Annotated in this window: 53 protein-coding genes, 2 tRNA genes and 2 pseudogenes (1 of these 57 cut by a window edge); 33 read left to right on the top strand and 24 right to left on the bottom strand. The window is 66.8% G+C overall.

The features are described 5' to 3' along the window. Window positions 1–122, top strand: the 3' portion of a protein-coding gene (locus tag VHS75_RS12150; RefSeq protein WP_329638879.1) for an alpha/beta hydrolase. Its footprint begins 754 nt before the window's first position; the window shows 122 of its 876 coding nt (coding positions 755–876); the start codon falls outside the window, past its left edge; the stop codon is at window positions 120–122. Here VHS75_RS12150 and VHS75_RS12145 read toward each other — a convergent pair. After that, window positions 93–977, bottom strand: coding sequence for a folate-binding protein YgfZ (locus tag VHS75_RS12145; RefSeq protein ID WP_329638878.1), 885 nt, complete (start codon window positions 975–977; stop codon window positions 93–95). The two genes, VHS75_RS12150 and VHS75_RS12145, sit on opposite strands and share 30 nt — an antisense overlap. 60 nt (window positions 978–1,037) lie before the next feature. On the opposite strand from VHS75_RS12145, the gene VHS75_RS12140 reads away from it, so the two are divergent. The 4 genes from VHS75_RS12140 to VHS75_RS12125 all read left to right on the top strand — a co-directional run bounded on the left by VHS75_RS12140 (window position 1,038) and on the right by VHS75_RS12125 (window position 5,744). Then, window positions 1,038–2,018, top strand: coding sequence for a glycosyltransferase family 9 protein (locus VHS75_RS12140; RefSeq protein ID WP_329638877.1), 981 nt, complete (start codon window positions 1,038–1,040; stop codon window positions 2,016–2,018). Then, on the top strand, window positions 2,011–3,345 hold the full coding sequence (locus tag VHS75_RS12135; RefSeq protein ID WP_329638876.1) for a dihydroorotase: 1,335 nt from the start codon (window positions 2,011–2,013) through the stop codon (window positions 3,343–3,345). The genes VHS75_RS12140 and VHS75_RS12135 overlap by 8 nt, the downstream gene beginning before the upstream one ends. 95 nt (window positions 3,346–3,440) lie before the next feature. Next, window positions 3,441–5,255 (top strand): M2 family metallopeptidase, encoded by a 1,815-nt coding sequence (locus tag VHS75_RS12130; RefSeq protein WP_329638875.1) that lies wholly within the window; start codon window positions 3,441–3,443, stop codon window positions 5,253–5,255. Window positions 5,256–5,402: 147 nt separating this feature from the next. Further along, a complete protein-coding gene (locus VHS75_RS12125; protein WP_329638874.1) occupies window positions 5,403–5,744 on the top strand; it encodes an MliC family protein in 342 nt (113 codons plus the stop codon). Window positions 5,745–5,748: 4 nt separating this feature from the next. On the opposite strand, the gene VHS75_RS12120 is transcribed toward VHS75_RS12125, so the two are convergent. After that, window positions 5,749–6,087, bottom strand: coding sequence for an MmcQ/YjbR family DNA-binding protein (locus VHS75_RS12120; protein WP_329638873.1), 339 nt, complete (start codon window positions 6,085–6,087; stop codon window positions 5,749–5,751). Between the two features lie 208 nt (window positions 6,088–6,295). Between VHS75_RS12120 and VHS75_RS12115 the strand changes: the two genes are divergently transcribed. The 3 genes from VHS75_RS12115 to VHS75_RS12105 all read left to right on the top strand — a co-directional run bounded on the left by VHS75_RS12115 (window position 6,296) and on the right by VHS75_RS12105 (window position 8,366). Beyond that, window positions 6,296–7,258: a tetratricopeptide repeat protein gene (locus VHS75_RS12115; RefSeq protein ID WP_329638872.1), complete on the top strand. Its 963-nt coding sequence runs from the start codon at window positions 6,296–6,298 to the stop codon at window positions 7,256–7,258. Window positions 7,259–7,293: 35 nt separating this feature from the next. Continuing rightward, window positions 7,294–8,220, top strand: a complete 927-nt coding sequence (locus VHS75_RS12110) for a hypothetical protein (protein ID WP_329638871.1) — start codon at window positions 7,294–7,296, stop codon at window positions 8,218–8,220. Between the two features lie 56 nt (window positions 8,221–8,276). Continuing rightward, window positions 8,277–8,366, top strand: a tRNA-Ser gene (locus VHS75_RS12105). Between the two features lie 359 nt (window positions 8,367–8,725). On the opposite strand, the gene VHS75_RS12100 is transcribed toward VHS75_RS12105, so the two are convergent. Genes VHS75_RS12100 through VHS75_RS12090 form a run of 3 tightly spaced genes read right to left on the bottom strand, consistent with a single transcriptional unit; the run spans window position 8,726 to window position 11,036 of the window. Continuing rightward, window positions 8,726–10,351, bottom strand: a complete 1,626-nt coding sequence (locus tag VHS75_RS12100; protein ID WP_329638870.1) for a recombinase family protein — start codon at window positions 10,349–10,351, stop codon at window positions 8,726–8,728. Beyond that, a complete protein-coding gene (locus tag VHS75_RS12095) occupies window positions 10,348–10,749 on the bottom strand; it encodes a DUF2924 domain-containing protein (protein WP_329638869.1) in 402 nt (133 codons plus the stop codon). The genes VHS75_RS12100 and VHS75_RS12095 overlap by 4 nt, the downstream gene beginning before the upstream one ends. Then, complete coding sequence (locus VHS75_RS12090) at window positions 10,746–11,036, bottom strand: DUF3489 domain-containing protein (RefSeq protein ID WP_329638868.1); 291 nt, start codon at window positions 11,034–11,036, stop codon at window positions 10,746–10,748. The genes VHS75_RS12095 and VHS75_RS12090 overlap by 4 nt, the downstream gene beginning before the upstream one ends. A gap of 300 nt (window positions 11,037–11,336) precedes the next feature. On the opposite strand from VHS75_RS12090, the gene VHS75_RS12085 reads away from it, so the two are divergent. Both VHS75_RS12085 and VHS75_RS12080 read left to right on the top strand, forming a co-directional pair. Continuing rightward, a complete protein-coding gene (locus VHS75_RS12085; protein WP_329638867.1) occupies window positions 11,337–12,659 on the top strand; it encodes a DNA methyltransferase in 1,323 nt (440 codons plus the stop codon). Then, the gene (locus tag VHS75_RS12080) at window positions 12,656–13,528 is read left to right on the top strand and encodes a DUF5681 domain-containing protein (protein WP_329638866.1); all 873 of its coding nucleotides are present in this window, start codon (window positions 12,656–12,658) and stop codon (window positions 13,526–13,528) included. Before VHS75_RS12085 ends, VHS75_RS12080 begins: the two co-directional genes overlap by 4 nt. A gap of 127 nt (window positions 13,529–13,655) precedes the next feature. Here VHS75_RS12080 and VHS75_RS12075 read toward each other — a convergent pair whose 3' ends face one another. The 7 genes from VHS75_RS12075 to VHS75_RS12045 all read right to left on the bottom strand — a co-directional run bounded on the left by VHS75_RS12075 (window position 13,656) and on the right by VHS75_RS12045 (window position 21,427). After that, window positions 13,656–14,468 (bottom strand): hypothetical protein, encoded by an 813-nt coding sequence (locus VHS75_RS12075; RefSeq protein ID WP_329638865.1) that lies wholly within the window; start codon window positions 14,466–14,468, stop codon window positions 13,656–13,658. Between the two features lie 143 nt (window positions 14,469–14,611). Next, window positions 14,612–17,995, bottom strand: a complete 3,384-nt coding sequence (locus VHS75_RS12070; protein WP_329638864.1) for a TM0106 family RecB-like putative nuclease — start codon at window positions 17,993–17,995, stop codon at window positions 14,612–14,614. Window positions 17,996–18,013: 18 nt separating this feature from the next. Further along, the gene (locus tag VHS75_RS12065) at window positions 18,014–18,919 is read right to left on the bottom strand and encodes an SDH family Clp fold serine proteinase (RefSeq protein ID WP_329638863.1); all 906 of its coding nucleotides are present in this window, start codon (window positions 18,917–18,919) and stop codon (window positions 18,014–18,016) included. Beyond that, window positions 18,906–19,268 carry a DUF6527 family protein gene (locus tag VHS75_RS12060; RefSeq protein WP_329638862.1) on the bottom strand — a complete coding sequence of 121 codons (363 nt, stop codon included), beginning with the start codon at window positions 19,266–19,268 and terminating at the stop codon, window positions 18,906–18,908. The genes VHS75_RS12065 and VHS75_RS12060 overlap by 14 nt, the downstream gene beginning before the upstream one ends. Further along, window positions 19,253–20,641, bottom strand: a complete 1,389-nt coding sequence (locus VHS75_RS12055; protein ID WP_329638861.1) for a ThiF family adenylyltransferase — start codon at window positions 20,639–20,641, stop codon at window positions 19,253–19,255. Before VHS75_RS12055 ends, VHS75_RS12060 begins: the two co-directional genes overlap by 16 nt. Then, entirely contained in the window at window positions 20,638–21,027 is a 390-nt protein-coding gene (locus VHS75_RS12050) for an E2/UBC family protein (protein WP_329638860.1), read from the bottom strand. Before VHS75_RS12050 ends, VHS75_RS12055 begins: the two co-directional genes overlap by 4 nt. Window positions 21,028–21,037: 10 nt before the next feature. After that, on the bottom strand, window positions 21,038–21,427 hold the full coding sequence (locus tag VHS75_RS12045) for a multiubiquitin domain-containing protein (protein ID WP_329638859.1): 390 nt from the start codon (window positions 21,425–21,427) through the stop codon (window positions 21,038–21,040). A gap of 82 nt (window positions 21,428–21,509) precedes the next feature. Here VHS75_RS12045 and VHS75_RS12040 point away from each other — a divergent pair, with 82 nt between their 5' ends. Further along, window positions 21,510–21,731, top strand: a complete 222-nt coding sequence (locus VHS75_RS12040) for a ribbon-helix-helix protein, CopG family (RefSeq protein WP_329638858.1) — start codon at window positions 21,510–21,512, stop codon at window positions 21,729–21,731. Window positions 21,732–21,828: 97 nt separating this feature from the next. Here the strand turns inward: VHS75_RS12040 and VHS75_RS12035 are convergent, their stop codons facing one another. Further along, window positions 21,829–22,572, bottom strand: coding sequence for a zeta toxin family protein (locus VHS75_RS12035; protein ID WP_329638857.1), 744 nt, complete (start codon window positions 22,570–22,572; stop codon window positions 21,829–21,831). Continuing rightward, a complete protein-coding gene (locus VHS75_RS12030) occupies window positions 22,569–22,946 on the bottom strand; it encodes a hypothetical protein (RefSeq protein ID WP_329638856.1) in 378 nt (125 codons plus the stop codon). Before VHS75_RS12030 ends, VHS75_RS12035 begins: the two co-directional genes overlap by 4 nt. A 444-nt stretch (window positions 22,947–23,390) precedes the next feature. On the opposite strand from VHS75_RS12030, the gene VHS75_RS12025 reads away from it, so the two are divergent. Both VHS75_RS12025 and VHS75_RS23110 read left to right on the top strand, forming a co-directional pair. Then, window positions 23,391–24,122 (top strand): serine protease, encoded by a 732-nt coding sequence (locus VHS75_RS12025; protein WP_329638855.1) that lies wholly within the window; start codon window positions 23,391–23,393, stop codon window positions 24,120–24,122. A gap of 3 nt (window positions 24,123–24,125) precedes the next feature. Continuing rightward, a complete protein-coding gene (locus VHS75_RS23110; RefSeq protein WP_414694297.1) occupies window positions 24,126–24,416 on the top strand; it encodes a 4-fold beta flower protein in 291 nt (96 codons plus the stop codon). A 131-nt stretch (window positions 24,417–24,547) separates the two neighbouring features. Here VHS75_RS23110 and VHS75_RS12020 read toward each other — a convergent pair whose 3' ends face one another. Continuing rightward, window positions 24,548–25,264 carry a GIY-YIG nuclease family protein gene (locus tag VHS75_RS12020; protein ID WP_329638854.1) on the bottom strand — a complete coding sequence of 239 codons (717 nt, stop codon included), beginning with the start codon at window positions 25,262–25,264 and terminating at the stop codon, window positions 24,548–24,550. Next, complete coding sequence (locus tag VHS75_RS12015; protein WP_329638853.1) at window positions 25,252–26,421, bottom strand: DNA cytosine methyltransferase; 1,170 nt, start codon at window positions 26,419–26,421, stop codon at window positions 25,252–25,254. Before VHS75_RS12015 ends, VHS75_RS12020 begins: the two co-directional genes overlap by 13 nt. 297 nt (window positions 26,422–26,718) lie before the next feature. On the opposite strand from VHS75_RS12015, the gene VHS75_RS12010 reads away from it, so the two are divergent. Together VHS75_RS12010 and VHS75_RS12005 are read left to right on the top strand one after the other, a co-directional pair. Then, window positions 26,719–27,315, top strand: coding sequence for a hypothetical protein (locus VHS75_RS12010; RefSeq protein ID WP_329638852.1), 597 nt, complete (start codon window positions 26,719–26,721; stop codon window positions 27,313–27,315). A gap of 36 nt (window positions 27,316–27,351) precedes the next feature. Further along, window positions 27,352–28,746, top strand: coding sequence for an HNH endonuclease (locus VHS75_RS12005; RefSeq protein WP_329638851.1), 1,395 nt, complete (start codon window positions 27,352–27,354; stop codon window positions 28,744–28,746). A 237-nt stretch (window positions 28,747–28,983) separates the two neighbouring features. Here the strand turns inward: VHS75_RS12005 and VHS75_RS12000 are convergent, their stop codons facing one another. The 3 genes from VHS75_RS12000 to VHS75_RS11990 all read right to left on the bottom strand — a co-directional run bounded on the left by VHS75_RS12000 (window position 28,984) and on the right by VHS75_RS11990 (window position 30,330). Continuing rightward, window positions 28,984–29,448, bottom strand: a complete 465-nt coding sequence (locus VHS75_RS12000) for a type II toxin-antitoxin system VapC family toxin (protein WP_329638850.1) — start codon at window positions 29,446–29,448, stop codon at window positions 28,984–28,986. After that, window positions 29,438–29,623, bottom strand: a complete 186-nt coding sequence (locus VHS75_RS11995) for a hypothetical protein (protein ID WP_329638849.1) — start codon at window positions 29,621–29,623, stop codon at window positions 29,438–29,440. The genes VHS75_RS12000 and VHS75_RS11995 overlap by 11 nt, the downstream gene beginning before the upstream one ends. 476 nt (window positions 29,624–30,099) lie before the next feature. Further along, window positions 30,100–30,330, bottom strand: a complete 231-nt coding sequence (locus VHS75_RS11990) for a helix-turn-helix transcriptional regulator (protein WP_329638892.1) — start codon at window positions 30,328–30,330, stop codon at window positions 30,100–30,102. A gap of 154 nt (window positions 30,331–30,484) precedes the next feature. Between VHS75_RS11990 and VHS75_RS11985 the strand changes: the two genes are divergently transcribed. The 3 genes from VHS75_RS11985 (at window position 30,485) to VHS75_RS11975 (ending at window position 31,665) form a co-directional block, all read left to right on the top strand. Further along, on the top strand, window positions 30,485–30,859 hold the full coding sequence (locus VHS75_RS11985) for a hypothetical protein (protein WP_329638848.1): 375 nt from the start codon (window positions 30,485–30,487) through the stop codon (window positions 30,857–30,859). A gap of 384 nt (window positions 30,860–31,243) precedes the next feature. After that, window positions 31,244–31,498 carry a DUF5615 family PIN-like protein gene (locus VHS75_RS11980; protein ID WP_329638847.1) on the top strand — a complete coding sequence of 85 codons (255 nt, stop codon included), beginning with the start codon at window positions 31,244–31,246 and terminating at the stop codon, window positions 31,496–31,498. Window positions 31,499–31,506: 8 nt separating this feature from the next. Next, window positions 31,507–31,665 carry a hypothetical protein gene (locus VHS75_RS11975; RefSeq protein ID WP_329638846.1) on the top strand — a complete coding sequence of 53 codons (159 nt, stop codon included), beginning with the start codon at window positions 31,507–31,509 and terminating at the stop codon, window positions 31,663–31,665. Window positions 31,666–31,677: 12 nt separating this feature from the next. Here the strand turns inward: VHS75_RS11975 and VHS75_RS11970 are convergent, their stop codons facing one another. After that, complete coding sequence (locus tag VHS75_RS11970; RefSeq protein WP_329638845.1) at window positions 31,678–33,099, bottom strand: APC family permease; 1,422 nt, start codon at window positions 33,097–33,099, stop codon at window positions 31,678–31,680. Window positions 33,100–33,494: 395 nt separating this feature from the next. On the opposite strand from VHS75_RS11970, the gene VHS75_RS11965 reads away from it, so the two are divergent. The 10 genes and pseudogenes from VHS75_RS11965 to mobA all read left to right on the top strand — a co-directional run bounded on the left by VHS75_RS11965 (window position 33,495) and on the right by mobA (window position 45,169). After that, window positions 33,495–34,535, top strand: a complete 1,041-nt coding sequence (locus tag VHS75_RS11965; RefSeq protein ID WP_329638844.1) for a hypothetical protein — start codon at window positions 33,495–33,497, stop codon at window positions 34,533–34,535. Window positions 34,536–34,917: 382 nt separating this feature from the next. After that, the gene (gene selA, locus VHS75_RS11960) at window positions 34,918–36,327 is read left to right on the top strand and encodes an L-seryl-tRNA(Sec) selenium transferase (protein WP_329638843.1); all 1,410 of its coding nucleotides are present in this window, start codon (window positions 34,918–34,920) and stop codon (window positions 36,325–36,327) included. Between the two features lie 36 nt (window positions 36,328–36,363). Beyond that, window positions 36,364–38,193 (top strand): annotated as a pseudogene (gene selB / locus VHS75_RS23105) (selenocysteine-specific translation elongation factor); the annotation flags it as partial. Between the two features lie 120 nt (window positions 38,194–38,313). Continuing rightward, a tRNA-Sec gene (locus tag VHS75_RS11945) sits at window positions 38,314–38,409 on the top strand. 23 nt (window positions 38,410–38,432) lie between these two features. Next, window positions 38,433–38,813: a hypothetical protein gene (locus VHS75_RS11940; RefSeq protein ID WP_329638840.1), complete on the top strand. Its 381-nt coding sequence runs from the start codon at window positions 38,433–38,435 to the stop codon at window positions 38,811–38,813. Window positions 38,814–38,968: 155 nt separating this feature from the next. Next, a complete protein-coding gene (gene fdnG, locus VHS75_RS11935) occupies window positions 38,969–42,040 on the top strand; it encodes a formate dehydrogenase-N subunit alpha (RefSeq protein WP_329638839.1) in 3,072 nt (1,023 codons plus the stop codon). A 26-nt stretch (window positions 42,041–42,066) separates the two neighbouring features. Beyond that, window positions 42,067–42,978, top strand: a complete 912-nt coding sequence (fdxH, locus tag VHS75_RS11930; protein WP_329638838.1) for a formate dehydrogenase subunit beta — start codon at window positions 42,067–42,069, stop codon at window positions 42,976–42,978. Then, window positions 42,975–43,640, top strand: coding sequence for a formate dehydrogenase subunit gamma (locus tag VHS75_RS11925; RefSeq protein WP_329638837.1), 666 nt, complete (start codon window positions 42,975–42,977; stop codon window positions 43,638–43,640). The genes fdxH and VHS75_RS11925 overlap by 4 nt, the downstream gene beginning before the upstream one ends. Beyond that, on the top strand, window positions 43,637–44,578 hold the full coding sequence (gene fdhE, locus VHS75_RS11920) for a formate dehydrogenase accessory protein FdhE (RefSeq protein WP_329638836.1): 942 nt from the start codon (window positions 43,637–43,639) through the stop codon (window positions 44,576–44,578). The genes VHS75_RS11925 and fdhE overlap by 4 nt, the downstream gene beginning before the upstream one ends. 9 nt (window positions 44,579–44,587) lie before the next feature. Further along, window positions 44,588–45,169: a molybdenum cofactor guanylyltransferase gene (mobA, locus tag VHS75_RS11915; RefSeq protein ID WP_329638835.1), complete on the top strand. Its 582-nt coding sequence runs from the start codon at window positions 44,588–44,590 to the stop codon at window positions 45,167–45,169. Here the strand turns inward: mobA and fdhD are convergent. Further along, the gene (gene fdhD, locus VHS75_RS11910; RefSeq protein WP_329638834.1) at window positions 45,144–45,887 is read right to left on the bottom strand and encodes a formate dehydrogenase accessory sulfurtransferase FdhD; all 744 of its coding nucleotides are present in this window, start codon (window positions 45,885–45,887) and stop codon (window positions 45,144–45,146) included. The two genes, mobA and fdhD, sit on opposite strands and share 26 nt — an antisense overlap. A gap of 485 nt (window positions 45,888–46,372) precedes the next feature. On the opposite strand from fdhD, the gene VHS75_RS11905 reads away from it, so the two are divergent. From VHS75_RS11905 to VHS75_RS11885, 5 genes are all read left to right on the top strand, one after another. Further along, window positions 46,373–47,032: a DUF998 domain-containing protein gene (locus VHS75_RS11905; RefSeq protein WP_329638833.1), complete on the top strand. Its 660-nt coding sequence runs from the start codon at window positions 46,373–46,375 to the stop codon at window positions 47,030–47,032. Window positions 47,033–47,162: 130 nt separating this feature from the next. After that, window positions 47,163–49,073, top strand: coding sequence for a glucans biosynthesis glucosyltransferase MdoH (gene mdoH, locus VHS75_RS11900; RefSeq protein ID WP_329638832.1), 1,911 nt, complete (start codon window positions 47,163–47,165; stop codon window positions 49,071–49,073). A 105-nt stretch (window positions 49,074–49,178) separates the two neighbouring features. Continuing rightward, the gene (locus tag VHS75_RS11895) at window positions 49,179–49,793 is read left to right on the top strand and encodes a class I SAM-dependent methyltransferase (protein WP_329638831.1); all 615 of its coding nucleotides are present in this window, start codon (window positions 49,179–49,181) and stop codon (window positions 49,791–49,793) included. 83 nt (window positions 49,794–49,876) lie between these two features. Beyond that, entirely contained in the window at window positions 49,877–51,337 is a 1,461-nt protein-coding gene (locus VHS75_RS11890) for an amidohydrolase (RefSeq protein ID WP_329638830.1), read from the top strand. Beyond that, a complete protein-coding gene (locus VHS75_RS11885; protein ID WP_329638829.1) occupies window positions 51,337–52,701 on the top strand; it encodes an amidohydrolase family protein in 1,365 nt (454 codons plus the stop codon). Before VHS75_RS11890 ends, VHS75_RS11885 begins: the two co-directional genes overlap by 1 nt. A 10-nt stretch (window positions 52,702–52,711) precedes the next feature. Here VHS75_RS11885 and VHS75_RS11880 read toward each other — a convergent pair. From VHS75_RS11880 to VHS75_RS11870, 3 genes and pseudogenes are all read right to left on the bottom strand, one after another. Next, a pseudogene (locus VHS75_RS11880) lies at window positions 52,712–54,118 on the bottom strand (efflux transporter outer membrane subunit). Then, window positions 54,115–55,338: an efflux RND transporter periplasmic adaptor subunit gene (locus tag VHS75_RS11875; RefSeq protein ID WP_329638828.1), complete on the bottom strand. Its 1,224-nt coding sequence runs from the start codon at window positions 55,336–55,338 to the stop codon at window positions 54,115–54,117. The pseudogene VHS75_RS11880 and the gene VHS75_RS11875 overlap by 4 nt, the downstream one beginning before the upstream one ends. Further along, window positions 55,331–55,765 (bottom strand): efflux RND transporter permease subunit (locus tag VHS75_RS11870; protein ID WP_329638827.1); only part of this gene is annotated, 435 nt, incomplete at its 5' end. The genes VHS75_RS11870 and VHS75_RS11875, both read right to left, overlap by 8 nt.

The raw sequence follows: 55,765 nt of genomic DNA, 5'->3' as shown, positions 1-55,765 counted from the left end.
TCTGGCGCGAATGGGCTCCGGACTTGCGCGGCGAAGCCATCGACTGCGGCCACTTCCTGCCGGAGGAAAAGCCCGCCGAGACGCTCGCGGCCCTACGCAGCTTCCACGCCGAGGGCGTCTGACAGCCAGGCCGGACGCTCCAGCGCCACGAGGCGGCCATCGACGGTGAGGCTCTGGCCTTCCGCGCGGTCGAGCCGCAGGAGCACGATGGCGCGGCCTTCGCCCGCGGAGGTCACCACGCCGGCCCGCAGGTCGCCCGCCAGCACCTCCGCGCCCACGGCCGGCGCGGGTCCCTCGAAGACGATCGGCAGCATGCGGCTCTTGATCTGGCCGCGGCGCTTCATGCGCGAGGTGGTCTCCTGGCCGACAAAACAGCCCTTCTGGAAATCGATACCGTTGAGGAGATCGAAGTTGGCCTCGATCGGATAGGTCTTGTCCGAGCCCCAGTCAGCCGGCCCCGGCACGCCGAGCTCAAGCTTGGCGGCGTCGCGCGCGGACTCTTCGGCGATCGTCGCGCCCGCGGGCGGTTCCACGCCATAGCCTCGCCAGCCCAGCACGGGGAGACGCGGGTCAGCGACCCATCCCCCGATTTCCCCAGCGAACGCCGGGGCCCAAGCCGACTCGCCGGTTGCGTCCCGGCTTCCGCCGGGACGGTCGGAGTAAAGGATGCTCACCGGGGTTTCGTCCGTCTCGATCTGCACCTTGGCTCGCAGGCGATACATCGTCAGGCGCTGGACGATCGCCGCCCGATGCTCGGCGAGTACGTCCAGCCAGGCGCCGTCCTCGCGGCCGACCACGAAGAGGTCGTAGAGCAGCCGGCCCTGTGGCGTCAGCAGCGCCCCGAACCGCGCCTCGCTCACCGCCAGGGTCTCGACGTCCTGGGTGATCAACCCTTGCAGGAAATCGCGCCAGTCGGGACCTGACAGCGCGATCAGCGCGCGGCTGTTCAGTGGCGCAAAGGTCAGGGTTTCGCTCATCGGCTTAATTTGGGGTCTGCGGCGGTGGAGCGCCAGCGCTACGCATCCTATAGAGGGCCGATGTCGCGCGGCGCCTTCCCGATCCTGTTCATCACCTCCAACCGGATCGGCGACGCGGTGCTGTCGTCCGGCCTGATCAAACGGCTGGCCGACGAGATCCCCAACGCCCGCTTCACCATCGTCGCCGGCCCGGTCGCAGCCCCGCTGTTCGAAGAGGTGCCGACCCTCGACCGGGTCATCGTCTTGGCCAAGGCCAAGAACCGCGGCCACTGGATCGAACTCTGGCGAGAGGTGCGTGGCACCCGCTGGGGTCTGGTCGTCGACCTGCGCGGCTCTGGCCTTTCGCGCTTCATCTCCACCCGACGCCGCGCCATCTGGCGCAAGGGTTCCGGGCCGCCGGCGCACAAGGTGATCGAGGCCGCGCGCATCCTCAAGATCGAGGACGATCCCGCGCCGCCCTTCATCTTCACGACGCCGGAGACCGAGGCCCGCGCGGAAGAGCTTACAGCCGGTTTCGGCCCGATCCTGGCGCTCGCGCCCGCCGCCAACTGGCTGGGCAAGACCTGGCCGCTGGAGCGGTTTTCCCGCGTCGCCATGCGCCTGCTCGACCCCGAAGGGCCGATGAAGGGCGGTCGGCTGATGGTGCTGGGCGGGCCCGAAGACGCCAAGCTCGCCAAGGGCCTGCGCGACGTGGTCATGCGCAATCAGTTCATCAACCTGACCGAGGACACCGACCTGCTCACCGCCTACGCCTGCCTGAAGCGGGCGCGCCTGTTCATCGGCAACGACTCCGGGACCATGCACCTGGCGGCGGCGGCTGGGATCCCGACGCTGGGCCTGTTCGGACCCTCGGACGAGCAGCTCTACGGCCCCTGGGGCGCCGACACCCGCGTGGCGCGCGGCCCGCGCTCCTACGAGCAGATCCGCGCCGTTGACCCGGGCTTCGGCCAGGCGCTCTGTCACATGATGGACCTCAACGTCGAGACGGTGAACGACGCCGCCGAGGAACTGCTGGCGGCGACGGAGGAAACGCGTGGCTGAGACTTACGACCTGATCGTCCGTGGCGGCGAGGTGATCAATCACGCCGGCCGAGGGCTGGCCGATGTGGGCGTGCGCGGCGGCAAGATCGCCGCCATCGGCGACCTTGGCCAAGCCAGCGCCGATGAGGTGTTCGACGCCGCGGGCCTGACCGTCATGCCCGGCGTCATCGACACCCAGGTGCACTTCCGCGAGCCCGGCCTGGAGTGGAAGGAAGACCTTGAGACCGGCTCCCGCGCCGCGGTGCTGGGCGGCGTGGTGGCGGTGTTCGAGATGCCCAACACCGAGCCCACGACGACGGACCCCGACGCCTTGGCCGACAAGCTCGCCCGCGCCAACGGGCGCATGCACTGCGACCACGCCTTCTACGTCGGCGGCACGCACGAGAACGCCCGCTGGCTGGGTGAGCTGGAGCGCCTGCCCGGCTGCTGCGGGATCAAGGTGTTCATGGGCGCCTCCACCGGCACGCTTCTGGTGCAGGACGACGAAGGCATCGAGCAGGTGCTGCGCCATGTGAACCGCCGCGCCGCCTTCCACTCCGAAGACGAGTACCGCCTCGCCGACCGCCGCCCGCTGGCCCGCATCGGCGACTGGACCAGCCACTACGAGGTCCGCGACGCCCAGTCGGCGATCCAGTCCACCGAGCGCCTGGTGCGCATCGCCACCCAACTCGGCAAGCGCATCCACGTCCTGCACGTCACCACCGCCCAGGAGGTCGAATACCTGGCGGCCCACAAGGACGTGGCCAGCGTCGAGTTCACGCCGCAGCACCTGACCCTGGTCGGACCTGAAGCCTACGAACGGCTGAAGGGCTACGCCCAGATGAACCCGCCGATCCGCACCGCCGAGCATCGCGCCGCGCTTTGGGCCGGCATGGCTAACGGCGTGCCCGACGTGCTGGGCTCCGACCACGCGCCGCACACCTCGGAAGAGAAGGCCCGGCCCTACCCGGCTTCGCCGTCGGGCATGCCGGGCGTGCAGACCCTGCTGCCGGTGATGCTGACCCACGTCGCCGAAGGCCGGCTCAGCCTGGAGCAGCTGGTCGACCTTACCAGCCACGGCGCCAACCGCCTGTTCCAGCTGGCCGACAAGGGCCGCCTGGCCGAGGGCTACGACGCCGACCTGACCATCGTCGACCTGAAGGCCCGCAAGACCATCCGCCACGACATGATGGCCAGCCGCGCGGGCTGGACCCCCTTCGACGGCATGGAGGCCAAGGGTTGGCCGATGGCGACGATCATCCGGGGAACCGCGGTGATGCGCGATGGCGAGGTGGTCGCCCCGCACCTGGGCCAGCCTTGCCGGTTCCAGGAGACCCTGGTCGCCTGAAGCGCGACCGCTCCGACCGCTTGACGGCGGGAAGCTAGGCGGATCGAGTGTCCTCCGCTGACGGCGGATCCGCCGCAGCCGGCTGGGGAGCCTCCATGAAACGCCTGTTCCTGTCTGTCGCCGCCTTCGCGCTGGTCGGCGCGTCCGCCGTCGCGGCGCCGGCCACGCCCAAATCCACGCCGACCGCGGCAGAAGCCAAGGCCTTCGTCGCGAAGGCGGAGAAGGATCTCTCCGAGACCAGCGTCTACGCCAACAAGGCTGAGTGGGTCTACGAGACCAACATCACCGTCGACACGAGCGACCTCACCGCCAAGGCCGGGTCAGAGCAAACGGAGATGGGCACTCGCTACGCCAAGCAGGCGGCGCGCTTCGACCATGTGAAGGTCGACGAGGTGACCCGGCGAAAGCTGCTGTTGTTGAAGATCGGCCTGGTTCTCCCCGCGCCCGACCGGCCCGGCGCGGCCAAGGAGATGGGCGACATCGAGGCGCATCTGGCGACGCTCTATTCCACCGGGACCGCCACCATCGACGGCAAGGCGACGCACCTCGAGGACCTCGAGGACGAACTGGCCAAGACCCGCGACCCGGCCAAGGCCCGGGAGATCTGGGAGAAGTGGCGCCGCGTCTCGCCGGCCATGAAGGCGGACTATGTGAAGCTGACTGCGCTGGCCAACGAGGGCTCGCGCAGCATCGGCTACAAGGACACCGGCGCGCTCTGGCGTTCCGGCTACGACATGACGCCGGACCAGTTCGCGGCCCTTAGCGACAAGCTCTGGGGCCAGGTCGCACCGTTCTACACCAATCTGCATTGCTACGTTCGCACGCGGCTGAACGCCAAGTACGGCGACGCCGTGCAGCCGAAGACCGGCCCGATCCGCGCCGACCTCCTGGGCAACATGTGGGCCCAGCAGTGGGGCAACATCTATGACGTGGTCGCCCCGGCCAACAGCCCAGGCATGGGCTACGACTTGACCAAGCAGCTTGAGACACACGGCTACGACGCGCCGAAAATGGTCAAGACGGCGGAGAACTTCTACATCTCGCTGGGCTTCGACCCGTGGCCCAAGACCTTCTGGGACCGCTCGCTGATCGTACGGCCCCGCGACCGCGAAGTGCAGTGCCACGCTTCGGCCTGGGACATCGACAACAAGGACGACATCCGGTTGAAGGCCTGCGTGCACGTCAACGCAGACGACTTCTTCACCGTCCACCACGAGCTTGGCCACAACCTCTACCAGCGCGCCTACAACACCCAGCCCTACCTGTTCGAGAACGGCGCCAACGACGGCTTCCACGAGGCGATCGGCGACTTCGCGGGCCTGAACGCGCTCACCCCCGGCTACCTGAAGCAGCTCGGGCTGATCGACACAGTTCCGGGCCCGGATGCGGACATCCCCTATCTGCTGCGCCAGGCGATGGACGGGATCGCCTTCCTGCCGTTCGGCCTCCTCGTCGACAAATGGCGCTGGGAGGTGTTCTCCGGCCAGATCACGCCGGAGCACTACAACGACGCCTGGTGGGCGCTGGTGAAGCAGTACCAAGGCATGGTCCCGCCGGGGGATCGGCCCGCGGACGCCTTCGATCCGGGGGCGAAGAACCACATCGCCACGTCGGTGCCCTATGCCCGCTATTTCCTGGCGCGGATCTACGAGTACCAGTTCTATCGCGCCGCCTGTCGCCAGGCCGGCTGGAAGGGCCCGCTGAACCGCTGCTCGATCTACGGCGACAAGGCGGTGGGCGCGAAGTTCAACAAGATGCTGGCCATGGGCGCGTCGCGGCCCTGGCCCGAGGCGCTGGAGGCCTTTACCGGCGAGAAGGACATCGACGCCACCGCCATCGCCGACTACTTCGCCCCGCTCAACGCCTGGCTGACCGTGCAGAACAAGGGCCAGACCTGCGGCTGGAGCTGAGGCGGGCGCGCGATTTCCGCTGGGGCCAAACTGAGCGCGGCGCGGGCGGCGAGTCGCGCTATATAACCGAACACGGTTCGATCTATTCAATGGGCAGAAAGGAAGTCAGCTCCACCTAGGCGCACAGATAACAGGGAGGACTAGCCGATGAACGCTGTGCCAGTGGTTGTCAGTATCCTTGCGTTGAGTGCAATGGCGGGACAGGCGGTCGCCCAGACGACGACCCAGCCGCCGATGAACGACTTCTACCAGGCCTTCTACAACTGCGAAGGCGGCGCGTTCCTGGTCACTTACGACACCGACACGCCGATGAAGGCGACGTTGATGTTCGCCGGGAACAACAAGCCGTATGTGCTGCCGCGGACGAAGGCCCCGAGCGGGGTGCAGTTCTCCACCGAGGCCACCAGGTTCTGGACGGACGGCAAGACGGTCACCGTGACAGGGACCGCACAGCAGCTGAAGAATTGCAAGATGAAGCCGGCCGGCTGAGGCCCTACGCTAGCCCCAGTTCCCGCTTCGCCGCGCGGGTGAGCTTGGCGGCGATCAGGGCGTGCGCCGTAGTCAGCCAGTCGGTGATGTCGGTGTCGTCCGCCGCGTCCAACTCGACGATCACCCACGAGCCCTTGTGCAGATAGGGCGCCTGGCGCGCCGGCCCGCCTTCGGTCAGGGCTGCGTAGCCGATCTCACTGACCTTGAAGGACAGGCCGCCGCGCAGGCCGCAGATGGCGAAAACCTTGCCGCCGACCTTGTAGACATCCGATCCGCCCCACTGGACCACCTTGGTGGCCGCGGGCAACGCCATGGCCACCGTCTCGATCTGCTCGCGGGTCAAACGGCCAAGCCCGCCGCGACGCCGAGGCCGATCGGGCAGGCGACGCCCGTGGGTATCTCCAGCGTCTTGCGTCCGCACATGGGCCCTCCTCGCGATCGCCGAGGAAGATAGAGAGCGGCCGCCTTTTTTGCACCCGCTGGGGTGGGTGACGTAGCGTCAATTCCGTGCCAGTCTCGATCTTGAGAACGTCGCTAAGGGAGAAGTTTCCATGCACCGCGCGTTGAAATCCACCTTGATCGCGGGCGCGATGGCCCTGATGGCCGGCGGCGGCATCGCCTACGCCAGCGGTGGAGGCGGCGGTGGGATGCCGGCTGGCGGCGGCAGCGGCCCGATGCCGAGCGCATCAGGGCCGAGCTATGACCCCGCGGCGGAGTACGCCAAAGCGATCGCGGCGATGAAGGTCAACAACTATAGGGACGCGGCCCGCGCGGCCGGCCACGTCACCGAAGCCGTGCCCCAGAACCCCGACGGCTGGCGCCTGCTGGGCATGGCCAAGGCGGGAGACAACGACTGGAAAGGCTCGCGACGGGCTTACGAGAAGGCCGTGAAGCTGACGCCGGACGACCCGATCTCGCACGCGGGCCTGGCCATGGCGCTCGCCAACCTGAAGGATCCCAAGGCCCAGACCGAGGCCGCCTGGCTGAAGTCCAAGACCGACGCCTGTGGCGACAGCTGCCCCGATGCGGCCCGCCTGAAGGACCTGAACGCCAAAGTCGAAAGCGCCATGACCCCGCCGGCCGCCGGCGCGCCCAAGCCCAGCGCGATGCTCGACCGCTCGATCCTGTTCGGCGGCGCCAAGACCGGCGATGCGGCCTATGTCCAGGCTGTCAGCCTGATCAACGAGAAGCGTTATGATGAGGCCTTGGCCTCGCTCTCAAAGGCGCAGGAGGCTTTCGGCCCGCACCCGGACATCCTGACCTACGAGGGCTACACCTGGCGCAAGAAGGGCGACTACGCCCGGGCCGAGACCTATTACAAACAGGCCCTGGCCATCGCCCCCAACCACATCGGCGCCACCGAGTATTACGGCGAACTGAAGGTGGCGAAGGGCGACCTCGCCGGCGCCAGGCTGATGCTGGCCCGACTGGATCAACTCTGCGCCTATGGCTGCGCGGACGCTGAGGAGCTGCGCCGTTGGATCGACGCCGGCGGCGACCCGCACGGGAACTAGCGGGTCTCGTCCTCGGCGGGACTATCCTGGCGGCGATGGCGGGCGCTGGCGCGCTCGCCGCCCTCGGCGACGCCCCGATCCGTGGGATGGAGTGGGTGGCGAAGGACGCCGACCCGCACCGGGCCCTGGGCTCGGTTCCGACCGAGTGCCTGAAGATCCCCGCCGATCCGGCGTTGGCGGCCCGCATTGAGGTGGGCCGGGCGGCCTTCCGCACGCCGGTGCTGCTGGGCGGCCAGGCGGCGCGGGCCGGGATCAACTGCGAGACCTGCCACCGCGACGGGCGCTCCAATCCGGACTTCCTGTTCCCGGGGATTTCCGGGGCGCCGGGCACAGCCGATGTCACCAACTCGCTGTTCTCGACCCATCGCGGCAATGGGATCGATGACCCCAAGCCGATCCCCGACCTGTCCGGCCCGAAGTCCAGGCTGAAGGTTAGTCAGGACCCCGCCGAGAAGAAGCTGGAGCCCTTTATCCACGGCCTGATCACCGAGGAGTTCGACGGCCCGGAACCGACGCCGGCGGCCCTGGACGGCCTGGCGGCCTATGTCCGCGCGCTCAGTCCCTCGGCCTGCCCGGCCAAGGCCCGCGAGCCCCTGAGCGCCACCTTCCTGATGGCGGACGCGCGCCGCGCCCTGGCGGCTGCGCAGGCGCGGATCGCCGCCGGTGACGACGCCACCGCCGCCCTGATGGTGGCCAGCGCCCGCAGCCGCCTGGGCCTGATCGACGAACGCTACGGCGCGCCAGCGCTCGCCAGGCCGCGTGCGGACCTTCGCGCCGCCGACCGTCAGCTGGCCGCCATCCAGGCCGCCCTTCACGACCATCGTCCGGACGCCGGGGCGGCCATCGTCACCTGGCTGAGGGGATCGCGCGGCCTTGAGCGCGAACTCGCCGCGCGGCAGTCGGCCTCGCTGTTCGATCCCGCCCGCCTGGTCCAGGCCGCCAAGCGCCGCTTGCCCGGCTAGCGCCCCTTCTATATGACGCGCCTTCCGCTAAGGAGGCACGCCTCCTCAGGCGTTGAGGTGCGGTGGCCGAGTGGTTGAAGGCGCACGCTTGGAAAGCGTGTTTAGGTGAAAGCCTAACGTGGGTTCGAATCCCACTCGCACCGCCACTCAGGCGGCGAAGTCGTCTCTGAAATCCCTGATCAAACACAAGCCACGCAATTCGCGCCGCTATTCGGCGCGGAACTGCCGCACGTTTGCGCCTATGTGACCGCAGTCGGCCCTATCTATGCGCTGATAACCGGCCCGTCTCTGGCGACTCAAGATTCAGTGCAGTTTCCCTGTTTGGCGGGAAAACACGGGGGGTGAAGACCGGTTGCTACGCTCCAGATCGGGCTAGAACGCAGGCACTTTCAAAGACTTGTGATGACCTTGAAGTTTCGATCCCGTTTTCAAAACAGGGAATTTGCGACGGCGTAACAGGGATTTATTCGGCCCATATCAGGGAATTGCCGGCCGCGATCAAGGATCAGTAGTCGCCGATACCGAGCAGCCGGCGCTGCGCATTCCAGCACGTCGGAATGGGCCGCGCAAAGAGCCTCTCTAGGTTCAGCGACGGCGGTTGGCGGCCCTCGAAAATCCGCCGTTGGATATCCGGCGCGAGGAATGCCAGGCGGCAGAGTTTGCGATCGTAGTAGCTGATCGGAGACATCAGCTCGGGAGTGTCGAGACTGCCGTCACGGCTTCGCCAACCTAGCCCTCCCGCAATCTGGTGCGCACGCTGCAGCGCTTTGATCAGTTTCGGATCGCGGCGCGATACGCGAACCGCATCGAGGCCCACGGGCGCAATGGCCGAGGCCCGACCACCGCGCAACCGACAGCGGATCGCCAAGCTGGCGACGACCAGCCGCGCGTCGCCATCATGAGGTTCGCAATCCGCCAGCGCCGATTGCGACAGGCCGGACTTAGACATCGTGATCCTGAGGGCCTGCGCCTCAAGGTCGATCCGGGTTACGGCGCTGAGCAACGGCGCGATTTGGACGTCGTCGGCGGCGCGGAGCCTGCGCCGCATGTCTTCCGCCAACAGGCCCTCAATCTCGTGGGCCGGCACGCGTCGGATGGCCTCTGCATTCGGCTTCACGGGCCGCCCCTGCTGCAGCGGCGCCGAGACATAGTAACGATACACACGACCAGCTTTGCCGTGGGTGAAGCTTGGGCTCATCGGGGAGCCATCGACGTCGAAGAGAATGCCGCGCAAGGCCATGGCCGCCGACCTCAGTGGCCGATCCCGCCACTCGCGTCGATGCGAGGCGAGCAACACCTGGACGGCGTCGAACATCTCGGGCGCGACGATTGTCGGGTGCGAGCCTGGATAGGACCGATCGCCGTGACAGATCTCGCCGAGATAGACCCTATTCCTCAGGAGGTGGAAGAGCGCTCCCCGGGACAGCCGCTGGCCGCCGACGAGCTTGCCGGCATTTGTGGACCATGCCTTTGACCTGACCTTTTCGAGGTCAAGTCGGGCCTCCAGCGCATGGACCGAACCCAGCTCTAGATAGCTTTGGAAGACGCGCCGGACGGTCACGGCCTCAAGATCATTGACGACGAGGGAGCGTGTGGCGGGATCGGTCGGCTTGTCGTAACCGAGCGGCAGGATGCCCCCCATCCACATGCCCTTGGCTTTTGAAGCCGCGATCTTGTCGCGAATCCGCTCTCCCGTGACCTCACGCTCAAACTGCGCAAACGACAGGAGGACGTTGAGCGTGAGCCGCCCCATGGAGTTGGTTGTGTTGAAGGCTTGGGTGACGGACACGAAGGATGCGCCGGCCGCATCGAGCCGATCCACAATGCGCGCAAAATCCGCGAGCGAACGCGTTAGGCGATCGACCTTATAGACCACGACAGTGTCGACACGACCGGCGTCAACATCGGCGAGCAGCGCCTCCAATGCGGGACGGGCCATGTTGCCGCCCGAGAAGCCTCCGTCGTCGTAGGCCGTGGGCAACGCCCGCCAGCCTTCGGCCACCTGGCTTTTGACGTAAGCCTGGCAGGCTTCGCGTTGGGCGTGCAGGCTGTTGAAAGCCTGATCGAGTCCCCCTTCCGAACTCTTGCGTGTGTAGATGGCGCAGCGGACCGGCTTGACGGCCTTCGTCATGGCTTGGCCTTTGCCGGCCGGAGTCCGAAGAACCGCGGGCCGTTCCATCGCGCGCCCGTGATTTGCCGCGCCACCTCCGACAGGCTGGCAAAGCAGTCCCCACGATAGGCGAAGCGGCCATCAGCCAAGACCACCACTTCATGGGGGACGCCCTGCCATTCCCGGATCAACCTTGATCCCGGCGTCGCCTCCAACGCATTGCGCGGCGCCGGCGGTCGCCGAAGTGTCCGGCGGAAGTCGCCATCCAATCCGCCTTCGACCTCGGCCTGCATGCGCCAGGCCAGAATTAGCGCCAGGAGTTCGGGCGACCTAAGCGTTGGCGGGGCACCGTAGTGGCCCCGCCAGATCGTCCGCAGATCTTCCAGGCCGAGAGCCTGAAGGTCGGCAGCCTCGGTCATGCCGAGACCTCAGCGCGATCGACCACCCGATAGCGCGTCGCGCCATCCTTGCGCTCCGCCACGACGGTGATGTCGGTCCGCTTCTTAAGCGTGCCGGCGATGAAGCCGCGGATGGAATGAACCTGCCAGCCAATCGCCGCGCCGAGGTCGGCGGCGGTGGCGCCGGCCTCGACGCGCATGAGCGCCACGAGCGTCTGGCTACGGGTCTCGCGCGGCGCCTTTGCCTCCGGGGAGACTTGTTCAGTCGCTGGCGCCGCCGCGGGCGCCCGGGTCTTCTTGGTGGTCATCGAAATCGTCCTCCTCCTCTCGGGCCGATGAGCCGGCCCGCACCGAGCAGAGCCCGGAATGGCCGGGCTGGACGTCACCACCAGCGCTCCGAAGGAGGCTGAAGTCCAGTCGAAGTCTCATCTGAACAGTGTTCATCACCTAAGGTGGAAACCCGCAGATCGCCGCTGAGGCCGCCGATCGCGCCTGGGATCGAAATCACCCTCGAAAACGCCTTTGCCCGTCGGCGAGGCCGCCAGGCGTATCAACCCGGTTGATTGAAATCGTTTGGTTTTTCGTTCGCCCAAGGCCTAGCCTTGGGCATGCAACGCGCCCAACGATTCGATGTGGAGCAACGGCAGCCGGCCGCGTTGCGACCCTATGCGGGTAATGCGCGGAGCCATTCCAAAGCGCAGATCCGCCAGATCGCCGACAGCATTCAACGGTTCGGTTTCACCAACCCCGTTCTGATCACCGACGATGGCCAGATCATCGCGGGCCACGGTCGCGTCGAGGCAGCCAAGCTTCTGCAGTTGCCGACCGTACCGACGATCAAGCTCTCCCACCTGAACGAGGCGGAACGGCGTGCCTATGTCATCGCCGACAACAAGCTCGCCCTCAATGCCGGCTGGGACCAGGAGATCCTGGCGATCGAGTTGCAGGCGCTAACCGAGCTGGACTTCGACATCTCGATCACTGGATTTTCGGCCGGTGAGATCGACCTAACGCTGGATGCGGCTCGCGAAGCCAACGCCAAGCCGATCAACGATGCGCCGGACGAGGTCCCTCGGATGCAATCCGAACCGGTCAGCCAGCCCGGTGACATTTGGGTGCTTGGTCGACACCGGCTGATCTGCGGCGACGCGCGCGACGAGGCTGTCGTGCTGAGCCTCATGGGCAATGAGATCGCCGACCTGATCTTTACCGACCCGCCCTACAACGTTGCCATCGACGGCAACGTCACCGGACTGGGCCGCGTCCGCCACCGCGAGTTCGCCATGGCCGCCGGCGAGATGTCCGAGGCCGCCTTTGTCGAATTCCTGACGACGACCTTAGGCAATGCAGCAGCGGCGGCGCGAGACGGCGCTATCGCCTTTGTCTGTATGGACTGGCGCCACATGGGCGAGCTGCAAGACGCCGGCCGCCAAATCTTCACGGAGCTGAAGAACGTCTGCGTCTGGAACAAGTCCAACGCTGGAATGGGGACCTTCTATCGCTCAAAGCACGAGCTGATTTTCGCCTTCAAAGTCGGGGCCGCGCCCCACATCAATACCTTCGGGTTGGGCGCCAGCGGTCGCTATCGCACCAACGTGTGGGACTATCCCGGCGTCTCTAGCGGCGGGACGGCACGAGCTGAGGCGCTCGCCATGCATCCGACCGTCAAACCGACCGCTCTCGTGGCCGACGCCATCCGCGACTGCTCACGCCGTGGCGGCATCGTGCTCGATGTCTTCGGCGGCTCGGGCACGACCCTGATCGCGGCCGAGATCTGCGGCCGAAGCGGCCGCCTGATCGAATATGACCCGCTCTATTGCGACACCATCGTGCGTCGCTGGCAGCGGCTGACCGGCAAGGTGGCTGTGCTGGAGGAGAGCAGCGCGAGCTCTGAAGACGTCGAGACCTTGCGACTGGGAGAAATCGCATGAGCGATGACGGGGATGAACCCGAAGAGGAAGGAGCGGTCGGGTACGCGCGGCCACCCAAGAAGCACCAATTCAAGCCGGGCGTATCTGGCAACCGAGGCGGACGACCTAAAAAGAACAAGCTGGCCAAAGGGTCGCTGCCCAGCGACATCCAGATCGCGGAGCGCATCTTTTCGGAATCTCGCCGACCGATAACAATCCGGGAAAACGGGGAGCTGGTAACGCTTTCGACCATCGATGCCATCATGCGCGCCATGGCTGCAGCAGGGCTCAAAGGCAGCACCCGCGCCCAGGCCAACTACGCCAATCTCGTCCGCGCTTCTGAGAAGGCCATGGTCGATGCGTGGAACGCTACGATCGACAGTGTCATGGAGTACCGGCGTCGCTGGTGGGATGAGATCGAGCGCTGCACGCAGCGTGGCAAGCCGATCCCTGATCCAGTTCCGCATCCAGACGAGATCTTCCTCGATCACGAGCGCCGTATGGTTCGATACAACGGTCCCTTGGACGCAGCCCAAAAGGCGGGCTGGGATAGCCAATTCGCCCTGGCTCGATCCGCGCGCGAAGAGGCCAAGGAGTGCGAACGGACGATCCGAGCCGAACTTCGCAAGTCGGGCGACCAACGCCAGGACGGCTACATTGGGATCCTCATCGAAGACATGGCCTACGGCCTACTATCTGTCGCCCACGTCGAGCGAATGTTCCCCAAGCCCGAGGTTCGACGTGCCCCTGGTTTTGATATCGATGAATGGCGTCGAAGTTCACGCATGGACGAACTGTGCTCTCGTGAAGGGCGCGCCCGTTTCATCGAAACGGAACGCGTTAGGCTGCGCACAAAATTTGACGAAGAGGATCCGGAATCGATCGCCTAGCCGAAGGTGAATGTGAACGGTGCTGCTGATGGTGGTGGCCGACCAGTCGCCGCAGCTAGCGTCAAGGATCGCTATGCGTTAGGAGCGACATAAGCTTCGGCCCTGCGGGCGGACCTTCGGCAAGCGGTCATCCAATCCCGCGAAGATTCACAAACGTGGGGCCGACCCGTGAAATCTCCTCGAATTCCAGACCCCGAAAGCGCATATTGGGGAAAGGGCTCTCACCGGTTAGGGACGGGGCGTCAAAGCAGGGCTCGAAACCCCGCACGCTGCAGATCCCGATTTGAACTCCGCCTCCGATCTCCAGATCATCGGGATTCCTGAGCGTGTCCCTAATATAGCGAAGCGCTTTTCGGCCATCGGTCTCAAAGGGCATGCGCGCGGACTTCGGAAAGGTGTGGATGTTGGCACGCACCTTCTCAGGATTCCTGCCTAGGACCTCGAAGACTTCATCCTCAACACAGGCTTCTGCGATGGAAACAGACCCGTCCACCGAGGACACGACCAGTGATTTGGCTCGAGACCGCTCAGTCGAGGGATCGTAGCCAACCAGGAGACAAGCACAGCGAGGCACAAGTCCAGCAGCGCCGAGACCTTTGGCATATCGAGCCAAGATCAGAGCAAAATGGTCCGCAAGGTCGTCAAGTGTCGGTAGTGCCGTATCTCGTGTTGCCAACCGCGACCACAAAGGCAGGGCGGTCGCATACGCTTGCATGGCGATGAGCGAACTGCCCGCAAATGAGAGGCCGAAGGTCGTGCGGTAGTGGGGCACGTCGACGAATCCAGTGCTGCTGTAAACGACCACCGGGATCTCCATCACTTTGGCCCCATGGTCGGTGAGCACTCGGCGTCGATCGACATCACCGTCGGAGAGCCGGCTGTCACTAACGACCCAGAGCAGGCCGCCCTGCCCTTCTCGCCACGCGACAACGACCGTCATTTCAAACCCTTTCAGTGCTCAAACCCATCCGACACGTTCTGGCAGCGCCATAACTTCGCGTGCCCAGTCCGGCCTGCCGGCACAGGACACATCCACGTCCCCCTTCGCTGGCTGAGTGCTGAAATTGGTCATTGGCACCGAGCCTACCGCTGTGGTTCTGCGGCCTGTTGATCGCCGAATGCCTTGGCCCAGCAGAGAGTGTTGACCAGCTGCATCTGGGCGATCGTCGAACATGGAATCTCCAGGAGGCGAGCGCTGGCGAAGATCGTCGCCGAGCAGCGAGCGCGGCTGATTGCGACGTTCAACCTGTTGCGGCTGTAGAGGAACTCGATCTGTCGCGGCAAGTCGTCGCCTGACGAAGTGGCCATCGAGATCAGGACGACGGCGCCCTCCTGGCCTTGGAACTTGTCGACCGTCCCTACGCGAGCACCGGCCGGCAGCCGGTTCCGCAGGATGTCGACCTGCATGTTGTAGGGACTGACCACAAGGATGTCGGCCGCCGTCAGCGGAGCCTCTTCGCCGTCCTCGTTGATCCAGCGACTCTCCAGGAGATCGTCGTAGGCCTTCGAGATGGCCGCCGCTTCCTCCGGGCTCTTCTGGGCGCAGCCCGTATGCTGGACCGCATGGAAGCGAAGGCCGGTGGGGGCGATGACCCGTGGGTCGACGCCGTCGGCAAGGACCAGGCGCTGCCGCCGCGTGGCGGGAAAGGACTCGAGACGTCCGTCATAGACCGCCTCGGAGATGAACCGGCAGACATCAGGATGCATCCGCCGCGTCACGCCAAGGAAAATACCGCGATCGGGCGGAACCGTCGCGTGGTCGCCCATCAGATGGTCCAGGCCGGAAAGGCCCGTGCCTTGCGGATGGTCGCCCTGGATTGGCTGAGAAAGCTGCATCTGATCGCCGACCAGCACGATGTTCCGCGCGGCTACACCCATGGCGATCACATTGGCGAGGCTCACCTGTCCCGCTTCATCGACGAAGAGATAGTCGAGAGTCTGGTCGAGCTCCGGCCGGGCGAACAGCCATGCAGTGCCGGCATAGAGCTGGAACCCGGCCTCGGTGGCTCGCTTGTTGTCCGTGGTGTTCTCCACCGACGGACAGTCCTGCGCGAACTGGTCGTCGCTGGAGGACTTCTTGACCCCACGGAACGACACGCCGGCAGCATCCGCAGCCGCCTGGATTCCGCTAAGCAGATTGTTGATCGCCTTGTGGCTGTTGGACGCGACGCCGATCCGCGCCCCACCTTTCAGCAGGGCGGCGATGGCGTGCGACGAAACGTAGGTCTTTCCGGAGCCCGGCGGCCCCTGGACGAGCAGGTAGCTCCCCTGGAGACGCTCCAGGGCGGCAATCGCGCCGTCGATGACCTCCACGCCCGCTGCGATCAGGGGCGCTTCGGGGGCGGCCCCTGAGACGCGCGGCGCCCGCGCCGCCAGGATGTCGATGATCGCGCTGTAGCGGTCGCCCTGCCCAGCCGCCACCGCGTCCGCGAGGCGGTAGACCGCGTCGCGCAGCTGCCGATCGCCCACTGGTCCCTCAGGGATCAAGGCCGCGCCGTCCTCGATCCGGCTGCGCGAGGGCCCGAGCTTGAGTTCGACTCGCCGGGTCGCCTCGTCGATATAGACGATCTCGCCGGCCGGCTCGCCGGATCCGGCGCGCAGCGGCGTGTCCCCGACACGCAGCTTGAAATCTTGGGCCGGGAAGGTGAAGGCGTAGATCTTCGAGCGCTTGTCGTCGCGAGGCGGATGAGCGGGGTCGGCGGACAGGCCCGCTAGGCACTCCGCGTCGTCGAGCAGCGCCTCGTCGTCCATGTCCTGGCGCGCGAACATCGCCCACCAGGAAGGCTTGGCCTCGCGGCGGTGGAACTCCAGAAGGTTCGCCAGCAGGGTCCGCCATGGGAGATCCAAGGGGGAGACGCCGCTCACCAGTGCCTCGGCCAGGCGAGCCGTGCGCGCCTCGGCGTCGCTGCGGTCCTGCAGCTTCTCAGGCGTGACCGGCTTGGCCTCGCCGGTCGGCCTCCAGACGGCGGTGTCAGGCCGCAGCGTCAAGAGCCAGTCGCGGCAAAGCCGCGTCGACCGGCAGTCCAGTTCGTTGTAATCGGCGATCTGCCGCAGCAGCGTCGGATCGCGCAGCGTCCGCCACGCCTCATAGACCACGATGCTTTCGCCCGCGGTCTTCACGTCCCCGCCCCGGCCGCCGTCGAGGTAAAAGGCCTCTAGGTTCTTGATGGAATAGCCCGGCTCCGAGGTGCGGATCGCCTCGCGCACGACCTTGTAGAGATCGACCAACCGCCCCTGGCGCAGGAGGTCGTCAACCTCCGCCTCCCGGGAGCCGTGGTACATCGCCAGCCGCTTGAGCGCGGTCTCCTCGTAAGCGGCATAATGATAGATGTGGGCATCCGGCCGCTCCGCGAGCCGGGCCACGATGAAGTCCACGGCGTCTTCGAACGCCTTCTTCTCCTCTATGCGGTTGTGCGCCCAGAACGGCGTGAAGCGTTCGGTCCCTCCGTGGACGTCAACGAACCCGAACAGGTATTCGAGCCGGTCATCGACCAGCGGATCGCCTTCCATGTCGAAGAAGAGGTCGCCGGGATCCGGGCTGGGCAGGCGGTCGAACCCCTTGCCCTCAGCGGCGGCCAGCAGGCTCACCCGCCCCTCGCCGGTGTCGCGGCGGATGAGCTGCAGCGACGCCTGCTCGCGCAGCTTCGCGAAGGCCTCGGCGCTGAGGCCGTGCCCGGTCAGTTCACCCGGCGCCTGCGAGAGCGCGCGAAGGTCCGCGACGCCCGCGACGCGGAGCTTCAGGATTTGGCCGCGGCTGATGCCGGCCACCAGGCTGAGATGCTCGTTGGCTTCCCATTCCGCTTCGCACCTGGCGCTCCAGCGGCAGTAGGTACAGTGACCGCACGGCTCGGCGGAAGTGGGCGAGGTCCCTTCGCCGGCAAAGGTCTCGAACCGCGCCTTCGCGATGGCGTAGTAGTGCTCGACCGAGCTGGCCCGGATCGTGGCCTGGTCGCCGCCGCCCAGGACCACATGCAGCAGTCTCGGCGGCGCGCCCTGCGCCCGGGCCAGCAGGTCGGCGTAGACACATAGCTGTAGGGCATGGCTGGGCTTCGCGTGGCGCGACAGCTTGGTGTCGGCGACGTCATAGGACCAGGCGCCCAGGGCGGACGGCTGATCGACCTTGAGGAGGAAGTCGGAGAATCCGTGCCAAGGCTCGGCCATGAGCGCGCCCTGGAAGACGACATCCACGCCGCTGCACATGGCCTCAAGGGTCCTCGCCGCCCGGGCGTGGAGATCCCCGTCGTCAGTGAGCTCGACGATCGACAGCCCGCGCTCGCGGAGGCGTTCCAGATAGGCGCGCTCGTGCTCCAGGCCCTTGGCTTGCAGCAACTGGGTCTGGGCATCCTCGGGCGGGAATTCCACCGGCGAGGTCAGCTGCCCCACGTCCAGCATGGTGGCGTGCTCGCAACCCAGGAAGTTGACGAGATCGCTGGCTGAGTAGAGCCGCCGGTTATCGAAAGTTCGCATCGTCCGGCCTCCTGGCCACTAGCCTTCCACGACCTGAGAGACGAACGAGGACTCGAAGATCTTGCTGTCGCCTGCGATCTCGATCCGCTGCAGGCAGTAGAGGCGCCAGTACCGGGCCCAGCGGGGGTCGTCCGGCGCGACATATTCGATCGGCAGCCCAAGCTGGGTCGCGTCGGCGTGACTGATCGGCTGGGCGTGCGTCTTCCAGCGGGATGAACTGAGGAGCTCGGCGGAGATCGCCGACGCCGGAAGGCCCTGGCGCTTAAGCAGGTCCTCGGCGAAGGTCCGGACCCGGTCGCGGATCCCCTGGAATTTCCGGACGATCTTGGCGTCGAAGCCGTCGAGCATCAGAAGCGCGATGGGATCCTTCACGTCCCGGCGCAGGGCCGCAGCATGCTCCTCATAGGCTTCGAGATAGGCCACAACGGAGTGCATGATCACGTTGCCCTGCCGATCCGCCATCGGGTACTGCGGATCGATCATGCCAAGCTCAGAAGTGTCGCTCATGATCACCGAATTGGCGCCCAGCGCCATCAGGGTGCCGGCGCTCTTGGCCATGTCCGGGACGATGACCCGGAAAGGGCTTTCGCCCACCTTCGCGTGGATCGCCGCCACGAGCTTTTCACAGGCGTCGACATCGCCGCCGCAGGTGTGCAGCATCAGATCGACGGGCTCACCGTCGGAGATGTTGTGGAGCAGGTCCACGAAGCCGAGGAGATCGTCACGGTTGATCTCGGTGTCGTGGCCGGCGACGTAACAGATCAATTGGGTCTTCTCGGCCGCATTGATCGCCTTGATCAGGTCTTGGCGCTCGTAGCGCGCCGAGTTCCGGGCTGTGAACATCGGCGTCTTGGTCGGAGGTCGGCGCCCGGCCGCCTTCCCGGCGGCGTCATCTGCCGCCTGGTCTTCTTCAGAGCCGCTCATCGTACCGATCCTTCGCCCAGATGATCCGGCCATCGCGCACGAAGTAGTGGCAGCGGCGGTGGCCGTCATGAAAGTCGACGCTCGGCGCGATGGAGAGCCCCCCCTTCGGCGGTTGCGTCACCGACCATGCGGGACGACGCCCCTGGTCGGTATTCAACAAAACCCTGTGCCCTGCGCCACATGGACAGTCGAAGCTGATCCACTTAGGCGGGCCGCCGGACGCTACCACAACCGCAGCGTTTTTAGGCAACTGCGCCGGAATCTCGTCGGCGGACTCCACCGCGCCGATCACGCGCCACCTGCGGAACGGCAGCCACTGCCACCAGGGAATCTTCATGCCGTGGGCCAAGTCTGTTCCAGGAAAGGGATCGAAGGACCAGCGCCGAGCTTGCCGCTGGCGGGATCGCAGTAGTGGTGCTGCCGTGGCGCCGCACGATTGGTGGACACCTCGCGCTCGTGGAGCCGCAGCAACACCTCGCCGGGGCGCGGCGTCGGCCCATAGCCCACCAGGCGCTCCAGGAGCTCGTTGACGGCCGCGGCCGCCACAGCCGTGGTGAAGGCGACCACGGCCGGCTCGACCCCGCCAAGGGCGGGCGCATAGCCCTCGTCCTCAAGCCGGCGGCGTTCTTCGGGCGTGCGAAGCTCCACCGCGGCCCTCGCCAGATCGATTCGGTCGCGGCAGACCAGGCAGGCGGTTCCCGGCGACAGGATGGTCACCCGGCCATCTATGCCGACGAGTTGGCCGGCGGAATCGCTGCTGAGCAAGACCCCGAGGTCGATCACCGGGATGAGCAGGAAGCTCGACATCCGCGACAGAACAAGGCGGCCGGCGTTGTCGTCGGTACATCCGAAGATTAGGTCGCAGCTCGCGAGGCGCCGGGCAGTGGCCTCCATCGTGATCATCGAGACCAGGGCTTCGCATTCCAGGTCCGGCGCGACCGTCCGGAGATGATCCCGCAACACCTCGGCCTTGGGGCGTCCCACATCGGCCGGCGTCGACCCGTAGACCCGCGTCACATTGCTGGCCGACAGGGTGTCGGCGTCGACCAGCAGAAGCTTGCGGACGCCGAGGCGCACCAGCTGCTCCGCCGTCGCCGAGCCCGTCCCGCCGCAGCCCACTACCGCAAGCCGGAGGTCGCCGAGCGCGGCTTGCACGCCGGCCCCGAAGGCGCGGATGTTGCGATCGAAGATCGGCGAGAGCTGAGCGCCCGGGGCGTCGATGGCGCGCGTGAGGCGCCAGTCCTCGCCGACCCGCCAGAGCCGCTCGATGGCCTGGGTCGGCCCGGTCTCGGGCTGCAGGGTGCCGGAGAAGGCCAGGTCCCGCCCTCGGGGGGACGCGATCAGGGTCCCGTAGTGTCCGGCGCCGGAGCGGAGCCGGAACAGGTCGGCGATTTCGGTATCGACGATCTTGTCCGCCCGGCTCGGCCGCGGAAGGCCGCGTTCACCCGGATGGGTGTGGAACCAGATCGGCGCGGCCCCTAGGCTCTCCGCGCGTGCGAGCGCCTCGACGTAGCCGCCGGACGCGATCGCCAAGCTGTCGGCCTGCCGGTCGATATAGGCCGCCTCGCCCACCATGATCATCTCGCGGCCAAGCAGCCGGGTGTCGCCCCCCTGGCTCGTCATCAAGGTGGCGAGCAACACGCCAGCCGTTTCCAGCGGCTCTTGCACGGCGAGATCGATTGCCGCGGCCACAGCGTCGGGGATGACGAGCGTCGCGGTCACGCGGCCGCACATGGCGCGGCCGCCGCCAGTTCACGCCGGATGATGGCCAGGAAGCCCTGCAGGCTATCGACGCCGGACCGCCACTGGCCTGGGGTGAGGTGTCTCGACCAGCGCTGCCAATCCCGGCCAAGGTGGTGCTCGCGCGCCTCCGTGGCCCGGATCGTCTGATTGTCCGGACGCCGCACCGGGGGGCTGAACCACCACATGTCCGGCGGGACGTCGGGATAGCCAGGCGCGAGCCTCAGCATCAGGTCCGACTGGGTGGCGTCGAAGCCGCCGCCCAGTTCGAAGCCCGGGATCACCACGCAGATCATCCCGGCTTCGCTGGAGACGCTGTGGCCGGGGGCGATCTCGGCGAGGTATTCCATGTCGTGGGTCGGCAGCATCGGCTGGTCCTTATCCTTCGGTGCCCGGGTTGATCTGAGCCGGCGCCGTGAAGAAGCGCAGCCCGTCGCGCATCTTCACTTCCATGTCGTCGGCGATCTTCACGTCCGAGCCGCCGGGGACGACCTCGAACAGGTCGCGGTCCGCGCCGATTCCGGCGAGCGTCCGCAACTGGGCGCCGGTCCGCTTGCGCTCGCGGACCTCGTATTCGGTGCGGTCGATCTTGATCGTGAACGGCCGCCCCTGCCGGCGCTCGAACGCCTCCAACTCCTCGCGCTCCTTCTGTTCGAAAGCCTGCAGCTCGCGCTGCTGCTTCGCCTCGAAATCCTCGAGTGCATGCGCCTGCTTCTCTTCGAAGGCCTCCAGCTTCTCGCCTTCGTCGCCTTCTTCGTTCTGATTCATCGATATCTCCATGTCTTGATACCAAGATACCATAGCACCAGTGAGGTTGACAAGCCCTGCACCACGGTGGCAGAATCTTGGAATGCAACCTCCCAAAGCGATGACCATCCGCCTGTCGGCCGACCAGGCCGATGCCTTGGAAACTGTGGCGAACGTCGAGAACCGGGCGGTGTCGGACGTGATCCGGGCGGCCATTTCCGAGCACATCGCCACGCGCCGCCGCGATCCCCAGTTCCAGGAAGGCCTCCAGGCTCGGATCGACCGCGCCCGCCAGCTGCTCGACCGCCAGTCCGGCGAGGATTAGCCGCGGGTTGAGGCTCGGTCCTGGACGAAGCCGACCCTCGGAGTTCGCGGTCATCGGCTCGGAAGTTCGCCGTCCGGGCCGAGCGCCCGGCGCTGGACTAGTCCGCAGGTGCCTCGCGAGGGGCGATCACATCAAGCCAAGCCGAAATTTGGGCCGGAACTGGGTCATCTCCGGCGCGCAGGTCAAACACCTCTTCCGCGCCCATCTGTATGCGGCAGAGGGTGAAGGCGTGCGCGGGTTCGCGGCTGTTGTCCGTCAGAATCGCTGCGTCCGCGACAGGCAGCGCGGCGCGGATCGCGCGTTGCGTGCGCGGAAAGCGCGTCCGCAACTTCTCGACGTCCACATTGTGCCCGCCCTTGAACACCCGCGTGAGCACCCGGCCTACGGACAGCTCGGCGTCAGACAAACCGACGAACAGTAGGACGACGAAATAGCCCGACTGCTGCATTTCGCGGATCCGGTCGATCTTCGACAGGACCGTACCGTCCGCTTGTTCCCGCCAATCGGAGAAGACGGTCTCCAGGGCGAATGGCACGCCGGCCGTCATTGCGTGCAGCACGAAGGCCTCCACCCCGCGCTGCGCGACCTGCATCCAGCTGGCGTCGGTATCGCGAAGCTCGGCCGCCCACCCCGGCAGCTTGCCCGCCGAGGGTTCAGGCAGGATCGACATCATCATGCGGTCGGCGTTGACGAGTGGGATCTGGATCGCCGCCGCCAGGCGCTCGTACCAGAGGGTCGATTTGCCGGATCCGTTGTGGCCGGCCACGACGATCCCCAGGGGCCTTCCCGACGCCTGCTGGGCGGCGAGGACCTGGTCGACGGCCTGCCGGACGTCGGTCACCCCTTGGCCTTGAAGGTCCCGTTCTCGATGACGCCGGACTCACGCCTGCCGTCGAGCTCGCGAATGATTCGGCCCGGGCGGGCGGGATCGGCGAAGAACAACGGTACACCCTTGCGGGAGCGCAGCTTCACGCCAGGTGTCACGAGCTTGGGCTTCAGCTTCTTCAGCGCATCCTGGCCGCGCGAGATGTTCCGTGACCGATCTTCAAGCGTGGACCGATTGACAGTGATCGAGGCCGAGCCGAACTGCAGCGTCGCCTTACGGGAAGCTTTGCCTGTCTTGCTGAGATCGCTACCCGCAATCTTGAGCGCGCCGGACGAAGCCTTGCGCGGAGTTCTACGTTTGGCGGCAGAAGGAGCTGGCATTCCAGTCATAGGCACTAGATAGGCGCCGCTTCTGCATCGCTGCAAGATATGTAAGCTGCCTATCGCTGCGCTGGCCATGTTCGACCCGCAGCTAGACCTAAACGCCGTTCCCGCTGTGCGGCCCCACAAGGTCCAGCGCGAGCGTTGGAACCGCACGGCGCTCCACATCCTCAGAACCGCAGACAGGCCCCTCAGAGCCCGCGAACTGGCCCGCAGTCGATGGCCGCGCAGGTGATGGCCGCGCAGGGGCGTCCCGCTGGACGACCACAAGCGCCTCCTGTCCATCTGCTGCGGCGTCCAGAGCGTCCTGGGACCACTCAAGGCGCAAGGGATCATCTACTCGGTCGGCAAGCCGAGACGCTGGGCCGTGGCAAATACCCTCGACGGCGTATTGGCTGGCTGATAGGCAACCGACTTCACGCTAAGAGCGACCGCTCTAGGGGCCGTTCGCATATGGATTTTTCTTCAGTCGTTGCGAAGGTTTCGCCATCCATCGCGAAAATCTTCGTGCTGAACCGGGAGGGCCAAGTTGCAGGCACCGGGTCTGGATTCCTGTATCAGAAGAAGGGCATACTCCTAACGTGCGACCACGTCGTTACTGGCGGCGCCACCGTCCTGTGCAAGTTCACGGATGACGACAAATATATTCCCGCCAAGGTTGCCCTTCAGGATACCGAACACGATCTCGCCATCCTAAAGCTTGATACTGATCGGGAGCCGTTGGTGAAGGCTCCAACCAGCAAACCAGTCATGGCAGGGATGCCTGTATTGTTTTCTGGATACCCACTCAGCCTTGAAGCCCTCACCACACATCAGGGCATACTATCTGCCATTACAGAAGACCAGATCGGCGTGACCACCTACTTGATAGATGGGACAGTAAATTCTGGTAATAGCGGTTGCCCCCTCATGAATGCAGACGGAGAAATTATAGGCGTGGTCAATGCCAAGCGCCGGGAACGCTCGGACCTCCTAAGTAAAGTAGAATCAATGGCCATGGGGGCCGTTTCACTACACGGAATAGACTTGGTAGAGATCTACCAAGCTCTAATTTCCAATGTTCAACTAGGAATTGGATACGCGGTACCGGCTTCGTATATTCCCGAACATAAAGAAGGAACGAGGGGCGGTCGAAAAGCTGGCGGCTCAAAGGCGGCGACTGTCAGCCGAAGAACAAAGGCCTGACAGATGGAATATATATATAAGTCAGCTGGCACCTACTTTGGCTTCATCGCTAACGGATTCCTATATTCTCGCGATGGCGCCTACTTAGGATGGCTCGAAGGCCTCCATGTGTGGGATGCCGATGGCCGCTATCGTGGGCAGCATTGGAACGGCAAGTACATCATTTCGAACCGCTTCGGTGTGCTGCCGGTGCCTCGCCCGCCCCGGGCGGTTCCGGCGGTTCCGGCATTGCCGAACCCGCCCCCGAATATACAGGCAATTGTGCTCCCGACTGGCTGGGTAGACGCCTTTTAGTCGCGCCGCGTTGTGGCGCTGCCAGTACCTGCGCCCTGCCAGAAGCGGACAGACGCTGATCTGCATTCCGGGAAGTGAGCTTGCCGCCGCCACTCACCGTTCGAAGGTTGGCATGGCGCGGCAGCCCGTGGCTAGAGGTCTTCTTCGACCTCGGTGGCCACCGAAGCCGCACCGCCAAGTGCTTCATATCGGCGCTCGGCAAGCCACTGCAAACGCTTGGCTTGGGTTTCCAGGACTCGACGAAGGCCACCCTGCACCTTCCTCTCGGAAATCACTTGGGCCAGACGCGAGATGATCAAGGCTCGGCGCGCAATGCGGAAATCGGGATGGGACCGCAGTTCGTAGACGCGGTCTGAAACGATGCGGCCGCGCAGCGAAGGTGGCGGTTCGACGGTCAGTTCCCCCGGGGGCGGGTCCTTCTCGTTGAGGATCGCCTTGAACCTGGAGTCGGTGACTGCAGCCTGGGTGATCTGCCGTTCCAAAGCATCGAGATGCACCTTAGCGGCCGGATCCTTTCCGGAGGTCTCTTGGAAAGGCGGCAGCGGCCAAACTTCGATCTCGAAAACCTCGAATGGATCGAGCACCGACATTGCGACGGCATCAGTTCGCTGGTTTGTCAGGTGCCGACGGATGCGGGTGCGCAGCATCTCGTTTGTTTGGCCGACGTAGATGGGTTCGCCATCGTAGTCGAAGAACGCGTAGACGCCCCACTTGTAGTGACCGACCTTGCGCTGTGCGCCGATGGGGTCCTGAAAGGGCGTGTCGAGGAAGCGTGCGAGGTTTGCGCGGAGGTCTTCGGTTTCGAATGGCGGGACGTTGACGTCGTCGGGTCGTTTCAGGCCCGCCATGCGACACGGGCCTTAGCATCCTGCTTCGGCGCTGCAACAACACCCAGGACCGGCTCGAAGATGTGCTGCGCCAGGTAGCGCACCACGGGTGCAGCGACGCCATCGCCAGTCAGGTGATACGCCTCATTGTAGTTGCGCGGCAGCCGGTAGCTGTCGGGCAAACCCATGAGGCGAGCGGTCTCGCGCGAAGAAATTAGACGCGAGCGCACCGTGAGGCCGTCCACCACAAGGATGACCTGCCGACTGGAGCCACCGGCAGGCGTGCGTAAGCAGCCGGCGACATCGTCAAATCGAACCTCGGCGCGCTGCACTTTGCGGCCCGCCTCATCAAGACGCGTGCGGCGATAGACCCCACCTACGATACGGCGGCCGGCGCGCTTGGCGGCATCCACCTTTGCCCGGTTTACGGCCGACATCATGTCCAAGAGCTTCTTGGTCTCAGCCTGAGTGTGCCAATCGACGCTGTCCGGTGCCTCTTCAATGACGTCGGCGAACGTCTCAAGACGGCGCTCCGGAAGCGGCAGATTCCACCACACCATTTTGTCGCGAACGGACTTAGGCAGCGCGTCGACCGCCCGGCAGAGCGCGCGAGAATGGAACGGCGCAATAGGCTCGGGCGTGGTCAGGGTTGGGTCGATATCTATATCGGCGCGGACCCCAACGATGAAGAGGCGGGGCCGAGACTGAGGCACGAAAAGGTCCGCGTTGATTACCAGGGCTCCCGCCCGGTAGCCGGCGGCCTTGAAGGTCTTGCAGATTGCTTCGAAATCTCGGCCGCCGTGCGACGTCAGCGTGCCGCAGACGTTCTCCACTGCAACAACGGCAGGCGCTCGACCATCTTTAATCAAGCCTTTGATCACACCCCAGAAGGGATAGAAGCTTCCCGACCGCTCCCCATCCAATCCCGCGCCGACGCCGGCCAGCGAAAGATCCTGGCAGGGGAAGGAGCCCCAAACCAGGTCCGCCCTATCCGGCAACATCTTCGCCGTGACGCCCCGGACGTCACCCACATGTAGCTCGCCGCCAGCGCCCCAGTTGGCCTGATAGGCGAGGCCCTTCTTTGCGTCGAAGTCATTTGCAAACAGGCAGTCCCAGCCCTCGCCTAGGCCCGCGCGCGCCATGCCGCCCCCGGCGAAAAACTCGTAGAAACTAGCCATGCCGTCGGTCTCCTGACGTCTGTTCGGCGAGTGCCGCATCGCGCGCCAGCTTCTCTTCAACTGCTTCGGTTAGCCAAGTATTGCGCGAAATGTGACCCGCCCGACAGCTTCGAAGGACATCTATCGCTCCGAAGGTTTCGGCCGAGAGCCTCAGGTTGGTCCGGTCCAGATCGCGGACATTGGGAGGCATTGCGGAATCGGTCATGGCGCCACGCTGGCGCCCTCACGGCGCCCTGTCCATAGTTCTCATTATGTTCCGGATTATGCAAGCACTGATTGCGGCTACGCTAGGCGCCCGTGCTCGCCGAATCGGAGGCTCGCCTGCCCCTCAAGTGTTTTGACATCACCGTCCGACAAGTCCTCGCGGCCGCTGACCTCGAGGGCCTTTCGGATGCTGAGGCGGATGCTGCCGGCGACGAAGGCTACCTCCGGGGCAACAGCCGATATGAAGACCACCGTGGTTGGGCATGGAGTGATGTTCGCGATGCGTTGAAGGTCGAGGCGCCGCTCGTCGCGCAGATCGCTTCCGCCACCGATTCAGCCGCCGCCGAATCCGCTTTCGATGCGGCTCGAGATCCAGAGATCGAGGGCGCCGAAGTGTTGTGGGGGCTCGACATAGGGGTCGCCGCTGCGGTCATTACTCTTTCGGCCCTTGGCGCCACACCCTTCATCAGCTGCAACGCCTCGACATTCGGCGGACCGCATCCTGCAGCGCGACCGTACGTCGCGTTCTACATCTCAGGAGCGGATCCAGTGGCCCTGATCGACCTGGCAAAAGCCGCCGATGTGGGCCTCGAAGCGGAGGACGGTGTGGCATGCTTATACGCGCGCTGCGTCCTAGATCTGCTCAGGTTTGCAGAACTGGCCGAACAGCGCTCGGCGCTGGCGCCATAGAATGGCCGCGCTTCAAACAGATGCCCGAGACACCATATGACCTTCGAGCCTGGACAAATCTACACGCGCAACGAGGTGCAGGATCTCCTGGCGGTGCCTCCCGATAAGCGACAGGGGCAGTGGCGAAACGGCTATCCAAAGTACGCTGGTCAGCTGTTCATTTTCTGCAACGTCGGCGCCCCTGGCCGGACCGGCCATGACTACGCCAATAGCTGGGACGGCGATGACCTAGTTTGGGAAGGCCGGACCGGCGCCACGGCTGACCAGCCGCTGATGCGGGAGATCGCGTCAGGGTCGCTTCCCATCCATGTCTTCTGGCGGAGCGACAACAGCGATCCGTCCTTCATCTATCGCGGGTTGGGACGCCCGGTCAGCGTCGAGCGCACGATCCCAGTGCGTTTCCGGTTCTCGTTCGACGGTGAGGATGAGGGCGCGCAGGTGCGCGGCGCGACCAACGAAGTGACGTTGCGAAAGCTGCTCGGTGATGAGGGGCAACTGTTTGCGAAAAGTGAGTTCGCTCCCGTCGACCCGAGCTGGCCGGCGCTTTCCTTCACACATCGAAAAATCGCGGACGACTTCACGCAGCACTTCAACTCACAGCGTGACTTCGTGCTGGTCGTCGGCACCTCCGACCCCAAGTCGACGGAAAATCCGGCGCATCGAAGTCGCGTTCTGTCAGTCGCAACGCTGAATGAAAATGGGCCAACAGCAACCCAAGACGTGATTTCAGAACTCGCATGGAAGCAGGCGGTCCAAAAGTGGGGACGTCCTCGCTGGGAGTGGTCTCTCGGTGTCGTCGCGAGTTTTGACTTCGCGGCATTTCCCGAGGCCCGCCGGGTTATGCCTCAGACCTACTCAGCCCTAGGCTATCTCGGTAACCTCGGTCGTTGCGTCCGCGTCCATGAAGATGATCTCGCTGGACTTCTCGACCTTCCGCTCGTGCGCGTCCTCCCGGCTTCGCTGCCATTCGACCCTGCGGCGGCTTCCGACGCCGCCCCAATCAGCCTCGAGGACGCCCGTCGGCGCGCTGAGGTTTCGATCGCCTTGCGCCAAGGCGGCGCTGCCTTCCGCGCAGCGCTCTTGCGGGCCTACGGCAGCAAGTGTGCGATCACGCATGAAGATGCGCCGGAAGCGCTCGAGGCAGCCCACATCGTCCCCTACCTCGGACCGCAAACGGACCTCGTCGAGAACGGCATCCTGTTGCGCGCGGATCTCCACACTCTTTTCGATCGCCAATTGATCGACATTGATCCGACAAACCTTCGGGTGTCGCTCGCGCCTAGCCTCCGCCCGACCACCTACGGCAAGCTCGAAGGCCGGACGCTGACGCTGCCGAAGGGTGTAGAAGCGAGAGCACTTTGCAAGATGCTCCGTATACGTCGAGAGTTGCTGGATGCGAAAGCCGCGGTCCCTACGAGCGCCTCCGAATAACCCCTCCGGAGCATGAAGCCACCCTCCCCCATTTCGCATAAAATCTGATAGGGGACGCGTCGGTTGTCCAGCCCGGACACATAGGTAACAGGTCGTTCCTAAGACATAGATGACAACCTCGGGCCGAACGGGTTGTCGAGATGTTGCGCGCGAACCGGCGGCCGTCCTCCGATCGCACCAACCTAAAGTCCGCCGTCGTTCGACTGACACCACCGCGGGGAACGAGGTGAGTGGCATTCAAAGCGTTTGGTTTGAAAGTGCCTCGAATTCCTTTGGCGTCGCGACATTCAGGTTTGGGAAAAGGCTTCGCATGTGCCCGACGTTCCAGGTGACGATCGCCGGAATGCCGTGCGCTACCGCGGCTTGGCCGATGAGGCGATCGTAAAGGCGCGCGCCTACGCCGCCGCCTTGTGAATAGCTCCTTATCGCTTCAAAGGTTTGCGGAGCCGTCAGACCGACGAGGACGGTCACGGCGCGAACGCTCTCCAGCGCCGCCCAAGCCTCCTCAGACGTAAGTTGGAACGGCGCGCGCTCGCCGCGGCGGGTCAACGTGCTGTACGCCTCGGCATAGCTATGCGCCGCGACGGCGAACTGTGTCGCGTTCTCGTTCACCAGAAGATCCAACGAAGGACCGTGGTGCTCGTGCGCCTCCACGAGCGTCGCGATCAGAACATTACTGTCGAGGAGCGCATCAATCTTCAAGATCGCGCTCGCGAACCATGTTCAGCGCCGCATCCGCTTCGGCGAGGGTGATCATCTCGCCCTTGGAGGGCCGTACCAAGATCGGACCCCGCTGGACCAATCGGCCGGACTTCATAGCCGCGCCCGGCGGCACATAGCCTCGCAGAGCGTCCTCAACAACCTGTGTAGCGGTCATGCCAGTCAGCTTCGCCAGCTCATTGGCTCGCGCGCGGGCAAAGGCGGAGCGAACGTTGAATTGGACTTGGACGGCTCGGGACATGGATTACTCCTCGTCGCTAAGATAGGGTCGCCGCCCCTGTTTTGCTAGCCTGAATGTAGATGTGGCTAGCCACCAAAACAATTGCGGCGTCCGACCGGAGACCAGCTGTCATTCGACTGCCCACACCGCCAGCGAGTCTGGCGACTTAGTCTCAGTCCGTACCCCCTCAGCGTAGGGGTCGGAATAGTCGACGGTAACTTTGCATGCTGCCCTGGCGGTGCTGCGCGAATTGTTCGCGGATTAGCCGCCTGGGAGCAGGTCCGCCGAACGAGATCGAGATGGCCGGACTTCTACTCGACAACGCCACCTCCGCGCAGCGGCCGCTACATTCGGGACGGAGCCATCATTGGGACCGATCAAGGTCGGCATCATTCGACCAAGCGGCCACGGTTTCAATCGGACGCCAACGCCGCCGCAGCCATCGATAGGCGCACTCCAGGGCCGCCCGACTCGTCCGTGGCCAGAAATTTTACGCCGGCAGTCTCAAGCGCCGCCTCAACCCGCGCAAGTGTCGCAGCTTGCATGCCGCCGCGGCCCGCTTCGAACCGCTGGATCGTCGACTCTCCAACACCGGCGCTTTCAGCGAGCTTTCGTAGGCTAATTCCGAGCCCCGCTCGGGCCATCCTTATCTGTGCCGGGACGATCATTTAAGGGGAAAACCCTAAGTTGGAGCGGAAACCCACTTGACGACTGATCGTTTTTCCATCACTACTTAGTGGAAATAGATCACATACATGTTCAGCGGGCGGGGGGTTCCCCATTCCGGGATGGTCGCGCATGGCCCCATCACTTAGCAAGAGTCTCGGTCTTTCTCGAAGGGCATTGTTACAGGCCTCAGCGGCCACCGCGGGCGCACCGTTGCAAAGGGCATCGAAAGCGCCCGTTCATCTCCACCGCTTCGAATCCTGGGAAACCGAACGCTCCGAGGTGGAACGCCTCGCCGACCGCATGCCCGAAGCCGAGGAACAGCTGCGCAAGCGGCTGCTCGACCGTAGATTCGAGCTGGAGAACCTGATCCTCGCGACGCCCTGCCTCGAACTCCCCGCCGTCCGGGTCAAGGCGCGCCTGCTGCTCTGGCTAATGGAGCTAGAGGACCGCGACGGCTTAGACGCCATGCGCCACATCCACGCGTACCTGCATCGCAAGGCCTAGACGATCGCCATCTGGCCTGGCGTCACCCGTAAGGCTTCGTCTCCCAGTTCACCGCTCGCGCGAGCGGCCCGGAGATGGCGATCCGCTTCGTTCCGGCGCGAGGCTTCGCTGCTGGTTTGCTTCCCGCAGAGCTCGCGCCAGCGCGAGCCGCTGGGTGTCAGGCGCCGGCATATCCCGGCCCTATGACGTTGCGGCTGCGGTGGCTGCCGGCCAATCGAACGCTCGCCTCAAAACCGCCTTTCCCGACCTGGACGATGATCGCATCGCGCTCGCCAGCCTCTACGCAGAGGCCAACCCACCGCGGGGGCGGCCGCGCGCCCATCCTGGGGCCGGCTTCGATCTGAAGCTGCTTTCTGAGCGGAAGGTGGCCCGGCGTTCGCGCGGATGAAGCTCCTCGTCGACGAGTGCCTCAGTGCTGAGCTGACCAAGGCGGCGATCGACCGCGGATACGTCGAGAGTTCGCACGTCCGCTGGATCGGCAAGGCGGGCGTCAAGGACTGGAACCTGTTCCCAGTGATCCTGCAAGGCGACTGGACCTTTGTGACCCGTAACGCCTACGATTTCCGGGGACTGGCCGAGGCGCCCGGAACCAAGGGCGAGTATCATAAGGCGGACCTGCACGCGGGCTCATCTGCCTGAACGGCCCGGTGGGCCTCCACCTCGACCAGCAGCTCGAGCTATTCGAGATCACCCTCGACGAACTGGAGCGCGATCTCGACCTGGTCAACCAGGTGCTCGAGGTCACGCTGGCCGGCGCGGAGGATTCTGACATCATCGTAAGGCGCTACAGCTTCCCGGCAGTCTAGGTTGGCCAGCCGTCACGGACCTCCCTTACCCATCTTGTCGGAAACGGAAGGCCCACTCAGGCGCCATTCGCCCCGGGGCTTGAGAACGAGGGCGTAGTACAGGGCCGCGGCGGCGGCGCACGCGAGGCTCACAGTGAAGCTCACCCAACCGTCCTTCAGGCTGGCGGCGGCGACCACAAGCAGCAGCGCCAGCGCCAGGAGCGGCGGGACTGGCCACAGGGGCAGGCGCCAACCTGGCTCCACAGCGCGGTCGCGGCCGCGAAGCAGGCAGGCCAGCGACAGGGAAATGTAGATCAGCGTCACCCCCGATCCCGAGAGCATCAGCAGCAGTTTCATCGGCAGCAGGCACAGCCCCGCCGACAGGGCTCCGGCCAACAGCGTGCCAGCCCACGGTGACCCAAACCGCGGATGCACCTGGGTCAGCAGCCGGCCCAGCGGGCCCGGCCAGACGCCGTCCCGCGCCGTGGCGTAGACCTGTCGCCCGGTCATCAGCACAAGGGCGATCACGGCGTTGAGGATGGCGAGCGCCACGCCAGCTCCGATCATCCGCCCCAGGACCGCGCCGCCGGCGCGGCGCGTGAAATCCGAGATCATGTCGTCGCCCGCCCCCAGCAGAGCCGTCAGGTCAGGCGCGCCGATCAGCACGGCCGCCAAGGCCGCCATCTCGGCGACGGCGGTAAGCGCCAGGGCCCACAAGACCGCCTGCACCAAGCGGCGGCGCACATCGCGCACCTCCTCGGACAGATAGATGGCGTTCCCGTAGCCGTCATAGGCGAAGAGACCCACCACGACGCCGGTCGCCAGACCGCCCAGGCCAACGGCTGAGAGCGCCGGACCCGGCGCGAGCGCCACCGGATGCGCAAACAACTCCAGCAGCGGGCGCGCCGGGTGTGAGAGCCCCAGCACTGTGACCGCCACCAGCGCCGCAAGCTCCACGAGGAGAAAAGCTCCAGTCGCCGCCGCGCTCGCCCGGATGTTGAGGACCCCAAGTCCGGTGGCGATCGCCAAGGCCGCCACCGCCGTCGCTACCGGGGACAGGCCCGGCAGGAGGGCCGGCAGATAGGCGGCGACGCCGAGCGACAGCGCCGCGCATGACAGCAGCAGGTTGAAGAGATTCACGCCCAGGACGGCGAATCCTGTCACGGGGCCCAGGACGCTGCCGACGATGGCATACTCGCCGCCGGCGGAGGGAAAGCTGGAGCCCAGCTCGGCGTAGGTAAGCGCCATGCAGAGCGCGACCAGCCCCGCTGCAGTCATCGAGACCAAGGCTCCCGATCCCGCCGCTTGGATGACGCCCGGCAGGATCACGAAGACCGAGGAAGCGGGCGTCTCCGCTGACAGTGTCAGGAAGAGGACGCCCATCACCCCCATGCCGCGGACCAGTTGACGAACCTGCGCCTTGTCGGTCGGCTGGGCGGAAGCGGGCTGGCTCACGGTCGCCGAGCTTTAGGCGACCCTTTCGGCTTCGTCGAGCAGCCAAGCTTCCGCGCTCGTGCAAGCAGGCTATGACCGCCTGCGGGAGTCGGCCATGCTGGAGACTAGTTCTCTGCCGACTGCCCGCACCGCCATTCACCCCGGCAATTCGTCTCTCCGCGGCCTGTTATTCTCCGAGGCGTGGAAGACGCGCGGCTGAAGCCGCCCAAACTTAGCTCGGCGCCTGGTGATCGGTCATTGGCGCCTTGGCGAAAATGGGATCGGCGCGCCTCACACCGGCCCCGCCTGCCGACCTTGAATAAAGAAATGCGACGCCGGATTTGGCGGCAAGTTCTCTCCACCCCCGGGGTTGTGTTAAGGCCCATCGCGTTCGCTTTTTTCAGAGCGAGCCAGGGGTGGCTGTGGAAAACTCAAACCGGGACATAAATCCGGTGCCGGCGTTTGTCGCGATCTATTCCGACCTGAACTTTCTCGTTCGCAACCCTGTCGTTGCGGAGGCATTCAGGAAGCGGGAACGACGCGCCGTCATCTATAAACGTTGCCACGATGTGCTGGGCAAGCTGTCGCTCGCGTCCGTGCTGCTGGTGATGGTGGCGCTAGGCTACGACCTCACTCTCAGCGCCAGGTACGGCCTCGTCCCAGGTCTCGATGTGACGACCGCCTTTATCGGCGCCATGGGTTTGCTCGCTCAACAGACGCTCATCTGGGGAAGGTTGAAGGAACGCTGGCTCCTGGAACGCTTCGCCGCCGAGCGACTGCGGTGTATCAAATTCCAGGCCTTCGCCGCGGTCTCCGGGGCCTCAGACGCGGCCGGCGTGGCTGCGTTGGCGGAGTCCTTCACGCGTTTGGCGATCGCCAAACTCTCACAAGAACTCCTCGGAGGCCGCGCAGCCCTCCATGAATTCAACCCCGACGCGGTCCAACTCGGGCCAGCGGCCATCACGACAGCTCAGCCGCAGCAGGCTCTCCTGGACGCAGCACAGGAGGCCTACGAGCAGCTGCGACTGTCGGTCCAGTCACAGCATTTCGAAAGTCAGCAGCAGCTGGCCCGCGAAAAGGATCGCGCTCCCGCGCTGGTGGCTGAGTTGAGCTTCGTGCTCGGGGGACTCGTGGCTTGTCTGGCGATCATTATGACAGGCGGCGGACGGCTGTTTGAGCAACACGTAAGCGGGCTGGCCGAGTCGTGGCTGCATTTCGCCACATGGTCGCTTTTCGCCATAAGCGCCGTGACGGCGGTCTATCAGCGCGCGGTTTCGCGTCAGGTCAACGCGGAGCGCTATCTACGCTATGCCCAGGAGATCCGGGAGCTTCGCAATCACTATCCTCACGAGGACGCAGCGGGCTTTACCCAAAGCGTTCGCCAAATGGAAAAGCTGGAACTGCACGAGTTGGAAGAGTTCTCGCGCGAAGCCGAGCGGTCCAGTTACGTGTTCTAAGTCCAGCTGCCGATGCCGCACCGATCGGCCGCGACCCCAGTTGCGGATGAAACTTGATCGGAGACTTACCCCGCCCGTTCGCCGGGCAGCGGCGCGACGGAGACGAGTTGCCGAACGACTGTCTGCACCGCCACGCCTGGTCTGATCCGGTTTCGACCATCGGACGGCCCAAGGCGGAGACCAATTGGCGTTGTTGCCCTGACGACCCCTCAATCCGAATTCGGGCATGGCGGGAGCGAAGCCGCCGCCGCTGGTCCAAATCGCGCGGATCCGTGCCATGTTGGGTTCGCCATACGCGCAATCGGCCGGGCTCTTGGACAGCCTTGGATTGGGAACCATGTCGGACCCATCTGCATCGCCTGCTGCGGCGCTCGAGCCGCCGATGAAGCCGCCGCGACCCGCACGGCTGCGCGATCTGGCGTCGGTCAGCGCGGTCCTGAAGACCGGCATCGCGGAGACACTCGTCGATCGTTTCGGCCGCCAGGCCGCCACCGACGCCATTCGCGCCGCGCTGCAGGAGGCGCGCCAAGCTGTGGGCGGCGGCGCGCCTTCGGCCCCCACCGCCGAAAACCTGGCGGCCGCCGCGCTCGCCCGACTGGAAGCGCAAGCGCGCTCCGACCTGCGACCGCTGTTCAACCTCACCGGCACCGTTCTGCACACCAACCTGGGCCGCGCCTTGCTGGCCGAAGCGGCGATCGAAGCGGCGGTCGCGGCCATGCGCGATCCGATGGCCCTGGAATACGACCTGCCATCCGGCCGCCGCGGGGAACGCGACGACCATGTGCGGGCGCTGCTCTGCGATCTGACTGGGGCGGAGGACGCCACCCTGGTCAACAACAACGCCGGCGCCGTGCTGCTCGCCCTCAACACCCTGGCCGGCGGCCGCGAGGCCATTGTCTCGCGCGGCGAGCTGATCGAGATCGGCGGCGCGTTCCGGATGCCGGACATCATGCAGCGGGCCGGTGCGCGGCTTGTGGAGATCGGAACCACCAACCGCACCCACGCCAAGGACTACCGGGCGGCCGTGACGCCCGAGACCGGGGTGATCCTCAAGGTCCACACCTCCAACTACCGGATCCAGGGCTTCACCGCAGAGGTCGACGCCGATGAGCTGGCGGCGATCGCCGCGGACGCCGGCGTCCCGCTGATGCACGACCTGGGCTCCGGCACGCTGCTGGATCTGGCGCGTTATGGGCTGCGGCGTGAGCCGACGGTCCGCGATGCGGTCGCGCAAGGGGCCGGGATCGTGACCTTCTCCGGCGACAAGCTGCTGGGCGGGCCGCAGGCGGGCTTCATCGTCGGACACAAGGCGCTGATCGCCGCCATCAACCGCAATCCGATGAAGCGCGCCTTGCGGATCGACAAGATCCGGCTGGCGGCGATCGCGGCGACGCTCGAGCTCTATGGCGATCCCGACCGTCTCGTCGAACGCCTGCCGACCTTGCGGTTGCTGGCCCGTCCGCATGCGGAGATCGCTATGCAGGCCGCGCGCCTAGCGCCGGCCGTGGCGCGAGCTGTCGGCACGATCTTCACCGTGGCGCCATGCGATTGCCGCAGCCAGATCGGCTCCGGCGCCCTGCCCATGGACACCCTCGCAAGCGGCGGCCTGGTCATCCAGTCGCGGCAGGGGACGCGAGCGCTGGAACGGCTAGCGGCGGCGCTGCGCGCGCTTGACTGGCCGGTTCTGGGGCGGATGGAGAACGGCGGGTTGATACTGGACTTGCGCTGCCTGACCAATGAAGCCGCGTTTCTTGCCTCTCTGTCGGGCCTGGATAGCCATGCGCTGGCTTGAGCCCCCGACAGGGCGGCGCTCTGAGAGGCCGGCGCCATGATCATCGGCACGGCCGGTCACGTCGATCATGGCAAGACCGCCCTGGTCAAGGCGCTGACCGGGGTGGATGGGGACCGGCTCAAGGAGGAGCAGGCGCGGGGCGTCACGATCGACCTGGGGTTCGCCTACCTGCCGATCGCGGATGGCCAGGTGCTCGGCTTCGTCGACGTGCCAGGGCACGAACGCTTCGTGCGCACCATGCTGGCCGGCGCCACTGGGATCGACTTCGCCCTGCTGGTGGTCGCCGCCGACGAGGGCGTCAAGCCGCAGACGCTGGAGCATCTGGCGATCATCGACCTGCTGGGCGTCGGACAGGGGCTGGTGGTCCTGAGCAAGGCCGATCTCGTGGCGCCCGAACGCCTCGGCGCGGTGGCCGCGGAGCTCAAGCCGGCGATCGCCGGAACCGTGCTGGAGGCGGACGAACCTTTACCGGTGTCCGCCGTGACCGGACAGGGGCTCGACGCCTTGCGCGCCCGTCTGGCGGCGGCTGCGGCCGGCAGAGCGCAGCGGTCCGCCGAGGCCCGGTTCCGTCTGGCCGTGGACCGGGCGTTCACCCTGCGAGGCGTGGGCGTCGTCGTCACCGGCACGGTGTTGTCGGGGATGGTCCATGTCGGCGATCAGCTTCTCATCAGCCCATCCGGCCTGCCGGTGCGGGTGCGCTCGCTGCACGCCCAGAACCGGCGGGCGGAGGTTGGACAGCCCGGCGACCGCTGCGCGCTCAACCTGACAGGCGCGGGCGTCTCAAAGGAGGCCGTGCGTCGGGGCGACATGGTGCTCGATCCCGAGTTGCACGCCCCGACCGACCGCATCGACGCCAGGCTGCGCGTCCTGGGCGGCGAGGCCAAGGCCATCGGCCAGTGGTTCCCCGCGCGGCTGCATCACGCGGCGGCCGAAGTCGGCGCCCGCATCGTTCCCCTGGGCGAGGCGCCCATCGAACCCGGCCAAGAGGGCGACGTCCAGCTGGTGCTCGATCGGCCCATCGCCGCCGCGCTTCCGGATCGCTTTGTGCTGCGGGATGTATCCGCCCGACGTACGATCGCCGGCGGTCGTTTTATCGATCTGCGCGGTCCGCCCCGTCGGCGGCGCACGCCCGAGCGGCGGCGGCAGCTCGAAGCGCTCGCCCTGCCCGATCCAGCCGCCGCCTTCACAGCCCTCCTGGACACACCGCCTTTCGCCTGGGACCTGGCGGCCTTCGCCCGCGACCATGCCCTGTCGGCGACACAAGCCCAGCAATTGGTCGGGCAATCGGGGGTGATCCAGCTGCAGGCCGGCCTCGCCGGCGTCGCCCTCTCGCCCGAGCGGTGGCGCGGATTCACGTCGGATCTCATCGAGAGGCTCGCCGCCTATCACAGCGAGAACCCCGACTTGCAGGGCTTAGGCCGGGAAAAGCTGCGCCTGCAACTGCAGCCTCGGCTGCCTGCTCAGGTGTTCGCCGCCGCCCTGCAACGGCTGGCCGGCGCGGGCGAGCTGGTCTTGGATGGGGCCTTTGTCCGGCTCGAGGGCCACACGGCGCGGCTGGCGCCCGGCGATGAGGCGGCCTGGGCCCTGATCGCGCCGCGCCTGGGCGGAGCGGAGCGGTTCCGGCCGCCGCGGGTCCGCGACCTGGCCGACGCGACCGGACGCCAGGAGCGCGACATCCGGCGCCTGTTCAAACTCGCCGGACGATTGGGTTGGGCCGACGAGATCGCGCAGGATCACTTCTTCCTGCGCGCGACAGTCCGGGAGATGGTCGCCATCAGCCTTGAGGAGGCCGCTCGGGCGGACGGCGGGGCCTTCACCGCCGCGCAATTCCGCGACCGCGTCGACAACGGCCGCAAGGTCGCCATCCAGATCCTCGAATTCCTCGATCGGCACGGCGTCACGCTGCGCAAGGGCGATCTGCGACGTATCAACCCGCATCGGCTGGACCTCTTCGGCCCGATCGTGGTTTCATCGCCCGGTGCGGCTGGAGGAGAGTCGTCCCTGGTGGGGCGTTCGGACTTCAAATCCGAGTGGGGCAGCGAGCCTGTCCCAGGTGGGTTCGACTCCCATTCTCTTCCGCCATCCGCACCCTGGAGCGGGTCCTGATGACGGCGGACTACGCGACGGACTTCGACGAGTGGCTGGTCGAGACCTTTGCCAGAGTGGGCGAATTCACCGTGCTGATCGTGCTGGTGGAGATCGGCGAAACCACAGCCGGTCTGCTGTGCTCGTCCTATCTGCACGTCATCGGCGACGAGACGCGCTGGCCGGATATTGTGGAGATGTTCGTGGGCGCCGGGGCGGCCTGGAACGGCGCGGCCTTCTTCCAGGCGGATCGCGCCGGGCTGGTGCGGGATCCAGTCGCGCGCCACCGCCTGCAATCGCTGATGCGCCACCTCGAAAGCGACCGCTCCCTCTTGAAACACGCCGAGTTCTTCGACGGCCGGGGCCTGCGGCTCAAGATCGAAGAAACCACTCCGCCATGAACCGCGCCGAGGGGCGTCGGGAACCGTTCGCGAGCGTGCGCGTTTGCCGGCTTGTGGGCGTATTTTTGAATCGAAATCCCACCGCGAACGTGTCTTAACTTGCATTGTTCGCGTTAGGTCGGTTCGCCGGAGCACATGGCCCGGAGCCCATGGCAATGACCCTCAGTCGTCGCGGCTTTATCCAGCTCACCGGCGCCGGTCTGGCGGCGTCCGGTCTCGGCGTGCTCGGTTTCGCCGCCGCCGGCCCAGCGCTGGCGGACTCGATGCGGCCGTTCAAGCTGACCCACGCCACGGAGACGCGGAACACCTGCACCTATTGCTCGGTCGCGTGCGGCATACTGATCTACAGCCTCGGCGACCGGGCCATCAACGCAACGTCGAACATCATCCACATCGAGGGTGATCCGGACCATCCGGTGAACCGCGGCACGCTGTGTCCGAAGGGCGCGGCGCTGCTCGATGTCGTGCACGCGCCGACGCGGCTGAAAGTCCCCAAATACCGCGCGCCCGGTTCGGCCGAGTTCAAAGAGGTCTCCTGGGACTTCGCGCTCGACCGCATCGCCACGCTGATGAAGAAAGATCGCGATGCGAACTTCATCGCGCAGAACGCGGCCGGGACCACGGTCAATCGCTGGATCAGCACGGGCATGCTGGCCGCGTCGGCCTCCTCCAGCGAAACCTCCTATTTGACCTGGAAGGTGGCCCGCTCGTTCGGGATGCTGGTCTTCGACAATCAGGCGCGTGTCTGACACGGACCGACGGTGGCCAGTCTGGCTCCAACATTCGGTCGAGGGGCGATGACCAACACATGGCAGGACATCAAGAACGCCAATGTGGTGGTGGTCATGGGCGGCAACGCCGCCGAGGCCCATCCCTGCGGATTCAAGTGGGTCATCCACGCCAAGATCGAGAACCACGCCAAGCTGGTGGTGGTCGATCCGCGCTTCACGCGCACCGCCTCGGTCGCTGACGTCTACGCCCCGATCCGCCCTGGAACCGATATCGCGTTCTTGAACGGCGTGATCCGCTACCTGCTCGAGAAGGACCTCATCCAGCACGACTATGTGCGGGCCTACACCAACGCCAGTTTGATTGTGAAGGACGGCTTCGGCTTCGAGGACGGGCTGTTCACTGGCTACAAGGAGGACACCCACAGCTACGACAAGACGAGCTGGGACTATGAGCTCGACGGCCAGGGCTACGCGAAGGTCGACGACACCTGGCAGGACCCGCGCTGTGTGATCAACCTGTTGCGCAAGCACGTCGATCGCTACACGCCGCAGATGGTGTCGAGCATCTGCGGCACGCCGCAGGACAAGTTCCTGGAAATCTGCGCGCTGTTCGCCACGACGGCGGCGCCCGACAAGGCGATGACCAGCCTGTTCGCCCTGGGCTGGACCCAGCATTCGGTCGGCGCGCAGAACATCCGCGCCATGGCGATGGTCCAGTTGCTGCTCGGCAACATCGGGGTGGCCGGCGGCGGGATGAACGCGCTCCGCGGCCATTCCAACATCCAGGGGCTGACCGACGTCGGCCTGCTGTCGACCTCGATGCCGGGCTACCTCGTCCTGCCCAAGGACAGCGAGCCGACCTACAAGCAATACATGGCGACGCGGCAATACAAGCCGTTGCGCCCGGGCCAGGTCAGCTATTGGCAGAACTACGGGAAGTTCTTCGTCAGCTTACAGAAGGCGATCTATGGCGACGCGGCCCGCGCCGACAACGATTGGGCCTACGACTGGCTGCCGAAATTCGACGGCGGCGGCTACGACATCATCCGAGCCTTCGAGATGATGAACGCCGGCCAGATGAACGGCTACATCTGCCAGGGCTTCAACCCGATGCAGGCCTTCCCGGACCGGGGCAAGATCCGCAGGGGCCTGAGCAAGCTGAAATTCCTCGTGGTGATGGATCCGCTGGACACCGAGACGTCGCGGTTCTGGGAAAACTTCGGCCCGCAGAACCCGTCCGACCCCGCCAAGATCCAGACCGAAGTCTTCCAGCTGCCGACAACCTGCTTCGCCGAGGAGACCGGCTCCCTGGTCAATTCGTCCCGCTGGATGCAATGGCACTGGAAGGCGGCCGACCCGCCGGGCGAGGCGCAGACCGACATCTGGATCATGTCAGGCATCTTCCACCGCATGCGGGAGATGTACCGCAAGGAAGGCGGCGCCTTCCCCGATCCGATCCTCAACCTGACCTGGAGCTACACCAACCCGACGGATCCGGATCCGGAAGAACTGGCCAAGGACATGAACGGCCGGGCGCTGGCGGACATCAAGGACCCGACGGGAACGGTCACCCAGCACGCCGGCCAACTGCTGGACGGGTTTTCCCAGTTGCGCGACGACGGCACGACGACGTCGGGTTGTTGGATCTTCTCGGGCAGCTTCACCGAGAAGGGCAACCAGATGGCCCGGCGCGACGCCACCGACCCGCGCGAGCAGGGCCTGGCGCCGAACTGGGCTTGGTCCTGGCCGGCCAACCGACGGATCATGTACAACCGCGCCAGCGCCGATCCCAACGGCAAGGCGTGGAATCCGAAGAAGCCGATCATCGAGTGGAACGGCAGCCATTGGGCGGGCATCGACGTGCCTGACTTCGTGCCGACGATCGCGCCCTCGGAGTCGGCCGGCCCCTTCATCATGAACGCCGAGGGCGCCGGACGGCTGTTCGCCCGCGACCAGATGGCCGAGGGCCCGTTCCCCGAGCACTACGAGCCCTTCGAGTCGCCGTCGCCGAACCTCCTGCATCCCAAGGTGAAATCCAATCCCGCCGCGCGGGTGTTCGCCGACGACAGGGCCGCGTTCGGCAGCGCGGCGGACTTCCCCTATGTGGCCACCACCTATCGCCTGACCGAGCATTTCCACTTCTGGACCAAGCACGCGCTGATCAACGCGATCCTGCAGCCCGAGGAGTTCATCGAGATCGGCGAAGCCCTGGCCAAGGAAAAGGGCATCGGGCAGGGCGGCTGGGTTCGGGTGTCCTCGAAGCGCGGGTTCGTCGTCTGCAAGGCCTATGTGACCAAGCGCATCAGGCCGCTGCAGGTGAACGGCAAGGCGACGCACGTGATCGGCGTGCCGATCCACTGGGGCTTCACCGGCCAGGCCCGCAAAGGGTTCGGCGCCAACACCCTGACGCCGTCGGTGGGCGACGCCAACACCCAGACGCCGGAATTCAAGGCGTTCCTCGTCAATATAGAGAAAGCAAGCGGGCCCGCGACCTGACGTCGCCGCTGGCCGAGGAGCCGTCCATGACAGAGCTGCAGTCACAGGACTATATCCGGCGCTCGGCCTCGACGCTGACGCCGCCGTCAGCTCGCCGCCACGAGCAGGAGGTCGCCAAGCTGATCGACGTCAGCCGCTGCATCGGCTGCAAGGCCTGCCAGTCCGCCTGCATGGAATGGAACGACCTGCGCGGCGAGGTCGGACACTTCGAGGGCTCCTACGACAATCCCAAGGACCTGGACCCGAACACCTGGACCCTGATGCGTTTCACCGAATGGGAGAACGACAAGGGCGATCTGGAATGGCTGATCCGCAAGGACGGCTGCATGCATTGCGAGGATCCCGGTTGCCTGAAGGCCTGCCCGGCGCCGGGCGCGATCGTGCAGTACGCCAACGGAATCGTCGACTTCAACAGCGAGGCCTGCATCGGCTGCGGCTATTGCGTGAAGGGCTGCCCGTTCGACATCCCGCGGGTGAGCCAGAAGGACCACAAGTCCTACAAATGCACCCTCTGCTCCGACCGGGTCGCCGTCGGGCTGGAGCCGGCCTGCGTCAAGGCCTGCCCGACCGGGGCGATCATGTTCGGGTCGAAGTCGGACATGACGGCCTGGGCCGGCGAGCGGGTCGAGGAGCTGAAATCCCGCGGTTTCAAGAACGCCGGCCTCTATGACCCAGCGGGCGTCGGCGGCACGCACGTGATGTATGTCCTGCACCATGCCGACAAGCCGTCGATCTATGCGGGCCTGCCGGACAGTCCGCAGATCAGCCCCTTCGTCGGGCTCTGGAAGGGCGCCGTGAAGCCCCTCGCCGTGGCCGGGATCGCCCTGGCGGCGATCGCCGGTTTCTTCCATTCGGTGGTCGCGGGCCCCAACGAAGTGCAGCCGGAGGACGAAGCCGAAGGGCGGCGGCTGCTCGATCGTCAGGATGACGCGCCATGACCCCTGCCGAGGGAAACGTGGTCCGCTACGCGACCGTGACGCGGGTCAACCACTGGATCACGGCGATCTGCTTTGTGCTGCTCACCCTGTCCGGCCTGTCGATGTTCCATCCCATATTCTTCTTCGTCTCGACGCTGTTCGGCGGCGGCCAATGGACCCGCGCGGTCCATCCCTGGATCGGGATCGTCCTGGTGCTCAGCTATGCCGGGCTGGTGGCGCAGTCCTGGCGCGAAAACCTATGGAATCCAGACGACACCGCCTGGGTGCGCAAATTCGACCGGGTCCTGGAAAACGACGCGGAGGGCGTTCCCGAGGTCGGGCGGTTCAACGCCGGCCAGAAGTCCGTCTTCTGGGCCATGGCCCTGCTGATCCCGGTGCTGCTGTTCACCGGCCTCGTGATCTGGGAGGTCTATTTCTCGGGCTTCACGCCGCTCGTCGTGCAGCGCATCGCCGTCCTGGTCCATTCGCTCGCCGCGATCGCCGCCATCCTGGTCTGGATCGTCCATGTCTATGCCGGGATCTGGGTCCGCGGGTCGCTGCGGGCGATGACCCGAGGCGACGTGACGCCCGGCTGGGCCTGGCGCCATCACCGCAAGTGGTTGCGCAGCCTGGCCGAGCCCAGGTCCGCCGGGCCAGATCCGCGCGCTGAGAGGGCGCCGTGAGACAGGGTGAGGTCGGATCGACCGCGTCGTGGATCGGAAATCCGCAAGGCGGCGTCGTTGCGCCCGATCCCCTGATCCTGCCCGATCCCACCGTGCGCTTCGCGGCCACCGCTGCGCGGCTGCGCAGCCTGGCGGACGGCCATCCGATGGCCGACTGGCTGCGCTTCATGGCCGGCCTGGCGCAGGCCCAGCATGACGCCGCGTCCACGCTTGGCGCCCTCGCCGCCCCGGACGCCGACCTGGTCAGCCAGGCGGTCGAGGCGCGTATGCCGCCGCTCGCCGCCGACGGCCACCGCCGCGACCCGTTGTGGCGCGAGAGCCTCGCCATCCTGCTCGACAGCTCCGACGACGGGCCGTTCGGCGGGTCGGTTCCCGCGGAGGCGCGGGCGGTGATGCAGAGCCTGCGCGCGCGGGGCGTCCCGGCCACGGAAAAGCTGGCGGACGATTTCCTGAGCGGCGGCGTGGCGCCGGCCGACATGGGTGCGGCGCTCTATGTGGCGGCGGCCCTGCAGGCCTATTTCACCTGTCTCGCAGGACGACTTTCCTCCGCGGACCTGCGGCTGTTGCCGGAGCGCGGCCTATGCCCATGCTGCGGCTCCTCGCCGGTGTCGGGCGTGGTGACGGCGTCGGGGCCGACGCCTGGCACGCGCTACCTTCATTGTTCGCTCTGCTCCACCGCCTGGAACCACGTGCGGGCGGTCTGCATCACTTGCGGCAAGTCGCGCGCGGTGTCCCTGCTGGCGATCGAGGGGGATTCCGGCGCGGTCAAGGCCGAGACCTGCGGCGACTGCCGCAGCTACGCCAAGATGCTGTACCAGCTGCAGGACATGAAGGTCGATCCGGTCGCCGATGACCTGGCGTCGCTGGGATTGGACCTCCTGGTCGCCGAGGCCGGCTGGTCGCGCCACGCGCCCAACCCTCTCCTGCTGCTGCGCTAGGCCGCCCGGGTGTCTCGCGCAGCCACCGTCATCCTCTGCGGCGGATCGTCCTTGCGGATGGGAGCGGACAAGGCGCGCCTCGATTGGGACGGCGTCTCCGCGATCGACTGCCTGGCGGCCGTCTCGCAGGACCTGGGGATCCGGATGGTGCTGACGGCAGGCGCAGACTATGGACTGCCCGCCGTGTTCGACGCGGTCCCAGGCGCGGGTCCGTGCGGCGGCGTCCTCGCCGCGGCGGCGCGGCTGCGCGCCGAGAGCTACGCGCGGGCGCTGATCCTGGCGGTCGACGCGCCTACGGTCACCGCCTCCGACCTGCGACCGCTTCTCGAGGCCGGGGACCCAGGCGCCGCCTACGAGGGCCTGCCGCTGCCGATGGTGATCGATCTCGCCGCCATTCCCCGCGCCGCCGAGGCGCCCTGGCCGCTGAAGCGGCTGGTGCAGACCGCGGGGCTTGTGGTCCTGCCGTGCAGCGATGAGGCGAGGCCGAGGCTCCGGGGCGCCAATACGCCGGAAGAACGCCAGCAACTTCTGGCCCGGCCCGGACCCACGCGACTGACGGACCCTCTCAGGACACCCGATCCGGCCGCGTGAAGACCTCGAAGCCGTCGCGCCGGGCGACGCCGATCAGTGTGATCGCGGCCTGCTCCGCCGTCCTGATCGCCAGGGCCGTCGGCGCGGAGACCGCGACCAGCACCTGGGCGCCCATGACCGCGGCCTTCTGGACCATCTCCACCGAGATGCGGCTGGTGAGGAACAGGACGCCGTCGGGCCGAGGCTTGTCCGCGGCCGCAAGCGCGCCGACGAGCTTGTCCAGCGCGTTGTGGCGGCCCACGTCTTCGCGCAGGCAGGTGAACCCGCCGGACATCGCCCACCACGCCGCGGCGTGCGCCGCCCGGGTCGAGGCGCCGAGCGCCTGATGCTGCGGCAACGCCTCGAGCGCGGCGCCGATCTGGCTCGGCGAGACGCGGAGCCCTTCCGGCGCCGCGGGCGTGGCGCGCATGGCCTCGCCCAGGCTGTCGATGCCGCAAAGCCCGCACCCCGTCGGCCCCGCCAGATAGCGCCGCCGGCTGGCGAGCGTCTCTGAACGCGACCGGGAGAGCCACATCCGCGCCTCGATCCCGAGCTCGGTCTCGACGACCTCGAGGCTTTCGATCTCCGAGGCGTCGGCAATAATCCCCTCGGTGAGGCTAAAGCCCAAGGCGAAGTCTTCAAGGTCCGCGGGCGTAGCCATCATCACCGCCGTCGTTGAGCCGTCGTGAACCAGGGCCACGGGCGTCTCCTCCGGGACCTCGCGGAGATCGGGCGTCACGCCGTGTGATCCCACACGCATGACGGGGGTCCGGAGGCTGACCTGTGGCGATGAACCTGGACGGATCTGGCGAAGGGTCATGCTGGGCTCGCTCGGCTAGGCTGGCTCCCCGGGGGCCAACATAGCTTACATGCAACCGGCGCGATGTCGGCGCCGCTGGAGCGTCAGGGGCCGTCGCCCCAAGGGAGCTGCGACGACGGCCTCCACGACGACGGACTTCGGCCAGTACTCAGCCGAATCACATCACCGGCGCAGGTCCATTGACGGCGCCTGGCCCCGGCAGGCCAGACCTACGGCTCAGGTTGGCGGGCCGCTGCGCGAAATGCGCGTGCGAGCAGCGCAGAGCCTCGGTTGTATGCATGTTTCGCGGGCAGAAGCCGCCCTGAGGCGAGACGCCAGGCCGCGCCGGACCCCGATTGCCGCACCGCTGTTGGACCTTGTAGGTTGGCTCCATGAGCCTGAGGCGGGGAACAGATGGCGCGAGCATGACCGCCTCGCCGATCTTCGAAAGGCGATACCGCCGCCGCCGGCTGATGTTGGCCTGCGGGGTGGCTGCGCCATTGTTGGCCCTGGCTTCGACCCTGACCGCCATGGCCGCCTATCCCCACTTCAACCCCGCGCGGCAGTACCTCAGCGAACTGGGCGGCGCCTCGGCAAGCCGGCCGCTGATCTTCAACGCCGGGGTCTTTGCGGCCGGCGTGATGGCGGCCCTGGCGGGCGTCGGCTTCGGCCTGGCGATCGCCGCCCTGACCCGGGCGCGCGTCATCGCCGTGCTGACCGTGACGGTGTTCTTGCTGGCCGGCTACGGCCTGACCCAGGCGGCGATCTATCCCTGGCCGGACAAGCGCCACCTGGCGATCAACCTCGCGCTGGGCATCCAGCTGGCCCCGCTGCTCCTGATCTGGGGGCTCTGGCCGCGCCGCGACCTGCGCCGCCTGAGGGCGTTCCTCGCCGCGGCGTTCCTGGCCATGGCGGTGCTGACCGTCCTCACCAAACACCTGATCTTCCCGGCCTTGGTGAACGACGACAACGTTGGGTGGTGGGAGCGCGGTTACGCCATCATCCTGGTCGGCTGGGTGGGCGTCGCCGCCTATTTGCTCGACCGGCGCCTGCGAGAAGAGTCACCGGCGCCCAAAACCGCCTAGACAACGCCCACTAATCAAGCGAATGGGAGAATTCACAAGTTCGTGATTGCTTGCGCGCGAATCCCTAGAATGCTGCGTCGCAACACTGCGGACGGGCGCCTCTCACCGGAGGCGGGGGAACTTGAGGCCTATGACCACGCTGGCGAGCCGCCTGGAAAGACCGAGCCCCGCCACTGAGGCTGTGCCGGCGCCTGCGCCGTGGCTCCCCGCGGAAGCGCCGCTGGCGATGCCGCGCCAATCCTTCGACGAAGCAGACGCGCCGGAACTGGCGGAGGCCATTCCCGCCACCTCGCCGAGCGGCGTAACCCACCGGCGGCTGATGGTGTTCGGCGGCGCCTGGCTTTTGACCATCCTGATCGCGATCGGTCCGTTCGTGCTCTACGAACGCGCGGGCTTCAACGGCTTGGAGACCGTCGGCCTGGGGGTCTTCGTTGTGCTCTGCGGCGCCATCGCCACTTGGTTCTGTACAGCGGTCGCCGGCCACTTCGTGCTGTCGGGAGGACGCGAGCAGGACGACCTGCATTTCTCGCCGCATCCGTCCCTGCCGACCGGGCGCACGGCGCTGCTCATGCCGCTCTATAACGAAGACGCGAGCGCCGCCTTCGGACGCCTCGCCGCGCTCGACGCTTCCCTGGCGCGTCTCGGCGCCTCCCCGGTCTTCGACATCTTCGTGCTCAGCGACTCAACACGCGAGGATTGCGCCGCCGCCGAGGCCGCCGCCTTCCGCGCCATGCGTCCGTCGGCGCACAGCCGGCTCTACATGCGCCGCCGGCTTCAGAACGTCGAGCGCAAGGCCGGCAACATAGCCGAATGGGTCCGCCGGTTCGGCGGCGCCTATGAGTTCATGGTGATCCTCGACGCCGACAGCACCATGGCCGGCGAGACCCTGCTGCGCCTGGCCGACGCCATGGAATGCAATCCGGGCGTCGGCCTGATCCAGACCGCGCCGACCATCACCGGCGCCACGACCCTGTTCGCGCGAATGTTGCAGTTCGGCGTGCGTATGTACGGCCGCGTCGCCGCCGCAGGCCTAGCCTGGTGGGCCGGCTCGGAGGCCAGTTACTGGGGCCACAACGCCATCGTGCGCACCCGCGCCTTCGCCGCGGCGTCCGGCCTGCCGATCCTGCAGGGCGTGAAGCCGTTCGGCGGCCACGTGCTGAGCCATGACGTCGTGGAAGCCGCCCTGCTGCGCCGCGCCGGCTGGGCCGTCCACGTCACCGCCGCCCTGGACGGCAGCTGCGAAGAGACGCCGCCGACCCTCCTGGACTTCATCCAGCGCGACCACCGCTGGTGCCAGGGCAACCTGCAGCACCTGCGCCTGATCGGCGCCAAGGGCCTGCATCCCCTGAGCCGCGCCCAGCTGGGCATGGGCTGCATGGCCTATCTGGCCTCGCCGCTGTGGTTCGCCGGACTGGTGATCGGGCTCGCCCTGCAGCTCAAGAACCCGCCCGACTGGGACTCGTTCTGGTACTTTCTGAACCCGCGCTTCACGCCGTTCATGCTGACCTCGCTGCTGTCGGCCATCCTGCTGATCGGCCCGAAGATCCTGGGCTGCGCCCTGGTGCTGAGCCGCCCCGGCGAACGGCGCGCCTTCGGCGGAGCCCCCGCGGTGCTGAAGGGCATGGGAACCGAGATCCTGCTGTCCGCGGCCCTGGCCCCCGTCCTTATGGTCGCCAACACCAAGGCGGTCTTCATGACCCTTCGTGGCCGTGACATCGGCTGGCGGCCACAGCAGCGCGACGCGGTCGGCGTGGCCTGGCGCGACGCCTTCCGGGCCATGACCTGGCAGATGATCGCCGGCGCGGGTTTCGTTGCGGCGCTCTGCGTGCGGCCCGACCTTTCGGTCTGCTTCGCGCCGATCGTGCTGCCGCTGCTGTTCGCCGCGCCCCTGGCGGTCTTCACGTCGCGCCATCGCGCCATGGCCGACCTGCTCAAGACGCCCGACGACCTGGGCGTCAGCGCCACCCCGGTGGTGTTCCGCGCCAGCCTTCGCCCGGCCGCCGCGGCTCACGGTCAGGATGCGATCTCCGTCCAGAGCTGATCGGCCGCCTGGGCGCGGCGCCGAACGCGGCGTAGGTTCGTCCGGCTTGGGGACAAAGGGCGGTCGCTGCGCCTGGAGCCTCACCGAGAGACGAGGCGCGCCTGAATGCCGGCCTATGAGTTCACCGAGGACTGGTTCTCGCGCCACGCCGGCGTCTGGCGCCAGATCCTCGAGCGGTTCGCGCCGCGGCGGCTGCTGGAGATCGGCTCCTATGAGGGCTGCTCCGCTTGCTTCCTGATCGACGAATGCGGCAAGGCCGGCCCTGTCGACCTGCATTGCATCGACACCTGGCAGGGCGGCATCGAACACGACCCCGCCACGATGGCTGAGGTCGAGGCCCGCTTCGATCGCAACCTGGACCTCGCCGTCCAGGCCGCGCCAAATCCGGTGACGGTGACGAAGCACAAGGCGGCTTCGACGGTGGCCCTGGCCCATCTGATGACGGCCGAACCGGCCGCTGGCTTCGACCTGATCTACATCGACGGCTCCCACCAGGCGCCTGTGGTCCTGGCAGACGCGGTGATGGCCTTCCAACTCCTCAGGGTCGGCGGGATCATGATCTTCGACGACTATCTCTGGTCGCGTCAGGAGGCCGGCCAGCAGGACTTCTACGACCTGCCGAAACCGGCCATCGATGCCTTCGTCAACATCTATCAGCGCAAGCTGGGCCTCATCGGCGCCCCACTCTACCAACTCTATGCGCAAAAGATCGCCAGCTAGGCTCCGCTGAGCCGTCAGGCTGTTTACCTGGCCGCCGCGCTCAGCCTATCGTCCGGCCTCGTTTTCGGGGATGGGGCATTTCCATGAGTTTGTGGAAGTTGGCGGTCGCGTTGGTCGCGGCTGCGGCGGTCAGTGGTTGCGCGACGGCGCCGCCGGCCAAGAGTACGCAGACCAGCGCGGCGCCAAGCGGGCCGCCGGCCAAGCCGAAGCCCCTGCCGCCGGGCCTCGACCCGATGGTCCGGGCTGACGCCTTCCCCTCGACCTACAAGGCCATGCCCAGCCACGCGACCGCCGTGGTCGGCGCCAGCGTCTTCACCGGCACGGGCCAGCTGATCGAGAACGGCACGGTGCTGGTCAAGGACGGCAAGGTCGAGGCGGTCGGCGCGGGCCTCGCGGTTCCCGCCGGCTACGACACGGTCGACGCCCACGGCAAGTGGGTGACGCCCGGCCTGATCGACGCCCACTCGCACCTGGGCGTCTACGCCTCGCCCGCCGTGCAGGCCAATTCCGACGGCAACGAACTGACCAATCCGGTGACGGCCGAGGTCTGGGCCGAGCATTCGGTCTGGCCGCAGGACCCCGGTTTCAACACCGCCCGCATCGGTGGCGTGACCACGATCCTGGTGCTGCCGGGTTCGGGCAACCTGATCGGCGGCCGTGGGGTGACCCTGCGCAACATCCCAGCGCGCACCGTCCAGGACATGAAGTTCCCCGACGCGCCCTACGTCCTGAAGATGGCCTGCGGCGAGAATCCCAAGCGGGTCTACGGCTCCAAGGGCCGCGCGCCTTCGACGCGGATGGGCAATGTCGCGGGCTACCGCGCGGCCTGGATCAACGCCGCCGACTACCAGGGCCGCTGGGACGAGTACCGGGCGAAGATCAGCAAGGGCGAGAAGGCCGATCCGCCGAAGCGCGACCTGGGCCTCGACACCCTCTCGGCCGTTCTGCGCGGCGAGATCCTGGTGGAGAACCACTGCTACCGGGCCGACGAGATGGCCCAGATGATCGATATCTCCAAGGAGTTTGGCTACCACGTCGCCGCCTTCCACCACGCGGTGGAGGCCTACAAGATCGCCGACCTGCTGGCCGAGAACCACATCTGCGTCGCCACCTGGGCCAACTGGTGGGGCGGCAAGATGGAGATGCTGGACGGCATCGAGGCCAACGCCGCGTTGGTCAACGCGGCCAAGGGCGGTTGCGCGATCATCAAGTCCGACGACCCCGACCTGATCCAGCGGCTGAACCAGGAGGCCGCCGAGGCCCTGGCCGCCGGACGCGCCGCGGGCCTGACCATCACCGAGGCGGACGCGATCAAGTGGATCACCTCCAATCCCGCCAAGGCCATTGGTGTCGACAGGCAGACCGGCAGCCTGGAGCCCGGCAAGCGGGCCGACCTGGTGATCTGGGACCACGATCCGTTCTCGATCTACGCCCGCACCGAGCGGGTCTATCTGGACGGCGCGGTCGCTTATGACCGCCGCGATCCGCGATACCAGCCGCGTTCGGACTTCGACCTCGGCCAGCCCGGCGAAGGAGTCCGCTGATGCGTAGAGTTCTGTTCAGCGCCTGCGCCCTTGCAGCCCTCGCCCTCGGCGGCGCGGCGCAAGCCGAAACCATCGCCGTCACCAACGCCAGGATCCTGACCGCCGGTCCGGCGGGCGAGATCGCCACCGGCACGATCGTCTTCAAGGACGGCAAGATCACCGCGGTCGGCGCCAATGTCCCCACGCCTGCCGGCGCCAAGGTGATCGACGCGCACGGCGGCGTGGTCGCGCCGGGCTTCTTCGCCACCGGCTCGCTGCTGGGCGCGGTGGAGGTGGGCTCGCTCGGCAACGATCTGTCGGTCAACAACCCGGCGATCGGCGCCTCCTTCGACATCCAGTACGGGCTGAACCCGGAGTCGGGCCTGTTCCCGGTCGCCCGCCTCGGCGGCCTGACCAGCGCCGTCGTCCTGCCCCTGCCCGTCGGCGGCCGTGGCGGCGAGGACTCCGACGAGGAAGACGACAACGCCTCGAAGTACACCGCCGGCCCCGGCGGCGAAGGCTCCAAGTCCCACGCGCTGTTCGCGGGGACCGGCGCGGTCATCGACCTGGCCGGCCATGAGGCCCTGGTGACCAAGGCCAAAGTGGCCATGGTGGCGCCTTTCGGCCAGTCCGGCGCCCGGGTCGCCGGCGGTTCGCGGGGTGCGGAGTTCGTAGCCCTCAAGGAGGCCCTGGCCGACGTCCGCGACTTCATGAAGAACAAGGCCGCCTATGACCGCGCCGCCTATCGCGACCTGGCGCTGTCCCGCGGCGACCTGGAGGCCCTGATCCCGGTGGTCGAGGGCAAGATGCCGCTCGTGGCCGTGGTGCACCGGGCCTCTGACATCCGCCAGGTCCTGGCCTTCGCCCGCGAGGAGCACATCAAGGTGATCCTGGAAGGCGCCCAGGAGGGCTGGGTCGTGGCCGCCGAGATCGCCAAGGCCGGCGTCCCGGTCCTGCTCAATCCGTTCGACGACCGGCCGGAAAGCTACGAGGAACTGGCGGCCACCATGGACAACGCCGGGCGCCTGTCCGCGGCGGGCGTCACTGTGGCGTTCGAGAGCACCGGCGGATCGGCGCGGGCGCGCGAGACCCGCTACGAGGCGGGGAGCGCTGTGTCGCATGGCATGGCCTATGACGCGGCCGTGGCGGCGATCACCATCAATCCCGCGAAGATTTTCGGCGTCGCCGACCGCACCGGCAGCCTGGAGCCCGGCAAGGACGCCGACCTGGTGATCTGGACCGGCGACCCCTTCGAGCCGCTCAGCCAGCCGACCGCGGTGTTCATCCACGGCCAGGCCCAGCCGATGACCTCCCGACAGATCGAACTGCGCGACCGCTACAAGGACCTCGGCCGCGCCCTGCCGCCCGGCTACACGCACCCGTAAGGCGCGGGGCCTAGCTCCAGGCGCCGCCGAGCGCGCGGGTCAGGTCCACGCTGGCCTGCAGGCGGCGCGTGGCCAGCTGGATCGAGGCCTGCTCGGCCGAGAGCGCCGCGGTTTGCGCCGTGACCACGTCCAGGTAGGTCGCCACACCCTGGCGGTAGCGGATGTTGGCTAGGTCGACGCTGCGCTCCGCCGCGGTGACCGCATCGGTCTGGTCCTTGGCCTCGGCCGCCAGGCGGTTGGCAAGCGCCATCTGGTCTTCCACATCGCGGAAGGCGTCCAGCACCACGCCCCGGTAGTTGGCGCTGGCCTCCTCGAAGGCTGCCTTGGAGGCGCGCACACCGGCCGCGCGCCGGCCGCCGTCGAAGATTGCGCCGACCAGTTACGGGCCGAGCGTCCAGAAGGTGTTCGGCGCCTGCAGGAGATTGACCCCGCCGGCGCTCTGCCAGCCGGCCGTGCCGTCGAGCGTCAGGGACGGGAACAGGGCCGCGCGGGCCACGCCCACGTCGGCGTTGGCGGCCGCGGCGCGGCGCTCGGCGGCGGCGATGTCGGGGCGGCGCTGCAGCAGCACGGACGGCGCACTGACCGCCACTGTCGGCTGCGGCAAGGCCTTGTCGACGGGCGCCAGGCTGAAGGCCGAAGCGCTCTCGCCCACCAGGGCCGCGATGGCGTGCTCCATCAGGGCGCGCTGGGCGGCGACGTCGGTGCGCTGCGCCTTGGCGCTGGAAAGCTGGGTCTCGGCGCGGGCCACATCCAGGCCGGTGGCGTTGCCCCCGTTGTGCAGGATCTGGGTCAGCTCCAGGGCCCGGGCGTAGGCCGTCACGGTCACGTCCAGCAGACGGATCTGGGCGTCGAGGCCGCGGAGCGTCAGGTAGTCGTCCGCCAGGTCGGCCTGCAGGCTGAGCCGCGCCGAGCGCAGGTCCGCCGCGCTCGCCTGGGCCCGGTCGCCGGCGCCCGACGCGATGTTGCGCAAACGTCCCCAGAGGTCGATCTCGTAGGCCACTGAAACGCCGACCTGGTTGGTCGTATAGGCGTTCGGGCCGCCCACGCGCAGGGGCTGGTTGTCGGACCGTCGCGTGCGTTGCGTGCCGGCGTTCCCGTCGATCTCCGGGACTAGGCCGGCGCGCGCCTGAGCGGCCAGCGCACGGGCCTGATCGTAGGCGGCGACCGCCCCCGCCAGCGTCGGATTGGCTTTCTCGGCGCGGGCTTCCAGGTCGTCGAGGACCGGATCGGAGAACATCGCCCACCATGTCCCGCGCGGCTGCGCGTCAGCGGGCTGCGCGGGCGTCCAGGGACCCTGCTCCTTGAAAGCGGGCGCCACCGGCGTCGCCGGCGGGGCGTAGGCCGGCGCCAGCGAGCAGCCGGCGAGCGCCAGCGCGGACGCCCCCGTCGCGAGCAGCCGGATCGCGGCGTGGCTCACGCGCCAGCCGCCTTCTGCGCCGAGGCGCCGGCGATGCGCACCAGGTCGCCGTCCGCCAATGACTCCGGCGGGTTGTCGACGACGCGGTCGCCGGCGGCCAGACCCGAGCCGATCTCCACCGTCGAGCCCAGGTCGCGGGACACCACCACGGGACGGATTTTCACATGATTGTCGGCGCCGACCACGGCGACCACCGGGCCGTTGTGCCGGTACTGGATGGCGGTCACCGGGATGCGGGTCGTGGTGGTCGGCGAGGTCAGGCGGAAGGTCACCTGGGCGTAGTCGCCCGACTTGATGCGCCCATCGGCGTTGTCCATCTGCAGCTCGACCAGCTCGGCGCCGCTTTGCGCGCCAACCGCCTGGGCGTTGTTGGCGACCGTCGCCTTGAAGGTCTGGCCGGCATATTCCGGCACCGCGACGTCGGCGCTTTGGCCCTTCTGGATCAGGGCCGAATAGTTCTGCGGCACGCGGACGTAGATCCTGAGCCTGTGCTGGTCGGCGACGGTGAACAGCGCCGGGTCGGTCGGCCCGCCGGTGGCGCTGATTAGGGCGCCGATGTCGGTGGAGCGGGTGGTGACCACGCCGGCGAAGGGCGCGGTGATCTTCTTGAACGACTCCAGCGCCAGCAGGCGGTTCAGGTTGGCGCGCGAGGAATTGACCAGGGCGTTCTTGGCGGCGAGATCGCCCGACTTCTCCTCGGCCTCCTGCTTGGAGACGGCGTCGGCGGCGACCAGGCCCTCCCAGCGCTTGGCGGTGGTGGCCGCGAGGCCCTGGTTGGCCTGGGCGGTGGCGAGGTCGGCGCGGGCCTGCAGCACCTGCTGGTCGAGGTCGGGCGTGTCGATGTCGGCCAGCACCTGGCCGGCCTTCACCGGAGCGCCGATGTCGACGTACCAGCGCTTCAGATAGCCGGAGACGCGGGCGTGGATCGGGGCGGTGTAGAAGGCCTGCACGTCGCCGGGCAGGGCCAGGTCGCGCGTGCCGCCGCCGTCGATCTTGGCCAGGCCGATCGTCGGGATGGACTGCTGTTGGGTCCAGGACTTCTGGTTCTGGTCGGCGTTGACCCGGCTGACCAGCCCGCTGACCACCACCACCGCGGCGACGCCGCCGGCGACCATGGCCGCAAGCTTCAGGCGGCCCGTGGAGACATGCGTGACCACCGGCGTCGTGCCGCTGTGGCCCGCATCGTGCGGCGCGTCCGGGGTGGGCGTTGAATCAGGCATAGGACTCTCCGGAGACCGGCGCAGGGGCGACCGCGTGGGCCCGGCGGCCATGCACCAGACTGAAGACCACGGGGACGAACATCAGGGTGGCGATGGTGGCGAAGATCAGCCCGCCGATCACGGCGCGGCCCAAGGGCGCGTTCTGTTCGCCGCCCTCGCCGAGCCCCAGCGCCATGGGCGCCATGCCGATGATCATGGCGAGCGCCGTCATGACCACCGGGCGGAAGCGGGTGAAGCCGGCCTCGGTGGCGGCGCGCAGGGCGTCGCCGGTCGCGTTCAGCCGCTCGCGGGCGAAGCTGACCACCAGGATGGAGTTGGCGGTCGCCACGCCCATGCACATGATGGCGCCCGTCAAGGCGGGCACCGACAGGGTCGTGCCCGTGGCGAACAGCATCCAGACGATCCCGGCCAGGGCGGCCGGCAGGGC

The sequence above is a fragment of the Phenylobacterium sp. genome, from assembly GCF_036264965.1.
Classification (GTDB): domain Bacteria; phylum Pseudomonadota; class Alphaproteobacteria; order Caulobacterales; family Caulobacteraceae; genus Phenylobacterium.
The sequence above is the reverse complement of the archived record's forward strand: the minus strand, read 5'-3'. Positions and strand labels throughout refer to the sequence as shown.

Coding starts and splice junctions, on each gene's coding strand:
- VHS75_RS12090 (WP_329638868.1), bottom strand. CDS start 11,036: ATGACCACCAAGAAGACCCGGGCGCCCGCGGCGGCGCCAGCGACTGAA.
- VHS75_RS12075 (WP_329638865.1), bottom strand. CDS start 14,468: ATGACGGTCGTTGTCGCGTGGCGAGAAGGGCAGGGCGGCCTGCTCTGG.
- VHS75_RS12005 (WP_329638851.1), top strand. CDS start 27,352: ATGACCTTCGAGCCTGGACAAATCTACACGCGCAACGAGGTGCAGGAT.
- VHS75_RS12025 (WP_329638855.1), top strand. CDS start 23,391: ATGGATTTTTCTTCAGTCGTTGCGAAGGTTTCGCCATCCATCGCGAAA.
- VHS75_RS11990 (WP_329638892.1), bottom strand. CDS start 30,330: ATGGCCCGAGCGGGGCTCGGAATTAGCCTACGAAAGCTCGCTGAAAGC.
- VHS75_RS12140 (WP_329638877.1), top strand. CDS start 1,038: ATGTCGCGCGGCGCCTTCCCGATCCTGTTCATCACCTCCAACCGGATC.
- VHS75_RS12125 (WP_329638874.1), top strand. CDS start 5,403: ATGAACGCTGTGCCAGTGGTTGTCAGTATCCTTGCGTTGAGTGCAATG.
- mdoH (WP_329638832.1), top strand. CDS start 47,163: ATGACCACGCTGGCGAGCCGCCTGGAAAGACCGAGCCCCGCCACTGAG.
- VHS75_RS12050 (WP_329638860.1), bottom strand. CDS start 21,027: ATGCTGCCGACCCACGACATGGAATACCTCGCCGAGATCGCCCCCGGC.
- VHS75_RS11985 (WP_329638848.1), top strand. CDS start 30,485: ATGGCCCCATCACTTAGCAAGAGTCTCGGTCTTTCTCGAAGGGCATTG.
- VHS75_RS11940 (WP_329638840.1), top strand. CDS start 38,433: ATGACGGCGGACTACGCGACGGACTTCGACGAGTGGCTGGTCGAGACC.
- selA (WP_329638843.1), top strand. CDS start 34,918: ATGAAGCCGCCGCGACCCGCACGGCTGCGCGATCTGGCGTCGGTCAGC.
- VHS75_RS12045 (WP_329638859.1), bottom strand. CDS start 21,427: ATGAATCAGAACGAAGAAGGCGACGAAGGCGAGAAGCTGGAGGCCTTC.
- VHS75_RS11905 (WP_329638833.1), top strand. CDS start 46,373: ATGACCGCCTCGCCGATCTTCGAAAGGCGATACCGCCGCCGCCGGCTG.
- VHS75_RS12100 (WP_329638870.1), bottom strand. CDS start 10,351: ATGACGAAGGCCGTCAAGCCGGTCCGCTGCGCCATCTACACACGCAAG.
- VHS75_RS12020 (WP_329638854.1), bottom strand. CDS start 25,264: ATGGCGGGCCTGAAACGACCCGACGACGTCAACGTCCCGCCATTCGAA.
- VHS75_RS11895 (WP_329638831.1), top strand. CDS start 49,179: ATGCCGGCCTATGAGTTCACCGAGGACTGGTTCTCGCGCCACGCCGGC.
- VHS75_RS11885 (WP_329638829.1), top strand. CDS start 51,337: ATGCGTAGAGTTCTGTTCAGCGCCTGCGCCCTTGCAGCCCTCGCCCTC.
- VHS75_RS11925 (WP_329638837.1), top strand. CDS start 42,975: ATGACCCCTGCCGAGGGAAACGTGGTCCGCTACGCGACCGTGACGCGG.
- VHS75_RS12030 (WP_329638856.1), bottom strand. CDS start 22,946: ATGACTGGAATGCCAGCTCCTTCTGCCGCCAAACGTAGAACTCCGCGC.
- VHS75_RS12110 (WP_329638871.1), top strand. CDS start 7,294: ATGGCGGGCGCTGGCGCGCTCGCCGCCCTCGGCGACGCCCCGATCCGT.
- VHS75_RS11995 (WP_329638849.1), bottom strand. CDS start 29,623: ATGACCGCTACACAGGTTGTTGAGGACGCTCTGCGAGGCTATGTGCCG.
- VHS75_RS12065 (WP_329638863.1), bottom strand. CDS start 18,919: ATGAGCGGCTCTGAAGAAGACCAGGCGGCAGATGACGCCGCCGGGAAG.
- VHS75_RS12085 (WP_329638867.1), top strand. CDS start 11,337: ATGCAACGCGCCCAACGATTCGATGTGGAGCAACGGCAGCCGGCCGCG.
- VHS75_RS23110 (WP_414694297.1), top strand. CDS start 24,126: ATGGAATATATATATAAGTCAGCTGGCACCTACTTTGGCTTCATCGCT.
- VHS75_RS12040 (WP_329638858.1), top strand. CDS start 21,510: ATGCAACCTCCCAAAGCGATGACCATCCGCCTGTCGGCCGACCAGGCC.
- fdxH (WP_329638838.1), top strand. CDS start 42,067: ATGACAGAGCTGCAGTCACAGGACTATATCCGGCGCTCGGCCTCGACG.
- VHS75_RS12015 (WP_329638853.1), bottom strand. CDS start 26,421: ATGGCTAGTTTCTACGAGTTTTTCGCCGGGGGCGGCATGGCGCGCGCG.
- VHS75_RS11980 (WP_329638847.1), top strand. CDS start 31,244: ATGAAGCTCCTCGTCGACGAGTGCCTCAGTGCTGAGCTGACCAAGGCG.
- VHS75_RS12115 (WP_329638872.1), top strand. CDS start 6,296: ATGCACCGCGCGTTGAAATCCACCTTGATCGCGGGCGCGATGGCCCTG.
- VHS75_RS11890 (WP_329638830.1), top strand. CDS start 49,877: ATGAGTTTGTGGAAGTTGGCGGTCGCGTTGGTCGCGGCTGCGGCGGTC.
- VHS75_RS12080 (WP_329638866.1), top strand. CDS start 12,656: ATGAGCGATGACGGGGATGAACCCGAAGAGGAAGGAGCGGTCGGGTAC.
- VHS75_RS12130 (WP_329638875.1), top strand. CDS start 3,441: ATGAAACGCCTGTTCCTGTCTGTCGCCGCCTTCGCGCTGGTCGGCGCG.
- VHS75_RS12095 (WP_329638869.1), bottom strand. CDS start 10,749: ATGACCGAGGCTGCCGACCTTCAGGCTCTCGGCCTGGAAGATCTGCGG.
- VHS75_RS12145 (WP_329638878.1), bottom strand. CDS start 977: ATGAGCGAAACCCTGACCTTTGCGCCACTGAACAGCCGCGCGCTGATC.
- VHS75_RS12070 (WP_329638864.1), bottom strand. CDS start 17,995: ATGCGAACTTTCGATAACCGGCGGCTCTACTCAGCCAGCGATCTCGTC.
- VHS75_RS11875 (WP_329638828.1), bottom strand. CDS start 55,338: ATGCCTGATTCAACGCCCACCCCGGACGCGCCGCACGATGCGGGCCAC.